Here is a 57,671-nt window from a genome sequence, read left to right as displayed (position 1 = left end):
AGGGTTTAGAACGTATTGACCCGGGTTATTCCACACGCGTTTGATTGAGCTATTGCACACGTGTTCGGCAGGGCAAAGGGGTGCGGTATGGCTGGCTTCAAGAGAATCATTGTCGTGTTGATCCTCACCCTCACCGCCCTGCTGGCGAGCAGCTGCGCCGGGTGTAATGGGGCCACGTCATTCCTACGCGTAGCAACCGATTCCATCCAGAATGATCCGATGGCAGTAAATGTCGTGCATGCAGAAGAACAGGTCTGCGTCGCCCATTCGAGCTAGTCGTTTTGCGCGGTCGTTCCGCGCGGTTATCAGGGCTCAAATGTCCAATCTTGAATTCGCCTACGGAGCCACTTTTAAAACAATTTGCTGACCAATTGCCGGCCTTGCCTTACCGCAGGTTCGTAAAACCCGGCAGAACGATGCAGTTGGTCGGATCACTGGCGCGTCACGAGACTCAGGTCTTTGAGGGCACGGCGCCAGTTTGGGGTGCCCTCGGTGGGATTCGAACCCACACTGGACGGGTTTTGAGTCCGTTTCCTCTGCCAGTTGGGATACGAGGGCTTGATTCTGCTTGAGTTCGGCCTCCTACCTTAGAGGCAGCCTCCCACCATAGAGGATTCGGCGTGGGCACCGGTCTGACCCGCCCCGAGGTCGTCGGCCTCGCGGGTTCACGACACAATGTGCGTCATGACAGGCCCCACGACCGACACCGACGCCGCCGTGCCGCGCCGGGTCCTGATCGCGGAAGACGAAGCGCTCATCCGCATGGACCTGGCCGAGATGCTGCGAGAGGAGGGCTACGAAATCGTCGGCGAGGCCGGCGACGGCCAGGAGGCCGTCGAACTGGCCGAGCAGCATAAGCCCGATCTGGTGATCATGGACGTCAAGATGCCGCGCCGCGACGGGATCGACGCGGCGTCGGAAATCGCCAGCAAGCGCATCGCGCCGATCGTGGTGCTGACCGCGTTCAGCCAGCGCGATCTGGTCGAGCGGGCCCGCGATGCCGGCGCGATGGCGTACCTGGTGAAGCCATTCACCATCAGCGACCTAATTCCGGCCATCGAATTGGCGGTCAGCCGGTTCGGCGAGATCGCCGAGTTAGAAAAGGAAGTGGCGACACTGTCCGACCGGCTGGAGACCCGCAAGCTGGTCGAACGCGCCAAGGGCCTGCTGCAGACAAAGCAGGGCATGACCGAGCCGGAGGCCTTCAAGTGGATTCAGCGTGCCGCCATGGACCGGCGGACCACCATGAAACGGGTCGCCGAAGTCGTCCTGGAAACCCTCGGGGACGCCCCCGCCGAAGAGTCCAAGTAGCCGTTCGCTATCGAGCGTGCGCTGACGGCGTCGAGTGTGCGCCCTGGTCGCCCAGCTTGCACACTCAGTGGGAGGAGACGGGCAGGGGCCGCTATCGCGCGACGATCACCGACGAACCGTGTCCGAACAGTCCCTGGTTGGCGGTGACGCCCACCGTGGCGTCCTCCACCTGCCGGCCGGTGGCCTGGCCACGCAGCTGCCACGTCAACTCGCAGACCTGAGCGATCGCCTGGGCGGGGATGGCCTCGCCGAAACAGGCCAGTCCGCCCGACGGGTTGACCGGGATCTTGCCGCCGATGGTGGTCGTACCGCTGCGCAGCAGCGCCTCGGCCTCGCCCTTGGCGCACAGCCCCAGGTGCTCGTACCAGTCGAGCTCCAGCGCGGTGGATAGGTCATAGACCTCGGCCAGGCTCAGGTCCTCGGGCCCGATGCCCGCCTCGGCGTAGGCCGCGTCAAGGATCTGATCCTTGAACACCCGCTCCGGTGCGGCCACAACAGCGGTGGAATCCGTTGCGATGTCCGGTAATTCGGGCAGGTGCTGCGGGTAGCGCGGGGTGACGGTGCTGATCGCGCGCACCGAGGGCACCCCGTCCAGCGAGCCGAGATGTTCGCGGGCGAACCTGGCGCTGGCGACAATGAGCGCCGCGGCACCGTCGGAGGTGGCGCAGATGTCGAGCTGCCGAAGCGGGTCGGAGACCACCGGGCTGGCCAGCACGTCCTCGACCGAGGACTCCTTGCGGTAGCGTGCATTCGGGTTCTGCAGGCCGTGCTGAGAGTTCTTGACCTTCACTTGAGCGAAGTCCTCCGACGTCGCCCCGTACAAGTCCATCCGCCGGCGCGCCAGCAGCGCGAAGTACACCGGGTTCATCGCGCCGATCAGGTGGAACCGCTGCCAGTCGGGGTCGTTCTTGCGTTCACCGCCGACTGGAGCGAACGCGCCTTTGGGAGTGGTGTCGGCGCCGATGACCAGCGCGACGTCGCAGAATCCGGCCAGGATGTGGGCGCGGGCGCTCTGCAGCGCCTGCGAACCGCTGGCGCAGGCGGCGTAGCTCGAGCTGACCGGCACGCCGTTCCAGCCGAGCTTCTGTGCGAACGTCGACCCCGCGATAAAGCCCGGGTAGCCGTTGCGGATAGTGTCGGCGCCGGCAACCAGCTGGATCTGTTGCCAATCCAGCCCAGCCTCCGCCAGCGCGGCCCGCGCTGCGATCACACCGTATTCGGTGAAATCACGGCCCCATTTGCCCCAGGGGTGCATTCCGGCGCCGAGAATGTACAGCGGTTCGGGAGTGCTCATGAGGCCACCTTCCAGGCGTGCACGAGGCGCTCGACGCCGTCATCATCGGTGAACAGCGGCATGGTGGTCAGTTCCATCTGCATGCCGACCTTCAGGTCCGCCGCCAGCGTGCCCTCGACGACCTTGCCGAGCACGATGATTCCCTCGTTGGCCAGCTCGACCGCGGCGATGGCGAACGGTTCGAACGGGTCCGCCGCGGGGTAGGGCGCGGGCGGGGGATACCGATTTTCGGTGTAGCTCCACAGCGTCCCGTGGGTCGACAACGCGACGGACTCCAGGGTGTCGCTGGCGCACCCTGGGTTCGGGCAGTTGTTCTCCCTGGGCGGGAAAACATATGTGCCGCACGCGGGGCACTTGCTGCCGATCAGATGGGGATTTCCGGCGTCGTCGGCGGCGAACCAGCCGTCGATCGCGGCTTGTGTACTGGTGACCTCTGGCACTCGGTCAGACTACCCAGCCCAAACACAAAACTGAAACGTGTTGCAGTTCTGCCGCGGGGCTGCGCCGATGACTTCGGCGGGCCCCGGCGGTCATACCGGTGTGAGCCGAGCGAAGGAGAGCCCCATGGTGATCGTCGCGGGATACCTTGTCGTCGAGCCGCAGCGGCGAGCCGAATATCTGGCCGGATGCGCGGCCGTCGTGCGTCAAGCCCGCCGAACGCCGGGCTGCCTCGACTTCGCGATCAGCGCCGACCTGCTCGATCCGAGTCGCATCGCCATCTTCGAACGCTGGGAGTCGCGGTCCGCCGTCGATGCGTTCCGCGGCAGCGGACCCAGTGATGAACAGCAAGGCTTGATCGTGTGCGCGTCGGTTTCCGAGTACGACGTGGGCGCCGAGCGGCGGCTCACTTGATGTCACGAGTGGTGCCTAGAGTGTGAGCCGTGAGCACCGCCAGCGAGGAACAGACCAAGCCGACGCTGATGCTGCTGGACGGCAATTCACTGGCTTTCCGCGCGTTCTACGCGCTGCCCGCCGAGAACTTCAAGACCCGCGGCGGGCTGACCACCAACGCGGTATACGGATTCACCGCGATGCTGATCAACCTGCTCCGCGACGAGGCCCCGACGCACATCGCCGCCGCGTTCGACGTGTCACGGCAGACCTTCCGTTCCGAGCGCTACCCCGAATACAAGGCCAACCGATCCTCGACGCCCGACGAGTTCCACGGACAGATCGACATCACCAAGGAAGTGCTGGGCGCACTTGGCATCACGGTGCTCGCGGAACCGGGATTCGAAGCCGACGACCTCATCGCCACACTGGCCACCCAGGCCGAAAACGAGGGATACCGCGTGCTGGTGGTCACCGGTGACCGCGACTCCCTGCAGTTGGTCAGCGACGACGTGACGGTGCTGTACCCGCGCAAGGGCGTCAGCGAGCTCACCCGCTTCACCCCCGATGCCGTCGTCGAGAAGTACGGGCTGACCCCGGCGCAATATCCCGACTTCGCCGCCCTGCGCGGCGACCCCAGCGACAACCTGCCCGGCATCCCCGGCGTGGGGGAGAAGACCGCCTCGAAATGGATCGTCGAATACGGCTCGCTGCAGGGGTTGGTCGACAACGTCGAGTCGGTGCGCGGCAAGGTGGGCGACGCGTTGCGCGCGCATCTGGCCAGCGTGGTGCGCAACCGGGAGCTCACCGACCTGGTGAAAGACGTGCCGCTGGCGCAGACCCCGGACACGCTGCGGCTGCAGCCGTGGGACCGCGACCAGATCCACCGGCTCTTCGACGACCTGGAATTCCGGGTGTTGCGTGACCGCCTGTTCGACACGCTGGCCGCCGTCGAGCCCGAGGTCGACGAGGGTTTCGACGTGCGCGGCGGCGCGCTGGACGCCGGCACCGTAGGACAGTGGCTTGCCGAGCACGCCAGCGACGGGCGCCGCTGCGGGCTGGCGGTCGTCGGTACGCACCTGCCCTACGAGGGCGACGCCACCGCGCTGGCCATCGCCGCCGCCGACGGGGAAGGCGCGTACGTCGACACCGCGACCTTGACCCCCGACGACGACGCCGCGCTGGGGGCGTGGCTCGCCGATCCCGCGAAACCCAAAGCGCTGCATGAGGCGAAGCTGGCCATGCACGACCTGTGGGGCCGCGGCTGGACGCTGAGCGGCGTCACGTCCGACACCGCGCTGGCGGCCTACGTGGTGCGGCCGGGTCAACGCAGCTTCACCCTGGACGACCTGTCGCTGCGCTACCTGCGTCGCGAACTGCGCGCGGAAACACCCGAGCAGCAACAACTTTCGCTGCTCGACGACTTGGACGAGGCGGGCGGCGTCGACGAGCAAGCCGTCCAGACGGTGATCCTGCGGGCCCGCGCGGTGGTGGATCTGGCCGATGCGCTGAACGCCGAGCTGGAGCGCATCGACTCGACGGCATTGCTGGCCGAGATGGAGCTGCCCGTTCAGCAGGTGCTGGCGCACATGGAAAACGCCGGCATCGCAGTGGATTTGCGGCTGCTGACCGAACTGCAGAGCCAATTCGGCGACCAGATCCGCGATGCCGCGGAGGCCGCGTACGCCGTCATCGGCAAGCAGATCAATCTGGGCTCACCGAAACAGTTGCAGGTGGTGCTGTTCGACGAGCTGGGCATGCCGAAGACCAAACGAACCAAGACCGGCTACACCACCGATGCCGATGCCCTGCAATCGCTGTTCGACAAGACCGAACATCCGTTCTTGCAACACCTGCTCGCCCACCGCGACGTCACCCGGCTGAAGGTCACCGTCGACGGGTTGCTCAATTCGGTGGCCGGCGACGGGCGCATCCACACCACGTTCAACCAGACCATCGCGGCGACCGGCAGGTTGTCGTCGACGGAGCCCAACCTGCAGAACATCCCGATCCGCACCGACGCCGGCCGCCAGATCCGGGATGCGTTCGTGGTCGGCAAGGGGCCCGATGGCCCGATGGCCGAGCTGATGACGGCCGACTACAGCCAGATCGAGATGCGAATCATGGCGCACCTGTCCCGCGATGCAGGCCTCATCGAGGCGTTCAACACCGGCGAGGACCTGCACTCGTTCGTCGCTTCACGCGCTTTTGGCGTGCCGATCGAGGAAGTCACCGCCGAATTGCGCCGCCGGGTGAAGGCGATGTCGTACGGATTGGCCTACGGGCTCAGCGCATATGGCTTGGCCGCCCAACTGAAGATCTCCACCGAGGAGGCGAAAGTCCAGATGGACCAATACTTCGCCCGATTCGGCGGAGTGCGCGACTACCTGATGGACGTCGTGGAGCAGGCCCGCAAGGACGGCTACACCTCAACGGTATTGGGCCGTCGGCGTTATCTTCCCGAGCTGGACAGCAGCAATCGACAGGTACGCGAGGCCGCCGAGCGGGCGGCGCTCAACGCGCCGATCCAGGGCAGCGCGGCCGACATCATCAAGGTGGCGATGATCGAAGTCGACAAGGCGATCAAGGACGCCGGGCTCTCGTCGCGCATGCTTTTGCAGGTCCACGACGAATTGCTGTTCGAAATCGCCCCTGGCGAGCACGAACAGGTCGAAGCGCTGGCACGCGAAAAGATGGGCGGCGCCTACCCGCTGGACGTCCCGCTGGAGGTCTCGGTGGGCTACGGTCGCAGCTGGGACTCAGCGGCGCACTGAAGCCGGATTAGCGCCGCATTACAGCCCGAGTTTGTCCAGCTTGTGCCCTGTCGAGTAGCCTCAACAGGTAAATCCCGAATTGTCCCTACGACCCCACCTGTCCGGAGCAACCCAACAACATGCCGAGTCCCGCCGTCACCTCGCCCCAAGTAGCCGTCAACGACATCGGTTCCAGCGAGGACTTTCTTGCCGCAATAGACAAAACGATCAAGTACTTCAACGATGGCGACATCGTCGAAGGCACCATCGTCAAAGTTGACCGGGACGAGGTGCTCCTCGACATCGGCTACAAGACCGAAGGGGTCATCCCCGCCCGCGAGCTCTCCATCAAGCACGATGTCGACCCCAACGAGGTCGTTTCCGTGGGAGACGAAGTCGAGGCCCTGGTTCTCACCAAGGAGGACAAAGAGGGCCGGCTGATTCTGTCCAAGAAGCGCGCCCAGTACGAGCGCGCCTGGGGCACCATCGAGGCGCTCAAGGAGAAGGACGAGGCCGTCAAGGGCACCGTCATCGAGGTCGTCAAGGGCGGCCTGATCCTCGATATCGGGTTGCGCGGCTTCCTGCCCGCCTCGCTGGTCGAGATGCGCCGGGTGCGTGACCTACAGCCGTACATCGGCAAGGAGATCGAGGCCAAGATCATCGAGCTGGACAAGAACCGCAACAACGTGGTGCTGTCGCGGCGCGCATGGCTCGAGCAGACCCAGTCCGAGGTGCGCAGCGAGTTCCTCAACCAGCTGCAAAAGGGCGCCATCCGCAAGGGCGTGGTGTCCTCCATCGTCAACTTCGGCGCGTTCGTCGATCTTGGCGGTGTGGACGGCCTGGTGCACGTCTCCGAGTTGTCTTGGAAGCACATCGATCACCCGTCCGAGGTGGTCCAGGTCGGCGACGAGGTCACCGTCGAGGTGCTCGACGTCGACATGGATCGCGAGCGGGTTTCTTTGTCGCTCAAGGCGACTCAGGAAGACCCGTGGCGGCACTTCGCCCGCACCCACGCCATCGGCCAGATCGTGCCGGGCAAGGTCACCAAACTCGTTCCGTTCGGCGCGTTCGTCCGCGTCGAGGAGGGCATCGAGGGCCTGGTGCACATCTCCGAGCTTGCCGAGCGACACGTCGAGGTGCCGGACCAGGTGGTCGCCGTCGGCGACGACGCAATGGTCAAGGTCATCGACATCGACCTGGAGCGTCGCCGGATCTCGTTGTCGCTCAAGCAGGCTAACGAGGATTACACCGAGGAATTCGACCCCGCGAAGTACGGCATGGCCGACAGCTACGACGAGCAGGGCAACTACATCTTCCCCGAGGGCTTCGACCCGGACACCAACGAGTGGCTGGAAGGATTCGACGCCCAGCGCACCGAGTGGGAGGCGCGCTACGCCGAGGCGGAGCGCCGGCACAAGATGCACACCACGCAGATGGAGAAGTTCGCCGCAGCCGAGGCCGCCGCGCCCAGCGGTGGCGACCAGTCGCCAGGCAACGGCGCTCCCCCCGAGAAGGCCGCCGGAGGGTCGCTGGCCAGCGACGCCCAGCTGGCCGCGCTGCGCGAAAAGCTCGCCGGCAACGCATAATCGCGTTCACGGATGCTGCGCATCGGGTTGACCGGCGGCATCGGCGCCGGAAAATCCGCGCTGTCCGCCACGTTCGCGGAGTGCGGCGGGATCATCGTCGACGGCGACGTCATTGCGCGTGAGGTGGTGCAGCCCGGAACCGAGGGGCTTGCGTCGCTTGTCGACGCGTTCGGCGACGACATCCTGCTAGCCGACGGATCGTTGGATCGGCCGGCGTTGGCCGCCAAGGCTTTCGCCGACGACGACGCGCGCAAGAAGCTCAATGGGATCGTCCACCCGCTGGTGGGCAAGCGGCGCGCGGAGATCATCGCCGCGGTAGCTGAGGATGCCGTCGTCGTCGAAGACATCCCGCTGCTGGTGGAATCCGGGATGGCGCCGTTGTTCCCGCTGGTTGTCGTGGTGCATGCCGATGTCGAGTTGCGGGTGCGGCGGCTGGTCGAGCAACGCGGCATGTCCGAAGATGACGCCCGCGCCAGGATCGCCGCGCAGGCCGACGACGAACAGCGTCGGGCGGTCGCCGATGTGTGGCTGGACAATTCGGGCAGCCAGGCGGATTTGGTGCAGCGGGCGCGCGACGTATGGCATAACCGGATACTGCCGTTCGCCCATAACGTGGCGCAGCACCAGATCGCCCGGGCGCCGGCCCGGTTGGTGCCGGCCGACCCGGCCTGGCCCGACCAGTCGCGGCGTATCGTCGCCCGGCTGCAGACCGCCTGCGGCCACAAGGCGGTGCGGGTCGACCACATCGGATCGACCGCCGTGCCCGGCCTCGATGCGAAGGATGTCATCGACATCCAGATCACGGTCGAATCGTTGGCGGTGGCAGCCGAACTCGCCGAGCCGCTGCTGTCGGTCGGATATCCGCGCGTCGAGGGAATCACGCAGGACGTCGCCCACAGCGACGATCCCGCATTGTGGCGCAAGCGGTTTCACGCGTCGGCCGATCCCGGCCGGCCGACGAATGTGCATATCCGGGTGGATGGCTGGCCCAATCAGCAGTTCGCGCTGCTATTCGTGGATTGGCTGACGGCTAACCCCGACGCCCGCGCCGACTATCTGGCGGCCAAGCGCGACGCCGAAAAGCAAGGGAAAGGCGACACCGGGACGTACGTTGCCGCCAAGGAGCCGTGGTTTCTCGACGCGTATCGCCGCGCGTGGGAGTGGGCCGACTCAACGGGCTGGCGACCCTAGCCGTACTAACCGGGCAACGGCGCTCCGCATTGCAGCGCACCGCTATTGGGATCGGCATTGCCGAGCGCGGGCCTGACCATCTGGTCGGCTTGCGTGAAAACGTTGTCGTCGACGTCGATCTCGCAATGCACGTTCGCGGCGTACGGGAAACGAAGGACGATCCGGAGCCCGGCTTGCGCCGGATCGGGTAATACGGTGTTGGCTTCGAATACGTTGCCCGGCATCGAAGGAAGGCTGGTGGTGTTGGTCTGGCCGCCGTTGATCACGAAGGTGGCCTGGCTGCCCGTCGTCAGCGCATCGATCCTGGCGCGGTAGGTGATGTTGTGCAGGTCAGCCCGCGCAGTCGCCGGGCTGAGCTGCGCGCCGGCCGCAACCAGTGTCAGGGCGGCGATCGTCATCCACCTGCGCTTGCTAAGGCTCATAACTGCCGAGATTACCCGGGCTGGCAGCGGGGACACCACACCGATGTCCGGCCCCCGACGCGCGCGCGGGCGAGCCGCGTGCCGCAACGGGGGCAACTCGGGTCCGGCTCGTCGCGCACCCGGGTGAGCCACCGCGACAGCCCTGGCACGCGGCCGTGTCGCACCGACGTGCGCAGCACCTGCGTCATGGCGGCGTGCAGGCGCTTGACGTCGTCGGCGTCCAGGTCGGCAACCGGAAGCGTCGGTCGCAGCCGGGCCCGCCAGCAGATTTCGTCGGCGAGCAGATTGCCGAGGCCCGCAATCACCGACTGGTCCATCAGCGTCGGCTTCAGCCGGCCGTGCCGACCGGACAGCGCGTCGCGAAACGCGCGCAGGTCCATGCCCAACGCATCGGGGCCCTGCGGACCCGTCACGTGCGCGATGTCGTCGTCGGAATCGGCCAGCCACACCCCGCGCAGCTTGCGCAGGTCGGCGTAGCGCAGTTCGCCCTTGTCCAGGGACAGCACCAGCCGCTCATAGCCCTTCGGCTCGGCATCGTCGGCGGCGTAGTACGGGTGTCCGGTCATCCCGCTGTGCACCAGCAGCGTCGGGCCGTCGGTGGGCAGGATCAGCCACTTGCCGTGCCGCCGTGGCGCACGGAAGCGGCGCCCGGCGCAGCGGCGCCCGAGCGCCGCGGCGGTGGTGTTGCGCAGTATGCCGGGATCGCGAACCGCTACGTGCCGAATGCGGCGGCCGGGCAGCACGCCGGCAAGCTCGCGCCGAAACCCTTCCACGTCAGGCAGTTCAGGCACGACGTTTCGCCAGTCGCTTCGCCGGGCCGCCCAGCGCGCGCGCATGGCGGGACATGTCGGCCCACGGATCACGTTGCCCGGCCAACCGTTTGGGAACATCGCGGACGGTGAATCGGTCGGCCCGTAGGCCGCGGGCGTCCAATTCATCCCACTCCAGTGGGGTGGCCACCGGTGCGCCGGGGCGGGCCCGGACCGAATACGGTGCAACCGCGGTCTGCGCGTACGCGTTTCGCATCACGTCGAGATACACCCGGCCGCCGCGCTTGCCCTTGCGCACCTCCACGGTGCGGTGCTGGGGGTCATCGGCCGCGACCACCTCGGCGACGTCGCGGGCGAACTGCCGGGCGGTGTCGAAGTCGGTGTCGGGACGCACCGGGACCACCACGTGCAGCCCACGGGAACCGGTGGTCTGCACGTAGCACGCCAGCCCGAGGTCATCGAGCACGCCGGCGGTCGCGCGGGCCGCCGCGCGCACCACCGCGAAGTCGGTGTCGGAGGGGTCGAGGTCGAACACCAGTCGGTCGGGGTTGTGCAGCCGGTCTCGCCGCGACTGCCACACGTGCAACGTGATGCAGTTCTGGTTTGCCAGCCAGCGCAACGCCTCTCGGCGGTCGGCCACCGGATGCACAAGGGTGCCGCCCTCTTTGGCGACCTCGGCGCCGCTCATCCAGTCCGGCAGCGAATCGGCGAAATCCTGCTGCACGAACCCTTGTTCGCCGATGCCGCGCGGAAACCGTTGCACGGTCAGCGGCCGGTCGCGCAGGTGCGGCAGCATCGTGTCGGCCACCTCGCCGTAGTAGTCGACGAGATCTGCCTTGGTGATCCCTTTTCGCGACGACGGATCGGGAAACAACACCCGATCCGGGTGGGTGATTTCGACTTCAGGTGCCATCAGTGTGTCTCCCGTACGACGTCTCGGGGGTCCTTGTCGATGCGCAGACCCTGATAGCGCGGGTGGCGCAGCTTGCCGTCACGCGTCCACTCGGTGAACCCGATCTGCGCCACCAGCTCGGGACGGACCCAGCGGGCGCTGTTCTCGCGCACCAGACCCCGGGTGAACGGCGGCGCATCCTGCTCGATGGGCGACAGGCGCTCATGCAGGCTGTGCAGGGTGGCCTCGTCGAAGCCGGTGCCGACCTTGCCGGCGTAGACGAGGTCGCGGCCGTCGTGGTAGCCGAGCAACAGCGCGCCTAACTCGATGCGGCTGCCTTTCGGGCTGGTGTAGCCGCCGATCACAAATTCTTGGTCGCGAACGCATTTGAACTTCAGCCAATGCGGTGACCGGCGGCCTTCATACGTCGCGTCGGCCCGCTTGGCGATCACTCCCTCGTCGCCGCGGGCGCAGGCGGCGCGGTAGGCGGCGATGCCGTCCCCGACGCGATGCGGCGCATACCGCAGCGGATCGGTGAAGTCGATCGTGTTGCGCAGCAGTCGTTTACGCCAGAGTAGTGGCACCTCGGTGGTGGACATGCCGTCGAGGTGCAGCAGGTCGAACAGGTAGTAGTAGATCCGGACGCGGGATGCCCGGGCCACTTCGGGGTCGGTGATGCCCAGCCGCCCCTGCAGCCGGGCGAAGCTGGTGCGGCGTCCCTCGAACGCCACCACCTCGCCGTCGACGACGAATCGGGTGGTGTGCTGGGCTGCGAGCGCGTCGACCAGTTCCGGGTAGGTTCCGTTGAGCCGCTGGCGATTTCGCGACAGCAGCCACACCCGATTGCCGTCGCGAAACGCCAGGCAGCGCATCCCGTCGAATTTTCGCTCGAAGATCCAATGGGGGTCGGAGAAGCGCTTCTCGGTCAGGGTGGCCAGCGTGGGACTCCGCCAGTCCGGCACCGGCTCGTCGTGCAGGGCCGCGCGTACCCGGCCGGGCATCCCGGCGAGCCGGGTCACGAGTCGTCCAGGTCGTCGAGCGTGCGGCCGGACAGCACCGATTCCGGCTGGCTCTTGACCGGCTTTCGGCGCGCGTCGGCGTCCTCGTCCCGGCGCTTGATCAGCAGCCAGGTCTCGTCTTTGCCCTCCCGGATCCGCGTGAGGGCATAGCCGCCTTGCAGCTTTTCGCCCTGCAGACGGAACGAAAGATGGCCGCGGTCAAGGCCTTCGGCCATTTCGTAGTTGGTTGCGTTGGCATAGGTGCCGCGGTCCCAGACGATGACCTCACCGGCGCCGTATTCGCCGCTCGGGATGACTCCCTCGAACGTCGCATAATCGAGCGGATGATCCTCGGTGCGGCGCGCCATCCGCCTGTCCTTCGGGTTCGTCGACGGCCCCTTGGGTATCGCCCATGACACGAGCACGCCGCCGATCTCCAGGCGGAAGTCATAGTGATCGCTGCGCGCCGCGTGGTGCTGGATGACGAATGACGGCCGCTTGTCGGCCTTGCGGCGCTTCGTGCCCCGCTCGCCACGCGGCTCGGGGCTGGTGCCGAAGCGCCGTTTGCGCCGGTATTCGCTCAGGGGCATGTCGGGGGCATACCCCTCGGCGGGTGCGGAAAACTGTTACGCGGTGCGCCAGGTGAGTTGCATGCCGCTGCCGGCCAGCCATCGGGCGAGGTCATAGCCGTTGCGGGCTAGGCCGTCGACGGCATCCACGGCGCGGCGCACCGCCCGTTCGGCGACCTCCGGAGTCAGCAGGCCGTGGCGGACGGCGTCGAACAGCTCGTCGACATCGGCCAGCTCGGCTCCCCGCCCGGTACGAACCTCGATGTCGAGATAGTGGTCTTCGGAGTGCCACTCGCGCGGGCCGGGCGTGTATTCGCCGACGTCGAGGTAGTAGTCATGGTCGCGCTCGTGGCCGGGATTGAAGTGGAACACCGTGGCGCGCAGGCCCAGCGACGGCAGCAGCCACGACTCCAGGTAATGGAACTGGGCCCGGCCCGGCGTGGGCCGGGCCACGTAGAGCCCCCACGGCCGCACGACGTACTCGTCGACGGTGCGCACGATGCCCTTCGGGTCGGTGTTGGTGCGGGCGACCAGATCGAATGTCTCGTGTTTCGGCGGATGCATGAGTCAGCGGCGCAGCCGAATCTTCCATCGCACAAACCCGGCATAGAACAGCGACAACGCGGCCAGCATGCCCATGTCGAGCAGCCACATCTCCGGCGTGTGCTGCCAGAACCCGTCCTCGGGGACCAGCGAACCGGGCACCAGGTCGCGCAGGTCGACCGTCGACGCCGCCGCGGCATAGCCCCAGCGCGCCGGCGTGGCAAAAGACAGCTGATCGAGCCCCAGCCGGCCGGTCACCGGCACCATCCCGCCGCACAGCACCAACTGCGCCATCACCGACACGACGAACAGCGGCATGATCTGCTCACTGGAACGGACCAGCGACGAAATGGCCAGCCCGAGCATCGCCGAGGCCACACACGTCGCGGCGACGGTCGCGAACAGCTCGACGGTCGCGTTCCCCAGTACCACCGCGCCCCGCGTCGGCGCGCCCTTGCCCAGCACCACGATCGCAGTCGTGATCGCCGACTGCAGGATCGCGAAGCCGCAGAACACGCCGGTCTTGGCGAGCAGGTAGGCCGTGGTCGAGAGTCCGACCGCCTGTTCGCGCTGAAAGACAGCGCGCTCGCCGACCAGGTCGCGGATCGTCAACGCCGTACCCATGAACGCCGCGGCGGGCAGCAGCAAGCTGAGTATCTGCGCGGCTTCGTCCGGCGTGCCGGCATGCGGGCCCGCGACGTGAAACCCGATGTTGCCGGGCACGGTCAGCGACAGCGCACCCAGGATGAACGGCAACAGCGCCAGGAACACGAAGTAGGCGCGGTCGGCGACGACCAGGCGCACCTGGCGGCGCGCGACGGTCGAGATCTGGCGCCGCACACTGGTATGCACCGGTGCGCCCAGGTCGCCCGGCTGGTCGGTCTTGTCGGGAAGCAGCTGCTGCGGCCGCCGCTGGGCCTCGGCGCGGGCCAGAAAGCGGCGGTTGGCCTCCTCGGGGTCCGCGCCGACGTGGGTGAAGATCTTGGCCCAGTTCGTGGTGCCCATCGCCGCACCGATCTGGTCGGGCGGGCCGCAATAGGCCGTCTTGCCGCCGGGCGCCACCAACAGCAGCTGGTCGCAGATATCGAGGTAGGACAACATGTGCGTCACCACGATCACCACCCGGCCGGCGTCGGCGAGCTGGCGCAGCATCGTCATGACTTGGTGGTCCAGCGCCGGGTCCAGACCCGACGTCGGCTCGTCCAGGATCAGCAGCGACGGCCCGGTGAGCAGTTCCAGGGCGACCGAGGCGCGCTTGCGCTGGCCACCGGAGAGCTTGTCGACGCGGGTGTCGGCGTGCTTGGTCAGCTCGAGTTCGTCGAGGACCTGCGCGACGACCCTGGCGCGGTCGGCCTTGCCGGTGTCGGGCGGAAGGCGCAACTCGGCGGCGTAGCCCAGGGCCTGGTTCACCGTCAGCTGGCGGTGCACGACGTCGTCCTGCGGGACCATGCCGATCCGGCTGCGCAGGGACGCGTACTCGGTGTGGATGTCGTGACCCTCGAAGCTGACCGACCCGGCGGTGGGGCGGGCGTAGCCGGCGATCAGGCGGGCCAGCGTACTCTTGCCCGCCCCCGACCCGCCGATCACGGCGGTGAGCGTCCCCGGCCGGGCGGTCAGGGAGATGTCGTCGAGCAGCTGCTTGTTGTCGACGACGTACTTCACGCCGCGCACCTCGAGGCCGCCGGTGCGGGCCGCGGCGGCGCTGCCTTCGATCAGGCCGCCGTCGCGGAACACCAGGTCGACGTTGCCGATGGTGACCACATCGCCCTCGGTCAGGATCGCCGACCCCACCCGGGTGCCGTTGACGAACGTCCCGTTGACGCTGGTGTCGCGGATCTCGGTGCCGAGGTGCGTCGGCACCAGCGTCGCGTGCCGGCGTGAGGCCAGGACGTCGGACACCACGACGTCGCTGTCGGCGGCGCGCCCGATCGTGATGCCGGTGCCGCCCGCCGGCGTGCGCGGGGTCAGGAACTTCACCATTCGCGTGGCGAGGTTCGACACGTCCGCGGTCTTGGCGTCGATCACGGTGAACTCGCCGGGCGGTGGCGGGTGCGGAGTGGCCAATCTGCCGGCGTTGGCCACGGTCCGCTCGTTGTCCGGTGGCCGTCGCGGCGGCCGTGCCAGTGGCGGGATTGGATTCGTCCGCTCCTGGGTGGTCGACCACGCCAGCGTGGGCGGCCCGGAATCCGCCACCGTCCTCGTCGGGGATGGCCGGCTGGTCGGCCCCCGCTGCGGGCCGATCGCGAACGTCAGCCGGGGCCCTTGCGGATTGCCGACGTTGATGCTCTGGCCGTCGTGGATGTCGATCACCGGCATCGGATAGCCGTTGACGTAGGTCCCGTTCAACGAGCCGTTGTCGATGGCCAGCCAGCGGCCTTGATCGAAACGCAGTATCAAGTGCGCGCGCGATATCCGTGGGTCCGGGATGCGTAAGTCGGCGTGCAGGTCGCGCCCGACGACCACCTCATGACCCGCGGCGAAGGAACGTTGGGACCCGTCATGCCGAATGGTCAGCGCGGGCGCGGCGGGTCGACTCACCACACAAGTATCGGCCGCCGCTCGAGTGGGCTCCATGAGAGTCGGCTGTGATTTCACTTTGTTTCGTGCTCACAGCTCCTTCATAACCTTCGGTGGCCCAACGCCTATCCGCGTCCGGCATCATGCGATGGGGTGCCGGGGGGAGCGCCCGGCAGAGCGCGCTTGAGGGGGCAACCATTGACGGACGAGCACGACCAGCACAAAGTAACCACCCGGCGCATTGCCGCCGGGCGGCGCCTGCTGCGCAATCCGCGGCTGGCCCGAGAGGCATTGCGCGCGCACCTATTTCGCCGCCCCCCGGCCGTCAGCTCAGAGCCGAACGAGGGTAGTGGCCCACGCCTGGCGATGGCCGGCGGCACGAAATTCGCCGGCTACAGCGTCCTGCGACCGCTGGGCGCCGGGGGGATGGCCGAGGTCTATCTGGCTTTGCATCCCAGGCTGCCCCGGCGCGATGTGATCAAGGTGCTCGCCGAGGCGGTCACCGCGGATCCCGAATTCCGGGAGCGGTTCAACCGTGAGGCCGATCTGGCGGCAACCCTGTGGCACCCGCACATCGTCGGCGTGCACGACCGCGGCGAATTCGACGGCCACCTCTGGATTTCCATGGACTACGTCGAGGGCACCGACGCGTCGCGGCTGGTGCGGGAGCATTACTCGGACGGGATGCCCATCGATGTGGCGCGCGCCGTCCTCGACGCGGTCGCGGGTGCCCTCGACTACGCGCACGATCGCGGCCTGCTGCACCGGGATGTCAAGCCCGCCAACATCCTGCTGACCCATCCCGAGAACGGTGAACGCCGAATCCTGTTGGCGGACTTCGGTGTAGCGCGCCATCTCGGCAGCATCAGCGGGATCACCGAGACCAATGTCGCGGTGGGAACGGTCGCCTACGCCGCGCCGGAGCAATTGACCGGCGCCAACATCGATGGCCGCGCAGACCAATACGCGTTGGCCGGCACGGCATTTCATCTGCTCACCGGCGCGCCGCCGTTCCAGCACTCCAACCCGGTCGCGGTGATCAGCCAGCACCTGCACGAGGATCCGCCCCGGCTGAGCGAGTACCGCCCGGATTTGGCACACCTCGACGACGTGTTCGCCAAGGCCCTCGCCAAGCGCCGCGAAGACCGGTTCGATCGGTGTCGCGACTTCGCCGCCGCCGTCAGCGAGCGGTTGGGCAACGCCGCCCCGGCTCGGGTCGCCACGCACCGGGGGCGCGGCACGCGGGCTCTCGTCGCGGCGATGAGCCACCGGTACTCGTCGAGGACGCGATGGGCGACCGCGCTGGTGTGCGCGGTGCTGGTCGCCGTGGCGGCGACCTGGTCGGTCCTGTACTCCTTCCAGCCGGCACCCGCGCCGGCCAGCCCCGCGCTCGCCTCGCGTCCGTCGCCGCCGGCCCCGAGCGCCGCCCCCACGGGACGCGGCGGTCCGACATTCAGCGGCACCTACCAACTGACCTACGACCAGAGCAAGCGGACCGGCAACGGCGTCGCGATCCGTCAGGATTCGGCCGACACCGACTGGTGGGCGTTCCGCTCGGCGTGCACCACCAACGGCTGCGCCGCCACCGGGACCCTGCTGGACGATGCCGACCACCAGGTGGCGAGCACCGCCGGCGGCGGCCGGACCGACACCCTGCGCTTCGTCGCCGGATACTGGCAGGGCGCCCCGCAGCAGGAGCGGGTGCGCTGCGTCGCCCCGGACGGACTTGCCGGGGCCACCCAGCAGGAGACGGTCGCGTGGTCGCTCGCGCCGCAGGCCGACGGCACGCTGCGCGGCACGGAAACCCAGACCGTGATGAGCAACGAGTGTGGCGCGCAAGGGGCCGTGGTGCGGATACCCGTGGTGGCGACCCGCGTCGGTGATGCGCCGGCGAGCGTGCCGCTGGCCGATCCCACGCAGGTCCTCGACACCTCGACCGCGCCGGCCAACCCGGTTCCGCCCGTCCTCGGCGGGTCGTGCACCGACGTCGACAAGCTCGCGTACGACCCGACCAACAACGAGCAGGTCGTCTGCGAGGGCACCGCCTGGGCCAAGGCGCCCATCGCGACGGGTGTGCACGCCTCGGGCAGCTCGTGCGACCGCCCGGGCACCTCGGTGTTCGCCACCTCCACCTCGAACGACGGCTACCTGCTCCAATGCGACCCGGTCAGCCGGACGTGGACCCGGCCGGCGGGCTAGGCGAGGACCGGCACGCTTGTCGGTGGCTGGCTCTACCCTGGTGGCATGGCTTTCGCCACTGAGCATCCGGTCGTCGCGCATTCGGAATACCGCGCCGTCGAGGAGGTCATGCGCGTCGGTGGCCGCTTCGAGGTCGTCAGCCCGCACGCACCGGCCGGCGACCAGCCGGCCGCGATCGACGAGCTGGAGCGGCGCATCAAGGCGGGGGAGCGCGACGTCGTGCTGCTCGGCGCCACCGGCACCGGCAAATCGGCCACCACCGCCTGGCTCATCGAGCGGTTGCAGCGGCCCACCCTGGTGATGGCGCCCAACAAGACGCTGGCCGCACAGTTGGCCAACGAGCTGCGAGAGATGTTGCCGCACAACGCAGTCGAGTACTTCGTGTCGTACTACGACTACTACCAGCCGGAGGCGTACATCGCGCAGACCGACACCTATATCGAGAAGGACAGCTCGATCAACGACGACGTGGAGCGGTTGCGGCACTCCGCGACGTCGTCGCTGCTGTCGCGCCGGGACGTGGTGGTGGTGGCCTCGGTGTCGTGCATCTACGGCCTGGGCACACCGCAGTCCTACCTGGACCGCTCCGTCGAACTCCGGGTCGGCACCGAGGTCCCCCGGGACGCGCTGCTGCGGCTGCTGGTCGACGTGCAGTACACCCGAAACGACCTGTCCTTCACCCGCGGCTCGTTCCGGGTGCGCGGCGACACCGTGGAGATCATCCCGTCCTACGAAGAGCTGGCGCTGCGCATCGAATTCTTCGGCGACGAGATCGAGGAGCTGTACTACCTGCACCCGCTGACCGGCGACGTGGTCCGCAAGGTCGACTCGTTGCGGATCTTTCCGGCCACCCACTATGTGGCCGGGCCGGAGCGGATGGCGCACGCGATCTCGACGATCGAGGAGGAGCTGGCCGAGCGGCTCGCCGAACTCGAAGGCCAGGGCAAGCTGCTGGAGGCCCAGCGGCTGCGGATGCGGACCAACTACGACATCGAGATGATGCGCCAGGTCGGGTTCTGCTCGGGCATCGAGAACTACTCGCGGCACATCGACGGCCGCGGGCCGGGCTCGCCGCCGGCGACGCTGCTGGACTACTTCCCGGAGGACTTCCTGCTCGTCATCGACGAATCGCACGTCACCGTGCCGCAGATCGGCGGCATGTACGAGGGCGACATGTCGCGTAAGCGCAACCTGGTGGAGTACGGGTTCCGGCTGCCGTCGGCATGCGACAACCGCCCGCTGACCTGGGAGGAGTTCGCCGACCGCATCGGGCAGACGGTGTACCTGTCGGCCACCCCAGGCCCGTACGAGCTGAGCCAGACGCAGGGCGAGTTCGTCGAGCAGGTGATCCGGCCCACCGGGCTGGTCGACCCCAAGGTCACGGTCAAGCCGACGAAAGGTCAGATCGACGATCTCATCGGCGAAATCCGCAAGCGCACCGCGGTCGACGAGCGGGTGCTGGTGACCACCCTGACCAAGAAGATGGCCGAAGACCTCACCGACTACCTGTTGGAGATGGGCATCCGGGTGCGGTATCTGCATTCCGAGGTCGACACGCTGCGCCGGGTAGAACTGCTGCGCCAGCTGCGGCTCGGCGACTACGACGTGCTGGTCGGCATCAACCTGCTGCGCGAGGGCCTCGACCTGCCCGAGGTGTCGCTGGTTGCGATCCTCGACGCCGACAAGGAGGGCTTCCTGCGGTCGACGCGCAGCCTGATCCAGACCATCGGCCGCGCCGCGCGCAACGTCTCCGGCGAAGTGCACCTCTACGCCGACACCGTCACCGATTCGATGCGCGAGGCCATCGATGAGACGGAACGGCGCCGCGCCAAGCAGGTCGCCTACAACGAGGCCAACGGCATCGACCCGAAGCCGCTGCGCAAGAAGATCGCCGACATCCTCGACCGGGTCTACTCCGAGGCCGACGACACGGAAACCGTCGAAATCGGGTCCGGGCGCAGCGTCTCACGCGGGCGGCGGGCGCAGGGCGAGCCGGGCCGGGTGGTCAGCGCCGGGGTATTCGAGGGTCGCGACACCACTAACATGCCGCGCGCGGAGCTGGCCGACCTGATCAAGGACCTCACCGCGCAGATGATGGCCGCCGCCCGGGACCTGCAGTTCGAGCTGGCCGCGCGGTTCCGCGACGAGATCGCGGACCTCAAAAAGGAACTGCGCGGGATGGACGCCGCCGGGCTCAAGTGACGCACACTGCCACCACCACCGGCAGCTGGCGCGAGCTGCTGGGCGCCCGCTACCTGGGGACGTCAGTCGTGCTGGCCGGTGGGGTAGCGCTGTACGCCACCAACGAGTTTCTGACCATCAGCCTGCTGCCCAATACGGTCGCCGAAATCGGCGGCAGCCGGCTGTACGCCTGGGTGATGACCCTGTACCTGGTCGGGTCGGTGGTCGCGGCGACCATGGTCGGTCCGATGCTGCTGCGCTACGGGGCGCGCAGGTCGTATCTGATGGGGCTGGCCGTGTTCGCCGTCTCCAGCCTGGCCTGTGGTGTGGCGCCCAGCATGGAAATCCTGATCGCGGGACGCGCCCTGCAAGGCGTGGCCGGGGGCTTGCTGGCCGGCCTTGGTTATGCGGTCATCAACACCGCGCTGCCGCGCGCGCTGTGGACCCGGGCCTCCGCGCTGGTGTCGGCCATGTGGGGCGTCGCCACGGTGGTCGGGCCGGCGACGGGTGGGCTGTTCGCGCAATTCGGTTTGTGGCGTTGGGCTTTCGTCGCGATGGCGATTGTGACCGCCCTGATGGCGCTGCTGGTGCCGGTCGCGTTGGCCGCCGGTAGGGGCGCCCCGGGCGGTGCCGCGGCGGTGATGAGGGTGCCGGTGTGGTCGCTGGTGCTGATCGGGGCGGCCGCGTTGGCGATCAGCGTCGCCCAAATCCCGCACGACGTCGTCGCGACCGCCGGGCTGCTCGCCGTCGCGATCGTGCTGGTCGGACTGTTTGTGCTCGTCGACTGGCGGATGCCCGCAAAGGTGTTGCCGCCCAGCGTATTTGGTCCCGGACCGTTGAAGTGGATCTACCTGGCCATGGGTGCGCTGATGCTCGGCGCCATGGTGGACACCTACGTGCCTCTCTTCGGTCAGCGGTTGGCGCATCTGAGCCCCGTGGCGGCCGGGTTCCTGGGCGCGGCGCTAGCGGTCGGGTGGACGTTCAGCGAAATCGTCAGCGCATCGCTGGAGAACCCCCGGGCGATCGGGCGGGTCATCGCGGTCGCGCCGGTGGTGGTGGCCTCGGGTCTGGCTCTGGGCGCATTCACCCAGCGCGACAACGCGTCGGCCGGGGTCGTCGCGCTCTGGACGCTGGCCCTGCTGGTGGCCGGGATCGGAATCGGCATGGCGTGGCCCCACTTGTCGGTGCGCGCAATGGATTCCGTCGACGACCCGGCCGAAGGCGGGGCGGCGGCCGCGGCGATCAACACCGTGCAGCTCGTCTCCGCGGCATTCGGCGCCGGCCTGGCCGGCGTCGTGGTCAACGCGGTGCGGGGCGGCGACGTGATGGAAGCCCGTTGGCTGTTCGCCGTTTTCACCGCCTTGACCGGCGCCGGTGTCGCGGCGTCCTACGTGGCGGTGCGCGGCGATCGCCGCGCCGTCACCGCGTCGACTTGACCACCTGCGAGTAGTGGAATTGCCAACGCTCGACGATGTGGAAGCCGAGGTAGCTCGGGAATCGATACGCCGGGGCGCGGCCGAACACCCCCGGGGGCAGCGCTTGTCCGACCTGGTGATCGGGCAGCGACTTGTCCTTATTGGTGATGGTCCAGATGGCGGAGCATTTGTTGATCTTGGCGGTCGTCAGCCACACCGCGACGTGGCCGTCCCACAGCCAGCCCACCTTAGGCCCGTAGGCACCCCGCCCGACGTCGATCACCGACCGGAAGGCCGCGGGCCGGGTGGCCAGGACCGCGCGGATAGGACCGGGCCGCCAGGGCACCGTGTTGTCGACCAGCAGGCAGTCCCCGGGGGCGGCATGGGCTTCGATCAGGTCGGCCACCTGGCTGTAATCCCAGCCCTCCTTGGCATACGGCCAGCGCTGGATGAACAGGTAATTCGGCAGCGCGGCGGCGGCGAACGCCAGGACCACCGCTGCGATCGGCCACGGTTTGCGGGCGAGCGTGACGATGCAGACGGCCATGACCATGGCCACCGCGGGCGTGGTGAGGATCAGGTAGCGGGGAAAGTAGATCGGTTCGATGGCGGCCGAGTAGACGACGACGAGCGCGGTGGGCAGGACGATCCACGCGCCGCAGATGACCAGCAGTGCACGCACGTCGCCAGCGGGACCCCGCGCGCCCCTCAGCCACGCCACGGCCGCCGCGACGATGAGCACCGCCGTGAGAATCGCGAACGGGACGCTGTGGTCGAAGTACTGCCGCAGGACGATGTCGAACGCGTAGTGCCAGCTGACAGGAAAGATCCAGTTGACCTGGTACACCTGGCCATGGGCGAACACGAGGAACGGCGTCATGACGCCGACGGCGACGGCCGAGCTGACCGCCCACCACATGACTGGAGACTTGCGGGAGCGCTTCGGAACCAGGAGCGGCAGCATCGCCGCGTACACCAGAACCAACAGGATCAGGTTGAGGCTCAGCAGGATCGACAGCATCAGCGCCAGCGCGTAGCACAGCCACAACCGCGGCGTGTTGCGCCGGACCGCGGCGACGAACAGCACGGTCAGCCACACCGCGGCGGCGGCCGCCATGGCGTACGGGCGCGCCTCGATGCCCGCCCACGTGGTGCGCGGCAAGATGGCGAAGACGGCGCCGGCGCAGAGTGCCGTCGCACGCCCCGGGACGAGTTGCTTGCTGAACGCCGTGACCCCCGCGGCCGCGGCCCCGATCGCCAGGGCGCTGGGCACCCGCGACCAGAATTCGGTCGGCGGAAATATCGCGAACCAGCCGTGCATCAGCAGGTAATACAGGCCGTGCACGGCGTCGATGTGCCCCAGCAGTTTCCACAGCTCGGGCAAGGTTCGGCTGGCCGCCGCCGATATCGTCGCCCCCTCGTCGAACCAGAGCGAGGGCCGGCAGGCCCAGGCGGCGCTGATGACGGCGGCCAGGACGCCTACCAGCCACGGGTCGAGCAGCCGGCCGGGCCGGCGGGAGGGCGCAGACTCGTCAACGACGTCCGACGCGCCTTGCTCGAGGGTGGGCATCGACATGATGCATGTCACTGTAAGTCAGGCGGCGCCCCGTCCGCCCAGGTCACCGGCGGTCACGACCCGAATTTCACGAGAAGGTCTGCGATGCAATGCTTTCCGTCCCCCGCATGCCGCAGCGCGAGCGTTATGGCCGCAAAAATTGCCCGTTGCCGCAGCGTGGCGGGATAATTTGCGGGTTGCGCCACGCCACCGGTGTGTGGGTAATCTGACCCATCTTTCTCCGGCAACGCGATACTGTCTGGGGTTGGCGTAGCAACCGACACTGGGAGGGTAAATGAGCGCCTATCGGACTGTGGTGGTCGGGACCGACGGCTCGGACTCGTCGATGCGTGCGGTGGACAGAGCAGCCACCATCGCCGGGGACGGCGCCAAGTTGATCATCGCGTCGGCGTATCTACCCCAGCATGAGGACGGCCGGGCCGCCGACATCCTGAAAGAAGAAAGCTACAAGGTGTCGGGCACCGCCCCGATCTACGCGATCCTGCACGACGCGAAGGAGCGGGCGCACAAGGCCGGCGCCAAGAACGTCGAGGAGAAGCCCATCGTCGGTGCCCCGGTGGACGCGCTGGTCAAGCTGGCCGAGGACGAAAAGGCCGACCTGCTGGTCGTCGGCAACGTCGGCCTGAGCACCATCGCGGGCCGGCTGCTGGGATCGGTGCCGGCCAACGTCTCGCGTCGGGCCAAGGTCGACGTGTTGATCGTGCACACCACGTCGTAACCGCTCGTTCGGTCTACCAGCCGCGCTCGCGCCACTCGGCGAGGTGGGGGCGTTCGGCGCCCAACACGGTGTCATCCCCGTGGCCCGGGTAGATGACGGTGGAGTCGTCGTACACGTCGAACACCCGGGTCGTGACGTCGTCGAGCAACTGGATGAAGTCCCCGGGCTGCCACGTCTTGCCAACGCCGCCCGGGAACCGCGGTATCTGTCGGCAATATCCGCCACCGAGATGGCGCAAACCAACACCAGCACGGGTTGCCGCGCTGAGCGCTCAGCCTACTGATTCCCAAAATTGTTTGAGTACGGCAGCGCTGCCCTTCGGGTCCTGGATCATCCAGTAATGATCCAGTCCTTCAAGCACTTCCGTGCGGGCTCCGGCCCGTTCGGCCGCGCTGCGACGGATTTCTTCCGATCCGACGAAGGTGTCAGCGGTGCACATTAGCGACAAGCCAGGCCGCGCACTGGCCCGCTCTAACCCTCCGCCGCTCTTGGCCATGGCGCCCGGCTGCCCTGTTGAGCGGTACAGCATCAAGATCGCCCGGCCCATCTCCGGGCCATGTGAACGCGCTACTGCGGTCGCGATGTCAGCGGTCATTCCGACCGCGGCAATCTGGGCGACCCAATCTTCAACGGGTGTGCTCATCATGAGGTCGACCAACTGCTCGCCCTCGCCTGGCGTCTGCCAGACCTGGGCCAGGTCGTGCCAGACGTAGTCGGGGTTGAATATGCCGATCGCGTCGGTTGCCCAGGTGCGTACCAGTTCTGGCCGATGCATCATCGCGTTGACGACGTGGATTCCACCGAAGTCGTGGCCGACCAGGTCGATTGGGTCATCGATTTTCTCCAGCTCACCCTCAAGCCAGTCACGGTAGGCGACGTAAGTGGCCGGGAAGTCGTCAGGCAGCGGTGCGCCGAAGCCCGGCGGGGACAACCGCACGACATCGTCACCGCCTAGTGCATCGACTAGTGGGCCCCAGATCGCGTCGTTCTCCGGATTTCCATGAACAAGCACAACCGTCATGGTCGACAGGATGGCATGAGCGACGCCAAAAAACCCTATCTACGCTCGACTCCGATCGACTCCGTCGCTAGTGGTGGGTGTAGCGTGAGCGCGGATTCACCAGCCGCGCGCCCGCCATTCGGCGAGGTGCGGTCGCTCCACGCCTAGTGTCGTGTCGTCGCCGTGGCCCGGGTAGATGACGGTGGAGTCGTCGTAGACGTCGAATACCCGGGTGGTGACGTCGTCGAGCAGCTGGGTGAAGTCCCCGGGCTGCCAGGTCTTGCCGACGCCGCCGGGGAACAGGCAGTCGCCGGTGAACAACTGGGTGACCCCGCCGGTTGCGGGCCCGTCGAGGGCCAGCGCGATCGATCCGGGCGTGTGCCCGCGCAGGTGGATGACGTCGAAGCTGAGCTCGCCGATCTGCACGGTGTCGCCGCCCGACAGCAAACGGTCCGGTTTGACCGGCAGCGCTTCGGCGTCGATCTCGTTGGCCGCGGTCGGCGCGCCGGTGGCCGTGGCGACGGCCTCCAGCGCCTGCCAGTGATCGAAGTGCTGATGGCTGGTCACGATCAGCGAGACCGCCGGGGCGTAACGGCGGATCAAGTCCATCAGCACCTCGGCGTCGTTGGCCGCGTCGATCAGCAGGGTTTCTCCGGTCGCCGCACACGTCACCAGATAGGCGTTGTTGTCCATCGGTCCCACCGACGCCTTTAGAATCGTGGCGCCGGGTAGGGTCCGGCGGGCCGCAGTACCAGGGTCGACGTGTCCGGTGTAGTTGTCATCCACGGCAGTCATGTGCGCCACGTTACTGGTCAATCGAAACTTGTCGGTGCGGGCACATAGCATGGAATGCGCCGTGCGCGTTCACCGCTTTAAGCACTGGCAAGAGCTCCATCGAGAGGGACAGTGTGGCTGACCGCCTGATCGTCAAGGGCGCCCGCGAGCACAACCTGCGCGGCGTCGACCTCGACCTGCCGCGCGACTCGCTGATCGTGTTCACCGGGCTATCCGGCTCCGGCAAATCGTCGCTGGCCTTCGACACGATTTTCGCCGAGGGGCAGCGCCGCTACGTCGAGTCGTTGTCGGCCTACGCACGCCAATTCCTCGGCCAGATGGACAAACCGGACGTCGACTTCATCGAGGGCCTCTCCCCGGCGGTGTCCATCGACCAGAAGTCGACCAACCGCAACCCGCGGTCGACGGTCGGGACGATCACCGAGGTCTACGACTACCTGCGGCTGCTGTACGCGCGCGCGGGCACACCGCATTGCCCCATCTGCGGCCACCGGATCGCCCGGCAGACGCCGCAGCAAATCGTCGACCAGGTGCTGGCGATGCCGGAGGGCACCCGATTCCTGGTGCTCGCCCCGGTGGTGCGCACCCGCAAGGGCGAGTTCGCCGACCTCTTCGACAAGCTCAACGCGCAGGGCTACAGCCGGGTCCGGGTCGACGGCGTGGTGCATCCGCTGACCGACCCGCCGAAGCTGAAGAAGCAGGAGAAGCACGACATCGAGGTGGTGGTGGACCGCCTCACCGTGAAGGTCACCGCCAAGCAGCGGCTCACCGACTCGGTGGAAACCGCGCTGAACCTGGCCGACGGCATCGTCGTGCTGGAGTTCCCCGACGATCACGACGAGCACGGCCACCCGCGCGAGCAGCGGTTCTCGGAGAAGCTGGCCTGCCCCAACGGACATCCGCTCGCGGTCGACGACCTGGAACCGCGGTCGTTCTCGTTCAACTCGCCCTACGGCGCCTGCCCGGAGTGCGTCGGCCTGGGCATCCGCAAGGAGGTCGACCCTGACCTGGTGGTCCCCGACCCGGATCGCACCCTGGCCGAGGGCGCGGTGGCGCCGTGGTCGAACGGCCACACCGCCGAATACTTCACCCGGATGATGGCCGGGCTCGGCGAGGAGCTGGGATTCGACGTCGACACACCCTGGCGCAAGCTGCCGGCCAAGGCCCGCAAGGCCATCCTGGAGGGCTCCGACCACCAGGTGCATGTGCGCTACCGCAACCGATACGGCCGCACCCGCTCGTACTACGCCGATTTCGAAGGCGTGCTCGCGTTCCTGCAGCGCAAGATGGCCCAGACCGAGTCCGAGCAGATGAAGGAGCGCTACGAGGGCTTCATGCGCGACGTGCCCTGCCCCGAGTGCGAGGGCACCCGGCTCAAGCCCGAGATCCTGGCGGTGACGCTGGCCGCGGGGGACCGCGGTGTGAAGTCCATCGCCGAGGTCTGTGAACTGTCCATCTCGGACTGCGCGGACTTTCTTCAGCGCCTCACCCTCGGTCACCGCGAGCAGGCGATCGCCGGGCAGGTGCTCAAGGAAATCCAGTCGCGGCTGGGCTTTCTGCTCGACGTGGGGCTCGAGTACCTCTCCCTGTCCCGCGCCGCTGCGACGCTATCCGGCGGGGAGGCCCAACGCATCCGGCTGGCCACCCAGATCGGCTCCGGTCTGGTCGGTGTGCTCTACGTGCTCGACGAGCCATCCATTGGGCTGCATCAGCGCGACAATCGTCGCCTCATCGAAACACTAACGCGCCTAAGGGATCTGGGGAATACACTGATCGTCGTCGAGCATGACGAGGACACCATCGCGCATGCCGACTGGGTGGTCGACATCGGCCCCGGCGCCGGCGAGCACGGCGGCCAGATCGTGCACAGCGGCACCTACGGCGAGCTGCTGGCCAACAAGGCTTCGATCACCGGCGCCTACCTGTCGGGCAAGGAAAGCATCGAGATGCCGGCGATCCGGCGTCCCGTCGACCGCCGCCGCCAGCTCACCGTCGTCGGCGCCCGCGAGCACAACCTGCGCGACATCGACGTGTCGTTCCCCCTTGGCGTGTTGACCTCGGTGACCGGCGTATCCGGTTCCGGCAAGTCGACTCTCGTCAACGACATCCTGGCGGCGGTGCTGGCCAACCGGCTCAACGGCGCCCGGCAGGTCCCGGGCCGGCACACCCGCGTCACCGGCCTGGATCGCTTGGACAAGCTGGTCCGGGTGGACCAGTCGCCGATCGGGCGCACACCCCGATCCAACCCGGCCACTTACACCGGGGTGTTCGACAAGATCCGCACCCTGTTCGCGGCCACGACCGAGGCGAAGGTCCGCGGCTATCAGCCCGGCCGATTCTCCTTCAACGTCAAGGGCGGTCGCTGCGAGGCGTGCACGGGCGACGGCACCATCAAGATCGAGATGAACTTCCTGCCCGACGTGTACGTGCCGTGCGAGGTCTGCCATGGCGCCCGGTACAACCGGGAAACCCTTGAGGTGCACTACAAGGGCAAGACCATCTCCGAAGTACTGGACATGTCGATCGAGGAGGCCGCGGAGTTCTTCGAGCCGATCACCGGCATTCACCGCTATCTGCGCACGCTGGTCGACGTCGGCCTGGGCTATGTGCGGCTCGGCCAGCCCGCACCGACGCTGTCCGGCGGCGAGGCGCAGCGGGTCAAGCTGGCCGCGGAATTACAGAAGCGTTCGACCGGGCGCACCATCTACATCCTCGACGAGCCGACCACCGGCCTGCATTTCGACGACATCCGCAAGCTGCTCAACGTGATCAACGGCCTTGTCGACAAAGGCAATACGGTGATCGTCATCGAGCACAACCTGGATGTGATCAAGACATCCGACTGGATCGTGGACATGGGTCCGGAGGGCGGTGCCGAGGGCGGGACCATCGTCGCCGAGGGCACCCCGGAGGACATCGCCGCGGTGCCGGAAAGCTACACCGGGAAGTTTCTCGCCGAGGTCGTCGGCCGTGGGCGCGCGCCCGCGAGTGCATCGCGGCGGCGGCGCAAAGTCGGCGTTTAGGTTTCGCGGCCCGCCGATTTGGACAGCGGGGACGGAAAGCGCGGGCTGATCCGCACGCCGTCCAGCCAGGACGTCAGTTCGTCGGCCCGTCGCTGCAGGGCACGCCGGGCGCGCTGGCCCGGATCCTCGAGGAGCTGCAACCGCACCCGGGCGCCGTCGTCCTGATACCAGCCGCCGACGATGCGTCCGTTCCACCACGCAGTGGGGCCCGCGTTGCCGTTGCGGTCGAAAACCTGACTGCGATGCGGGCCGAGGTACCACTCCCGTTCGAACCAGCCCATCGTGGTGGCGTCCAGGCCGGGCAACAACGCGCACCACGGCCCCACGTCCGGTTCCGGTTCGAGATCGTCCGGGAGCGCGTAGCCGGGACTGCCGTGCACGTCGACCCGCACGGCACCGATGTCGCCCAACGCCTTTCGGACCGCGGTCAGCGTGGTGCCGAGCCACCATTTGATGTCGGCAGCGGTGGCCGGGCCGAAGGTGCGCAACCAACGCCGGATCAGTTCGGCCTGGGCGTCGACGGCCTCGTCCCGCGCGCCGAGCCACTGGGCGGCGTGGACCCACCGCGGCCGCGACGTGGTCCAGGTTCCGTCGTTGGGTCCGCGCACGATGTCGCCGCGCGCCGAAAGCACGGTGAGAACTCGCGGCGCAATGGGAATGTGTCCGCCCCAACGTTTTCCGGGTGCCGGGTCATAGGTTCCGGTCAGTTCGGGCAGCGCGGTCCGCAGTTCGGTGCTGGTGGCCGGCCCGTGATCATTCAGGTGGCGCAACACCGCGGAGCAGGCCCGCTCGAGCCAGCGGTCCCCGTCCGCGGCCAGGCCGGCCTTGTGGACGTCGGCGGCCAGCCGGCGGCGTTCGTTGTCCGCGACCCGGTCGCTGGCCGCGGACTGAATCATGGCCAGGTCGTCGCTGTTCACCATCCACAGTGTCCGGCGCATCGCCAGATGCCTTAGCGCGGAGCGCCTCTCGTACAGCTCCACATCGAGGTCGGCGGTGGCGAAACCGGGGGACCGGGCCCACAGCGACAGGTACGGAGTCGCGGGGTCGGTCGCGTGTACCGCGACGAGCCCGGCGATGATCCGCGTGACCGGCCGCGGATCAGTGGGCAACAGAAAGTGCCGGCGCGCCAGGCGGTTCCGTCGCTCGGCGATGGTGAAGGTGCGCACGCTCAAATCGTTGATGCGGCGTCACTCATCGGGGTGCATCGACTCGCGGATCTGCGCCAGCCGCTCGGCCGCGGCGCGCTGACGCTCGTCGTATTGCTCCTCGACGTCGCGGCCCTCTGGAGTTTCCGCGGCCAGTTCTGCGGCGCCCTGCGAGGTGCCGTAACGGGTCTCGATCTTCTCGCGGACGTATTCGAAGGTCGGCACGCCCGCGTCGTCGTACCCGGGGTCGGGCTCCGCGGGAGTCATTGGTTCGTCGGGCATGCCTGAGAGGTTACTTCGGTCGCGCGCTGGCGATCGAAATAGCGCACCATCTGCGCCCAGTACACCAACGTGAGCGCCATCTGCACGGCGGTTGCGACGGCGGCCGGCACCAACCGGCGCCGGCGAGCCGAGATGAGGGCGCCGAGCGCGGCCGCGGAGGAGAGCGCGCTGACGAACATCGCGGCGTCCCGGGGCCGGCGGCTGATCCACAGCTCCTCGCCCAGCATCGCCCTCGTCGACCAGGCGTGCTGGTGCGCGGGCTTGCCGAAGACGAACGGGTTGAGCGCCAGCCACACGGCCAGCACCACGGCGTGGCTCCAGCGCCGCGTCCACGCCGGCACCAGCGTCAACGGTGTGGTCGCCCAGCGGGTCCACGCACTCCACGGATTGCAGTGCCGCGCAAACAGTGCGCGACGTGCGCGCCCGACCGCAGACACCGGCCGCTACTTCATTGCGGTGGCGGGACGCTCGACGGGGACCGCCGGCCCGGTATGGACGGAGGGAGGGGTGGTGCCGGGCAACGCAATCCGGGGGACGTCCGGGGTGCCCACCTGTCCGGCCAACCACGGCAGTGCGGACGCGAAGACCCGGTCCGCGAACGGCCAGTCGTGCTTGCCCGGCTGGGGGAGGACGGCGCAGTCGATGCCGTGATCACGGCCGAGCGCGCACAGCGAATACGCGGCCGCCGTCTGGTTGCTCGGGTTGGCGTCGGCGTCGCGGCTGGCCAGACGTATCGAGCCGGCATCCGCGATCGCGAAGTTGCGCCGCGGCGCCGGCGGGGCGTCCGAGGAGATCGCGAACCATCCGGCCACGTCGGTGTAGTGGCCGTGCCGGGTGATCACGGTGGTCGGATCGAATGCCGCCCATGCGGTCGCGTTTCCGCCGAACAGCCTGGCGATGGTCTGCGCCTTGGTCCCCGCATTCGGGAAGAAGTCACCGGCGACGTCGACGAAGGCGCTGAACATTTCGGGGTGCATGACGGTCAGGTCCACGGCGCACGTCCCGCCCATCGACCAGCCCACGATGCCCCAGTTGGACCGCGCGGGGCTGACGCCGAAGTTCGAGACCATATACGGCACAACGTCTTTGGTAAGGTGATCGGCCGCGTTACCGCGAACCCCGTTGACGCATTCGGTGTCGTTGTTGAAGGCGCCGCCGGAGTCCACGAATACCAGCACCGGGGCTTTGCCGTGATGGGTGGCCGCGAAGTCGTCGATCGTCTTGATCGCGTTGCCGGCGCGCGTCCAGTCCGCGGGGGTGTTGAACTGCCCGCCGATCATCATGATGGTCGGCAGCTGCGGCGGGGGGTTACTGGCGAACCACTCGGGCGGCAGATAGACGAGTTCCCCGCGGTGCTTGAAATGTGAGGCGTCGGACGGGATCACGACCGGGACCACGCTCCCGTGCGTGGGCCGGTTTCCCTTGCTCGCCATCGCGGCGACGGTGGCCTTGTCGGTCTGATCGGGCAGCGGACCGGAGGTGAGCTGGTTCCATGCGGACTGCACGGTGGGGAAGTAGCCCACCCACAGGTTGAGCACCAGCGCCGCGCTGAGCAGGCACAGCGGCACGGCCATGACTGCTGCGCCGCGCCGCCAGCGGTGCGCGCTGCGCCAGCCCAGGATCAGCACCGCCGCGGCCATGCCCGTCAACGCGATCCAAAGCCAGAGCGCCGCGGGTGCGGGTTCGTCGGAGAGGCCCCGGTCGACGATGTACCAGTGCGTCGCGTAGGCCGTGACGCCGCCGGCCAAGCCGGCCGCCGGCAGCCACACGGTTCGCCAGCGCCGGGAGCGCCAGCCGATGGCCAACGCCAGTACGACTCCGGCAGCGAGCTGGATCGTGAGGGGAACCCAGCCATGCATCAGCGAGGTGTGGCTGGTTGCGAGCAACTGCGCCATGGCATGGGGCGTCGACGCGGTCACGGATCCATTGTGAGGGATCGTTAACCTTCCCGGAACACATTCACCGAATGTTCGCCGTGCGCACGCCGCCGTCGCCGGCGCCCACTAGTGGGGCTTGGCCAGCGGAAATGGCAGGGTCTCGCGGATGCTGCGGCCGGTTATGAGCATGACGAGGCGATCGATGCCCATCCCGAGCCCGCCGGTGGGTGGCATCGCGTATTCCATCGCCTGCAGGAAGTCCTCGTCCAGCTCCATCGCCTCGGGATCGCCGCCGGCCGCCAACAGCGACTGCTCGTGCAGGCGGCGCCGCTGTTCCACCGGGTCGGTGAGTTCGCTGTACGCGGTGCCCAGCTCGACACCCCACGCCACCAGGTCCCACCGCTCGGCGACGCCGCGCCGACTGCGGTGGGGGCGGGTCAGCGGCGACACGGACGTCGGAAAGTCGATATAGAACGTCGGCCGCTCGGTCCGGTCCTCGACGAGGTGCTCGTAGAGCTCCAGCACCACCGCGCCGGCGTCCCACTGGGCCCGGTAGGGAATGTGCGCCGCATCGGCCAGCTTGCGCAGCGCGCTCAGCGAGGTCTCGGGGTCGACGCGTTCGCCGAGGGCTTCGGATACCGCGTCGTGCACGGTTTTCACTGGCCACACGCCCGAAATGTCGACGGGCTCAACGTCGGCGGCGTCGGGCCCGGGGTCCGTGCGGGGCCGCCACACTGTCTGCTCCCCGTTGGCGGCCTGGGCCGCGTTCTGGATGAGCTCGCGGCACCCGTCGATCCACGTCAGGTAGTCGGCGTGCGCCTGGTAGGCCTCCAGCAGGGTGAACTCGGGGTTGTGGCTGAAGTCCACCCCCTCGTTGCGGAACGCCCGGCCCAGTTCGAACACTCGCTCCACGCCGCCGACGCACAACCGCTTCAGGTAGAGCTCCGGCGCGATGCGCAAGAACAGGTCCATGTCGTAGGTGTTGATATGCGTGACGAACGGGCGGGCCGTGGCTCCGCCGTGGATCTGCTGCAGGATCGGGGTCTCGACTTCGATGAACCCCTTGGCGAACAGCGTCTCGCGGATCGAACGCAACACGCTGCTCCGGGCGGTGATCAAACCACGCGACTCGGTATTGACGGCCAGGTCGACGTAGCGGGTCCGCACTCGTGCCTCGGGGTCGGTCAGTCCTTTCCATTTATTCGGCAACGGCCGCAGGCACTTGCCGATCATCCGCCAGTCGCGCACGATCAGCGAGCGCGTCCCGTTCTTCGAAAAACCCATGTGCCCGGTCATCTCGACCAGGTCGCCCAGATCGATGGCCGCGTGGAAATCGGCGGTGCGGCCGCACTCCAGACGTGAATTGTCCAGCAGCACTTGCATTTCGCCCGACCAGTCACGCAACTGGGCGAACAGGACACCGCCGAAATCGCGGATCCGCAATATCCGGCCGGACACCGAGACGGCGTCCTGGTCGCCGGCGTCCAGCGCCTGCGCGACGCTGTGAGTTGGCGGGGAGCCGACGGGGTAGGCGTCAATGCCGGTGCGGCGCAGCGTCTTCAGCTTGGTCATGCGCACCCGCACCTGCTCGGGCAGGCGGGACCTGAACTCGTCCTCGTCTTCGTCGATGCCCTCGTCGCTTCTGAGCCCGCTGACATCCGGGGCCGACCCGTCGTGGTGCAGCAACCCCGATTCCGCCAGCCGGGCGGGTACCGCGGGGTGGTGTCCGGTGTGCAGCTTGTCGCGCCGCCTGAACGGCAGCACGAGGAAACCCTCGGCGATGACCGACGCGACGCCCACCCGGGGGATCAACCGGGCGTCTTCGTAGCAGGCATAGCGGGGCACCCACTCGGGTTGGTATTTCATGTTCGAGCGGTACAACGTCTCCAGCTGCCACCACCGCGAGAAGAAGATCAATAGCCCGCGCCACAGCCGGGCGATCGGACCGGCGCCGAGTTGGGCACCTTGCTCGAACGCTGACCGGAACATCGCGAAGTTCAGCGAAATGCGGGAAATACCAAGGGTTTCGGCGTTCAGGGCGAGATCGCTGACCATCAGCTCGATGGTGCCGTTGGGAGATTGCGGAGAGCGCCGCATCAGATCCAGGGAGACGCCGGTGGTTCCCCAGGGGACCAGCGACAGCATGGCGACCACTTGGCCGTGCGGGTCGATCGCCTCGACCAGCAGGCAGTCCCCGTCGGCCGGATCGCCCAGCCGGCCCAGCGCCATGGAAAAGCCTCGCTCGGTTTGGGTGTCGCGCCAGGAGTCGGCGCGCGAGATGGTGTCCGTCATCTCCTCGGGGGAGATGTCGCGGTGCCGCCGGATGCGCACCGTCAGCCCGGCCCTGCGGGCCCGCGTCACGGCCTGGCGGACCCCGCGCATGTCCGGGCCGGACAGTTTGAATTCGGAGGTCCGCAGAATCGCCTCGTCGCCCAGCTCGAGCGCGTTGAGGCCGGCCTCCCGATACACCTGCGCGCCTTGCGAACTGGCGCCCATGACACCGGGCGCCCAGCCGTAGGTCTGGCACAGACCCAACCACGCATCCACGGCCTGCCGCCAGGCGCGCGGGTCGCCCACCGGGTCGCCGCTGGCGAGGCAGACACCGATTTCGACGCGATAGGTGATGGCCGCGCGGCCGCTGTGCGCGAACACCACCGACTTGTCGCGACGGGTCGCGAAGTAGCCCAGGGAGTCGTTTTTGCCCCACAGCTCCAGCAGGCCGCGGATGGCCGACTCGTCCTCACCCGTCAGCGCGTTGTCGGCGCGCTGGGACTGGAACAGCACGATCGTCGCGGCGATCAACGCGAGCGCGCCGAACAACCCGAAGATCGCGTTCATCAGCACGTGCGGCCTGCCGGTGAACAGGGTGGGGTCCGCGAGGGCGAAGCCGACCACCCGGTTGGCCACGTAGGGCAGGCGGTCTTGCCGCGCAAGCGATCCGGGGAACAGCTCGACGAGACCCCAGGACAGCAGGATGCCGATGACGTCGCCGACGACCAGTACCGCGGCCGCCTTGAACAGCGCGGCCTTGCGGACCTTGGCCCAGAACTCCCGATAGCCCAAAACCAGCAGGACGATCGCGACGACGTGCACGGCGAACCCGAGGTTCTCGCCGAAGGTCTCGGCGGCGGTGTTGTCGCCCGCCGCGATGTCGGCGGCATTCCAGAACGCGGCGAGGATCATCTGGCCGAGCAGCAGCAGCCAGGCGATGCGTTTGCGCGCGGTCAGGGCCGCCGCCAGCAAGGCCAGCACGAACGACCAGGCGAGGCTGGTGTCCGGGAAGTTGAACAGGTAGTCGTTGATGAACTCGCGCGGGACCTTGATCAGCCAGCGGAACAGTGGCGACACGCTGCCCACCAGCGACAGGGTGGCGATGACGCCAACGGTCCAGCCAGCCGCCGCCGGTACCCAGTGATACCGGGAGCGCGACCGGCTGCCAGACCGAGGGCCCGAGCCAGCAGAAGCGAGTGTCACAGACCGCGAGGATATTCCCTCTACCCGTGAAATGCCTCGTGATGCGAAAGAGTTTGTCGGCCGCGTCGCCGGACTCGCGAGTGCTGGCGGGCGGCTCACGGCTGCTAAACTGTCCGTCGCGACCATCCCGGCGAAAGCCAGGACAGTTAAGTGGAGTCCCACTCCCACCGCTAGCCGCGAGAAGGTTTCCGTCTCGGTCACGGCGACACGGTCCGGTCACGGGCATTGCATAATGCCTGCTCCGCGCATGGCGGGGGCGGCTTGACCCACGGATCAAGCCGCGATCGGTCGGCATTGGGCCCTGCTTGTGCAGGGCCTTTTTGCTGGTGGTGTGGTGTTCCCACCGCTGACTTCGGACGGGCCCAGGCACTGGTCGTGATTGGACGACCACAAGCCCAACAAGGGAGGCCCCATCAGCACTGAGACCCGCGTCAACGAGCGCATTCGCGTACCTGAAGTCCGATTGATTGGCCCAGGGGGGGAGCAGGTAGGCATCGTGCGTATCGAAGACGCACTGCGCGTCGCCGCAGACGCCGATCTCGACCTTGTCGAAGTCGCCCCGAACGCCAGACCCCCGGTCTGCAAGATCATGGACTACGGCAAGTACAAGTACGAGGCGGCGCAGAAGGCGCGCGAATCCCGCCGGAACCAGCAGCAGACCGTCGTCAAAGAGCAAAAGCTTCGACCCAAGATCGACGATCACGACTACGAGACCAAGAAGGGCCACGTGGTCCGCTTCCTGGAAGCGGGATCGAAGGTAAAGGTCACCATCATGTTCCGCGGACGTGAGCAGTCGCGGCCCGAGCTGGGCTACCGATTGCTGCAGCGGCTGGGCGCGGACGTCGCCGACTACGGCTTCGTCGAGACGTCGGCCAAGCAGGACGGCCGCAACATGACGATGGTGCTGGCACCGCACCGCGGCGCGAAGACCCGCGCCAGGGCGCGTCACCCCGAAGGACCCGAGGCCGCGCCCGCGGCCGATCCGAATACCGCAGAACAGCAGAACTAGAACCAGAGGAAATATGCCCAAGGCCAAGACCCACAGCGGGGCTTCCAAGCGGTTCCGGCGCACCGGGACCGGAAAGATCGTCCGGCAAAAAGCCAATCGCCGGCATCTGCTCGAGCACAAGCCCACCAAGCGGACCCGGCGGCTGGACGGCCGCACCACGGTTTCAGCCAACGACACCAAGCGCATCAACGCTTTGTTGAACGGCTGACCCTGACCATTTACGTCTGAACGAGAGTAGGAACATCCATGGCACGCGTGAAGCGGGCGGTCAACGCCCACAAGAAGAGGCGCAGCGTTCTGAAGGCCTCGAAGGGCTATCGCGGCCAGCGATCCCGGCTCTATCGCAAAGCCAAAGAGCAGCAGCTGCATTCGCTGAACTACGCCTACCGCGACCGCCGCGCGCGCAAGGGCGAATTCCGCAAATTGTGGATCTCGCGGATCAACGCCGCCGCGCGCGCCAATGACATCACCTACAACCGGCTGATCCAGGGTCTCAAGGCCGCGGGTGTGGAAGTGGACCGCAAGAACCTCGCCGATATCGCGATCGCCGACCCGGCGGCGTTCACCGCGCTCGTCGACGTCGCCCGGGCGGCACTGCCCGAGGACGTCAACGCCCCCTCGGGAGAGGCTGCCTGAGTTCCCGTTCGCGGCAGGTCGTTTCGGTGCTGACCGAACGCTCCGCGAGGGTGTCCGCGGCGGTCAAACTGCATCGCCACGTCGGCCGGCGGCGGGCGGGGAAATTTCTCGCCGAAGGCCCCAATCTGGTGGAGGCCGCGTCGCTGCGCGGACTGGTCCGGGAGGTATTCGTCACCGAGTCGGCGGCGCGGCGCCATGGGGCGCTGCTCGCCAAGCAACAGGCGCCCGTTCACCTGGTGACCGAGCGTGCCGCAAAAGCCTTGTCCGACACCGTCACTCCCGCGGGGATGGTGGCGGTGTGCGACGTCCCGGCCATCGGACTCGAGGACGCGCTGGCCGACGACCCCCGGCTGGTCGCAGTCGCCGTCGAGATCAGCGAGCCGGGCAATGCGGGCACGGTGATACGCATCGCCGACGCCATGGGCGCCGCGGCCGTGATCTTGGGCGGGCACAGCGTCGACCCGTACAACGGCAAGTGCTTGCGCGCGTCCGCCGGCAGCATTTTCGCGATCCCGGTCGTCACCGAGCCCGACGTCCACGCCGTCCTCACGGCGCTGCGCGCCGCCGGGCTGCAGGTGCTGGCGACCACGATCGACGGCGAGACCCGTCTCGACGAGGCCGGAGAACTGCTCGGCACGCCGACGGCATGGCTGTTCGGGCCCGAATCGCACGGTCTGCCAGCCGAAATCGCCGACGGGGCGGATCACCGGGTGTGCATCCCGATGTCCGGCGGCGCGGAGAGCCTGAACGTGGCCGCGGCCGCGGCGATCTGTCTCTACCAGAGCGCGCGGGCCCTGGCCGCGCCGACGCGGCCTTAGCGGCCCTCCTACGCTGCCTTTCCGCGACCCCTAGCCGGGCGCATGCCGGCCAGCGAGAGCGTGGTGTGCACCAGCGACCCGGCGCGCTCCATCAGCGACTTGCGCGGCGGGAAGTAGTGCATCGGCAGCCCGCGGCGATCACGCGGCGGCGCCACGAATTCCGGTGCCTCGACCAACGGCGCGTCACCCGGAATCCGCCCCTGGGCGCGCCGGTATGCGGCCAACGCGCGCGGGTGCAAGCGGATCTCGTCGGGGACGGCCAGGAAGGCCAGCTCGACCATCTTGCCGAAGATGCGCAACAACACCTCGTCGCCCGGCGTCCAGCGCATGCCCGCCTTCTCGCGCACCGCGGGCTCGAACAGACCCGCCGCGATCCAGCGCTGACCGGCCACCAACGGCCTGAACAATTGATCCCAGATCGGCGTCGGCATCAGGATGAACTTCGGCTTGGGGATGCGAATCTGGAAGATGTCCAGCGTCGCCTGGTTGATTTCCAGCTCCTCGCGGCACACCCGGTCCCAGTACTCCTGGAATTCCTCCCAGGATTTCGGCACCGGCCGCATGCTCATCCCGTACATCCGGTACCACCGGACATGCTCGTCGAACAGCTGCCGCTTCTCCGCCTCGGTCAAGCCCCCGCAGAAGTACTCGGCCACCTTGATGACGAGCATGAAGAACGTGGCGTGCGCCCAGTAGAAGGTCTCCGGGTTCAGGGCGTGGTAGCGGCGCCCCGCGGTGTCGGTCCCCTTGATGGTGTCGTGGTAGCGCTTGATCTGCTCACCGGTCTGCGCGGCCCGCTCGCCGTCGTAGACGACGCCCATGATGGGGTACACCGACCGGGTCACGCGCTGCAGCGGCTCACGCAGCAGGATCGAGTGCTCCTCGACCCCCGCGCCGAGTTCCGGATACATGTTCTGGATAGCCCCGATCCAGATGCCCATCATCCCGGTGCGCAAATCGCCAAAGTACTTCCAGGTGAGGGAATCTGGCCCGAGCGGATCAGCGGACGCAGTCGACGCGGCAGTCATCACGGCCTCCTAGTACTACCTGCGCTCACGATAACTTTGACAACGCGTGTTGTCTATGATTTCGGGCCTCGGCGCGGCCGGGTGTTACCGAGTTTCGATGCCGGCGTGGCCGGCCGGTAATCCGGTGTCAATCAGGGCCTTCTATGCGAGATGTGACACAACCGAAGCGGGCGTCATTGCCTGCGTCAGCCGGAACTACTTACCCTGGCCAAGTGGAGCGCGCACCTGGCGATCCGGTCCCGGGTGAGCCCCAGGAAACGGACTCTGAATCGGTGACCACGGCGGCGCCCCCCGATTCGAAACTTCGCTCTCCGGCGCAGTGGTTGCGCACGACCAACCACAGCCCCGGCGTGGTGGCGTTCGTGCGGCGGGCGCGACGGCTGTTGCCCGGCGACCACGAGTTCGGCGACCCGCTGTCCACCGCGGGTGAGGGTGCGCCGCGGGCGGCGGCGCGCGCCGCCGACCGGCTGCTGGGGGATCGCGACGCCGCGTCGCGCGAGCTCAGCCTCGGCGTGCTGCAGGTGTGGCAGGCGCTGACCGAGGCGGTGTCCCGACGGCCGGCCAACCCGGAAGTGACGCTGGTATTCACCGATCTCGTCGGCTTTTCGACGTGGTCGCTGCACGCCGGGGACGACGCGGCGCTCGCCCTGCTGCGGCAGGTGGCGCGGGCGGTCGAACCGCCGCTGCTCGACGCGGGAGGGCACATCGTCAAGCGGATGGGCGACGGGCTGATGGCAGTGTTCGGCGATCCGACGGTCGCCGTGCGGGCCGTGCTGGCCGCCAAGGACGAGCTGAGATCGGTCGACGTGGACGGCTACACGCCGCGGATGCGGGTCGGGATCCACACCGGACGCCCGCAGCGGATGGCCGCCGACTGGCTCGGCGTCGACGTCAACATCGCCGCCCGCGTGATGGAACGGGCCACCAAGGGCGGAATCATGGTGTCGAGTTCGTCACTCGACCGGATACCCCAAACCGCGCTGGACGCGATGGGCGTCGTCGCCAAACGTGCACGTAAACCGGTATTCGCGCCGAAGACCGCCGGCGTCCCCGCGGACCTGGCGATCTATCGCCTGCGGACTCTTAGGGAGTTGACAGCCTCCGATCACACTTCGGAAACAAATTAGCCCGCATAATAGACACCGATGATTGGGGGCATCTTCTCCCGGCTGGCCCGGGTCCGGTTCACCATTGGATACGTGGCGATTCTGCTCGCCATCAGTTGCGCGATCCTGGCGCTCGGCCCGCACGCGCACGACGTGCTCGTTCAGCGCGCCAGCACCAACCTGCACAACCTGGCGCACGGCCATGTGGGCACGCTGCTGGGCAGCGCGCTGGTCGTCGATGCCGGCCCGCTCTACTTCTGGTTGCCGTTCCTGACGTGCCTGCTCGCCCTCGCCGAACTGCATTTGCGCACCATCCGGCTGATCATGGCGTTCGTCGTCGGCCACATCGGCGCGACCCTGGTGGTGGCCGCCGCGCTCGCGGCGTCGGTCGAGTTCGGCTGGCTGCCGATTTCGATCGCCCACGCCAGCGACGTGGGAATGAGCTATGGCGCCCTCGCGGTGCTGGGCGCGATGACGGCGGTGATTCCGTCGCGGTGGCGTGCGGCGTGGGTCGGCTGGTGGGTGGCGGCCGGCGTGGCGTCGGCAATCATCGGTGGTGACTTCACCGACGCCGGGCACACCGTCGCCGTCGTGCTGGGCGTCCTGGTGTCCGCGCGATTCCGCCAGCCAATCCGGTGGACCCCGGTACGCGTCCTGATGCTGGCGGCGTCCTCAGGGTTTGGGTTCCTGATGCTGGCGCATCACTGGGGAACGATGGCCGCCGCGTCGTCGTTCGGCGTCCTGGGCGCCGCAGCGGCCTACGCGGTCGCGCAGTTCGTCGCGCGCCGCGGCGTGCTCGCGCTGGCCGCCGACGCGCCAGCCGGTCTGCAGCCGGTCATGGCGGGCTAGGCGCCCCTCGGCGTCTCCTAGCACGCCGAGCGCCGTGCACCGAATCCCCTATGATCGGCATTTGCGCTGGGCGCATCCAGCCGTTCCAACAGCCTCGTCAGCAAGGAGAGTGTCGCCGCGTGGGCGATCAACCCGTCGACCTGTCGCCGGAAGCGTTGACCAATGCGGTCGATGCCGCCCGGCAGGCCATCGCACACGCGGGTGACCTGGAGGCGCTGGCGCTCGTCAAGACCGAGCACCTCGGTGACCGCTCGCCGCTCGCACTGGCGCGACAAGCGTTGGCCGCCTTGCCCAAGGACCGGCGCGCGGACGCCGGCAAGCGCGTCAACACCGCACGCAGCGAGGCCCAGCGCAGCTATGACGAACGGCTGGCGACCCTGCGCGCCGAGCGCGACGCGGCCGTACTGGTCGCCGAGGGCATCGACGTCACGTTGCCGTCGACGCGCCAGCCAACCGGCGCCCGGCACCCGATCACGATATTGGCCGAGCACGTCGCCGACACCTTCATCGCGATGGGATGGGAGCTGGTCGAGGGGCCGGAGGTCGAGACCGAGCAGTTCAACTTCGACGCCCTGAACTTCCCGCCCGACCACCCGGCGCGCAGCGAACAGGACACCTTCTATGTCGCGCCGGAGGGTTCGCGGCAGGTGCTGCGCACGCACACCTCGCCGGTGCAGGTACGCACCCTGCTCGAGCGCGAGCTGCCCGTCTACATCATCTCGATCGGCCGCACGTTCCGTACCGATGAACTCGACGCCACCCATACGCCCGTCTTCTACCAAGTCGAAGGGTTGGCCGTCGACCGCGGCCTGACCATGGCCCACCTGCGGGGAACACTGGACGCGTTCGCGCGTGCGGAGTTCGGTCCCGCGGTGCGCACCCGGTTCCGGCCGCACTTCTTCCCGTTCACCGAACCGTCCGCCGAGTTCGACGTGTGGTTCACCGACAAGAAGGGCGGCGCCGACTGGGTGGAGTGGGGCGGCTGCGGCATGGTGCATCCAAACGAGTTGCGTGCCGCGGGGATCGACCCCGACGTCTACTCCGGCTTCGCGTTCGGGATGGGCCTGGAACGCACGCTGCAGTTCCGCAACGGCATTCCCGACATGCGGGACATGGTCGAGGGGGACGTCCGGTTCTCGTTGCCCTTCGGGGTGGGTGCCTGATGCGCATTCCGTATAGCTGGCTGCGCGAGGTCGTCGCGGAAGGTGCTCCCGGCTGGGACGTCGCCCCCGGCGACCTCGAGCAGACCCTGGTGCGCATCGGCCACGAGGTCGAAGAAGTCGTCACGCTCGGTCCGGTCGACGGACCGCTGACCGTTGGGCGGGTCACCGGCATCGAGGAGCTCACCGAGTTCAAGAAGCCGATCCGGGCGTGTCTCGTCGACGTCGGCGAGGGACAGCCCCGCCATATCGTTTGTGGGGCAACCAATTTCGTCGTCGGCGACCTGGTCGTGGTGGCGCTGCCCGGCACCACGCTGCCCGGCGGGTTCGCCATCAGCGCGCGCAAAACCTACGGTCGCAACTCCGACGGAATGATCTGCTCGACGGCCGAACTCGGGTTGGGCGCAGACCATTCCGGAATCTTGGTGCTGCCACCCGGCACGGCCGAACCCGGGGCCGACGGCGCCGGCGTGCTCGGATTGGACGACGTCGTCTTCCACCTGGCCATCACCCCCGACCGCGGCTACTGCATGTCGGTGCGCGGCCTGGCCCGTGAGATCGCCTGCGCCTACGACCTGGACTTCGTCGACCCCGCGGAGGTCAAGCCGCTGCCCGTCGAGGGCGAGGCGTGGCCACTGACGGTGCAGGCCGAAACGGGCGTTCGGCGATTTGCGCTGCGGCCGGTCACCGGCATCGACCCCGCCGCGGTGTCGCCATGGTGGTTGCAGCGCCGGCTGCTGCTCTGCGGCATCCGCGCGACCTCCCCGGCCGTCGACGCCACCAACTACGTGATGCTGGAACTGGGCCACCCCATGCACGCCCACGACCGCAACCGCATCAGCGGCGGCCTCGGCGTGCGGTTCGCCCGGCCCGGCGAGACGGTCGTCACCCTCGATGACGTCGAGCGCAAGCTCGATCCGGTCGACGTCCTCATCGTCGATGACGCGGCCACGGCGGCGATCGGCGGCGTGATGGGTGCGGCCAGCACCGAGGTGCGCGCCGATTCCACCGACGTGCTGCTGGAGGCCGCGGTATGGGACCCGGCCGCGGTGTCGCGCACCCAGCGGCGGCTGCACCTGCCCAGCGAGGCCGCCCGTCGTTATGAGCGCGCCGTGGACCCGGCCATTTCGGTGGCCGCGCTGGACCGGTGTGCCGCACTGCTCGCCGACATCACCGGAGGAGCGGTGTCCCCGACCCTGACCGATTGGCGTGGTGACCCGCCGCGTGACGACTGGTCCCTGCCGCCGATCCGGATAGCCGTCGACCTGCCGGACCGCGTCGCGGGCGTCGCCTATGCCCCGGGCACGACCGCCCGGCGGCTGGCCCAGATCGGCGCGTTGGTCGTGGAAGAAGTCGCCGAAGATGGCGGCATGTTGACCGTGACCCCGCCGAGTTGGCGACCCGATCTCGTGCAGCCCGCCGACCTGGTGGAGGAGGTGCTGCGGCTGGAGGGCCTCGAGGACATCCCGTCGGTGCTGCCGTCGGCGCCCGCGGGGCGGGGACTAACCGCGGTGCAGAAGCGCCGCCGCGCCATCGGCAAGTCGCTCGCGCAATCCGGCTACGTTGAGGTCCTGCCGACACCGTTTCTGCCCGCCGGCGTGTTCGACCTCTGGGGCCTGCCCGCAGACGACCCGCGGCGCAACACCACCCGTGTGCTCAATCCGCTGGAAGCGGATCGCCCGGAGCTCGCCACTACGCTGCTGCCCGGTCTGCTGGAAGCGTTGGGGCGCAACGTGTCCCGCGGTCTCGTCGACGCCGCGCTGTTCGCCATCGCCCAGGTGGTGCAGCCGACCGAGCAGACTCGCGGCGTCGAGCTCATCCCCGTGGACCGCCGCCCGACCGAAGCCGAGATCGCGATGCTGGACGCGTCGTTGCCCCGGCAACCGCAGCACGTCGCCGTCGTGCTGGCCGGTCTGCGTGAACCACGCGGCCCCTGGGGCCCCGGGCGGGCCGCGGATGCCACCGATGCGTTCGAGGCGGTGCGAATCATCGCGCGCGCCAGCGGAGTTGACGTGAGCCTGCGGGCGGCCCAATGTCTGCCCTGGCATCCGGGCCGCTGCGCCGAGGTGCTCGTCGGGGAGACCCGCGTCGGTCACGCGGGCCAACTGCATCCCGCCGTGATCGAGCGCTCGGGGCTGCCGAAGGGCACCTGCGCGCTGGAGCTGAACCTCAATGCGCTTCCGATCGTCGAGGCGTTGCCGGCCCCCAGGGTGTCGCCGTTCCCGGCGGTGTTTCAGGACGTCAGCCTGGTGGTGTCGGCCGACGTGCCGGCCCAGGCGGTGGCGGACGCCGTGCGCGAGGGGGCGGGCGCGCTGCTGGAGGACATTCAGCTGTTCGACGTGTTCACCGGCCCGCAGATCGGTGAGCATCGCAAGTCGCTGACGTTCGCGCTGCGCTTCCGCGCGCCGGATCGCACGCTGACCGAGGACGACGCCAGCGCCGCGCGCGACGCCGCCGTGCGGCGCGCCGCCGAGGCCGTGGGCGCGGAACTACGCATGTAGCATTGATTTGCAAACTAATGCATAACCATGCAGAATGGTCGAAATGGCCGACGTTCTCAAGGTGGCGGTTGCCGGTGCCAGCGGCTACGCGGGTGGCGAGATCCTCCGCCTGCTGGTCGGGCATCCTGCCTACGCCGACGGCCGGCTCACGATCGGTTCGGTGACCGCCGCCGCCAGCGCCGGCAGCGCGCTGGGCGAGCATCATCCGCACCTGACGCCGCTGGCGCAGCGGGTGGTCGAGCCCACCGAGCTCGCCGTCCTGAGCGGCCATGACGTCGTGTTCCTCGCGCTTCCGCACGGGCATTCGGCGGCGCTGGCCGAACAGCTCGGCCCCGACACCCTGATCGTCGACTGCGGCGCGGACTTCCGGCTCGGCGACGCCGTCGCGTGGGAGCGGTTCTACGGGTCCCCGCACGCCGGCAGCTGGCCCTACGGGCTGCCGGAGCTGCCCGGGGCGCGGGAGCGGCTGCGCGGCACCCGCCGCATCGCGGTGCCGGGGTGCTATCCCACCGCGGCGCTGCTGGCGCTGTTGCCCGCGGTGGCCGAGGACCTCGTCGAACCCGCCGTCACCGTGGTCGCCGTCAGCGGCACCTCGGGGGCCGGTCGCGCGGCCAAGACCGACCTGCTCGGCTCCGAGGTCATCGGGTCGGCGCGGGCCTACAACATCGCCGGCGCCCACCGGCACACGCCCGAGATCGCGCAGGGGCTGCGGGCCGTCACCGATCGCGACGTCACGGTGTCGTTCACACCGGTACTCATCCCGACGTCACGCGGCATCCTGGCCACCTGCACCGCACGCACCCGGTCCCCGCTTTCACAACTGCGCGCCGCCTACGAAAAGGCTTATGACGCAGAGCCTTTCGTCCATCTGCTGCCGGACGGCCAGTTGCCCCGCACCGGGTCGGTCATCGGCAGCAACGCGGCCCACATCGCCGTCGCGGTGGACGAGGCCGCCGAGACGTTCGTCGCGATCGCCGCGATCGACAACCTGGTCAAGGGCACGGCCGGTGCCGCCGTGCAGTCGATGAACCTGGCGCTGGGTTGGCCTGAGGCCGAAGGCCTTTCGGTGGTCGGAGTGGCGCCGTGACCTCCACGACCGCCGAGGCGCGGCTGCTGCGTGAGCAGGGCGTCACCGCCCCGGCCGGGTTCCGCGCCGCCGGCATTGCCGCCGGGATCAAGGCATCGGGCGCCCGTGACCTCGCCCTCGTCTTCAACGAAGGGCCCGACTACGCCGCCGCCGGGGTGTTCACCCGCAACCGGGTCAAGGCCGCGCCGGTGCTCTGGACCCAGCAGGTGCTGACCACCGGAGCGCTGCGCGCGGTGATCCTCAACTCCGGCGGGGCGAACGCCTGCACCGGGCCCGGCGGGTTCCAGGACGCCCACGCCACCGCGGAGGCGGTGGCCGCGGCGCTGTCGGACTGGGGAACCGAGACCGGGGCCATCGAGGTCGGGGTCTGCTCCACCGGGCTGATCGGCGACCGGCTGCCAATGGACAAGGTGCTGGCCGGGGTTCGCGAGATCGTGCACGAGATGGCCGGCGGGCTGACCGGCGGGGACGACGCCGCGCACGCCATCATGACCACCGATACCGTGGCCAAACAGGTTGCGCTGCATCATCGGAACAACTGGACGGTCGGCGGGATGGCCAAAGGTGCGGGCATGCTCGCGCCGTCGCTGGCCACCATGCTGTGCGTCCTCAGCACCGACGCGGTCGCCGACGCGGCAGCGCTCGACGCCGCGCTGCGCGGCGCCGCCGCCCGCACGTTTGACCGACTCGACATCGACGGCTGCTGTTCCACCAACGACACCGTGCTGCTGCTGGCGTCGGGCGCCAGCGGGATCGCGCCGCCGCAGGCCGATCTCGACGAGGCGGTGCTGCGGGTCTGCGACGACCTGTGCGCGCAGCTGCAGGCCGACGCCGAGGGCGTCACCAAGCGCATCACCGTGACGGTGACCGGCGCGGCGTCCGAGGACGACGCGCTGACCGCTGCCCGGGCGGTCGCCCGCGACAGCCTGGTCAAGACGGCGCTGTTCGGGTCGGACCCCAACTGGGGCCGCGTGCTCGCGGCCGTGGGCATGACGCCGGTCGCCTTCGAACCGGATCGAATCAACGTGTCGTTCAACGGTTCCGCGGTGTGCGTCGACGGAGTCGGGGCCCCCGGCGCGCGCGAGGTGGATCTGTCGGGCGCGGACATCGATGTCACCGTCGACCTGCGCGTCGGCGACGCCTCTGCCGCCATCCGCACCACCGACCTCTCGCACGGTTACGTCGAAGAGAATTCGGCCTATAGCTCATGACCATGAAGATCGAAGAGTTGACCACCGTGGTCAAGGCGCAGGTGCTCGCCGAGGCCCTGCCCTGGCTCAAGCAGCTGCACGGCAAGATCGTCGTGATCAAATACGGCGGCAACGCCATGACCGACGACACGCTGCGGCACGCCTTCGCCGCCGACATGGCCTTCCTGCGCAACTGCGGCGTCCACCCTGTCGTCGTGCACGGCGGCGGGCCACAGATCACCGCGATGCTGCGCCGCCTCGGCATCGAGGGCGACTTCAAGGGCGGATTCCGGGTCACCACACCGGAAGTGCTCGACGTGGCGCGGATGGTGCTGTTCGGACAGGTCGGCCGCGAACTGGTGAACCTGATCAACGCACACGGGCCCTACGCCGTCGGCATCACCGGCGAGGACGCGCAGCTGTTCACCGCGGTCCGGCGCAGCGTCACCGTCGACGGTGTGGCCACCGACATCGGTCTGGTGGGCGACGTCGATCAGGTCAACACGGCGGCGGTGCTGGATCTGATTGCGGCGCGCCGCATTCCGGTGGTGTCGACGCTCGCGCCCGACGCCGATGGCGTGGTGCACAACATCAACGCCGACACCGCCGCGGCGGCGCTGGCCGAAGCCCTGGGAGCAGAAAAGCTGTTGATGCTGACCGATGTCGAAGGCCTGTACACCAGTTGGCCCGACCGCGATTCGCTGGTCAGCGAAATCGACACCGCCACACTGGCGCAATTGCTACCCACGCTGGAGGCCGGCATGATCCCCAAGGTCGAAGCCTGCCTGCGCGCGGTCACGGCCGGTGTGCCCAGCGCACACGTCATCGACGGGCGGGTCGAACACTGCGTGCTGGTGGAGCTTTTCACCGACGCGGGCACGGGCACCAAGGTGGTTTCGGCATGACCCATACCGACGAGCTACGGCAGCGGTGGGAAGCCGTGATGATGCACAACTACGGCACCCCGCCGGTCGCGTTGGCCAGCGGGGAGGGCGCCGTCGTCACCGACGTCGACGGCAAGACGTACCTGGACCTGCTCGGCGGCATCGCAGTCAACGTGCTCGGCCATCGCCACCCCGCCATCGTCGAAGCCGTGACGCATCAGGTCGCGACGCTGGGCCACACGTCCAACCTGTATGCCACCGAACCCGCCATCGCGCTGGCCGAAGAACTGGTCGGGCTGCTGGGCGCGGACGCGCAGACCCGGGTGTTCTTCTGCAACTCCGGGACCGAGGCGAACGAGATGGCGTTCAAGCTGTCGCGGCTCACCGGACGCACGAAACTCGTTGCCGCACAAGAGGCTTTCCACGGCCGGACGATGGGCTCCCTGGCCTTGACCGGTCAGCCCAGCAAGCAGGCGCCGTTTGCGCCGCTGCCCGGTGAGGTCACACACGTCCCGTACGGCTCGGTGGATGCGCTGGCGGCCGCCGTCGACGACGACACCGCCGCGGTGTTCCTCGAACCGATCATGGGGGAGAGCGGCGTCGTCGTCCCGCCCGAGGGCTACCTGGTCGCGGCCCGCGACATCACTGCCCGGCACGGGGCCCTGCTGGTCCTCGACGAGGTACAGACCGGAATGGGCCGCACCGGCGCGTTTTTCGCCCACCAGCACGACGGCATCACCCCCGACGTGGTGACGCTGGCCAAGGGGCTCGGCGGCGGGCTGCCGATCGGGGCCTGCCTGGCCGTCGGGCCGGCGGCCGAGCTGGTGACGCCGGGCCTGCACGGCAGCACCTTCGGCGGCAACCCCGTCTGCACCGCCGCGGCGCTGGCCGTGTTGCGCGTCCTGGCCGCCGACGACCTCGTCCGGCGTGCCGAGGTGCTGGGCAAGACGATCCGGCACGGCATCGAAAGGCTCGGGCACCCGCTGATCGACCACGTTCGCGGCCGCGGCCTGCTGTGGGGTGTGGTGCTGTCCGCGCCGCGGGCCAAGGACGCCGAGGCGGCCGCCCGCAGCGCGGGATTCCTGGTGAACGCCGCCGCTCCCGACGTCATCCGGCTGGCGCCGCCGCTGATCATCACCGAATCCCAGATCGAGGGCTTCATCGCCGCCCTGCCGGGGATCCTCGATAGGGCCGCAACATGATTCGGCATTTCCTGCGCGACGACGACCTCGCACCGGCCGAGCAGGCCGAGGTCCTGCAGCTGGCCGCGGACCTGAAGAAGGACCCGTTCGCCCGTCGCCCCCTCGAGGGTCCGCGCGGCGTCGCGGTCCTCTTCGACAAGAACTCCACCCGCACCCGGTTCTCGTTCGAGGTTGGTATCGCCCAGCTCGGCGGGCATGCCGTCGTCGTCGATGCCCGCAGCACCCAGCTGGGCCGCGAAGAGACGTTGCAGGACACCGCCCAGGTGTTGTCCCGCTACGTCGAGGCCATCGTGTGGCGGACGTTCGGGCAGGACCGGCTCGACGCCATGGCCTCGGCGGCGACGGTGCCGGTGGTGAACGCGCTGTCCGACGAGTTCCATCCCTGCCAGGTGCTCGCCGACCTGCAGACCATCGCCGAACGCAAGGGGACGCTGCACGGGCTGCGGCTGTCCTACTTCGGCGACGGCGCCAACAACATGGCCCATTCGCTGATGCTCGGCGCCGTCACCGCCGGCATCCACGTCACTGTCGCCGCGCCCGACGGCTTCGCGCCCGACCCGGCCGTCGTGGCCGCCGCCGAGCAGCGCGCGCGGGCCACCGGCGCGTCGGTGCTGGTCACCCCCGATGCGGAGGCCGCCGCGGCAGGCGCCGACGTCCTGGTGACCGACACCTGGACGTCGATGGGGCAGGAGGACGACGGACTGGACCGCCGCACCCCGTTCCGGCCGTATCAGCTCAACCCGCGACTCGTCGGCCTGGCGGATTCGGAAGCCATTGTGCTGCACTGCCTTCCGGCCCACCGCGGGGACGAGATCACCGACGAGGTGATGGACGGGCCGCGCAGCGCGGTGTGGGACGAGGCCGAGAACCGCCTGCATGCCCAGAAGGCGCTGCTGGTGTGGCTGTTGGAGCGGTCGAAATGACCCGCAGCAAGCCCACCCCCGAAACCACCCGCGCCGGCCGGCAGGCCCGCATCGTCGCGATCCTGTCGTCGTCGTCGATCAGCAGCCAGAGCGAACTGGCGGTGCGGCTGGCCGACGAGGGCATCGACGTCACCCAGGCCACGCTGTCGCGCGACCTCGAGGAGCTCGGCGCGGTGAAGCTGCGCGGCGCGGACGGCGGCGTCGGGGTCTACGTCGTCCCCGAGGACGGCAGCCCGGTGCGCGGGGTCTCCGGCGGCACCGCGCGGCTGTCGCGGCTGCTGGGCGAGCTGCTGGTGTCCGTCGACTCCAGTGCGAACCTGGCGGTGCTGCGCACCCCGCCCGGCGCAGCCGACTATTTGGCCAGCGCAATCGACCGGGCGGCGCTACCGTACGTGGTCGGCACGATCGCCGGCGATGACACCCTCTTCGTGGCCGCCCGCGAGCCGATGACCGGCGCCGAGCTGGCCGCCACTCTCGAGAGCCTCAAATAAAGGAGATTGACTCATGTCAGAACGCGTCATCCTGGCGTATTCCGGCGGTTTGGACACCTCGGTGGCGATCAGCTGGATAGGCAAGGAGACCGGCCGTGAGGTCGTGGCGGTCGCGATCGATCTGGGCCAGGGCGGCGAGGACATGGAAGTCGTGCGCCAACGGGCCCTGGACTGCGGCGCGGTCGAGGCCGTTGTTGTCGACGCCCGGGACGAATTCGCCGAGGGATATTGCCTGCCGACGGTGTTGAACAACGCGCTGTACATGGACCGCTACCCGCTGGTGTCCGCGATCAGCCGGCCGCTGATCGTCAAGCACCTCGTGGCGGCCGCCCGCGAGCACGGGGGCGGCATCGTCGCGCACGGCTGCACCGGCAAGGGTAACGACCAGGTCCGGTTCGAGGTCGGATTCGCCTCGCTGGCACCGGATTTGGAGGTGTTGGCGCCGGTGCGCGACTACGCGTGGACGCGGGAGAAGGCGATCGCGTTCGCCGAGGAGAACGCGATCCCGATCGGCGTCACCAAACGCTCGCCGTTCTCCATCGACCAGAACGTGTGGGGCCGCGCCGTGGAGACCGGATTCCTCGAGCACCTGTGGAACGCGCCCACCAAGGACATCTACGCCTACACCGAAGACCCCACCCTGAACTGGAGCACGCCCGACGAGGTGATCATCGGGTTCGAGCGGGGCGTGCCGGTGTCCATCGACGGCAAGCCGGTGTCGATGCTGCAGGCCATCGAGGAACTCAACACCCGCGCCGGCGCGCAGGGCGTGGGACGGCTCGACGTCGTCGAGGACCGGTTGGTCGGCATCAAGAGCCGCGAAATCTACGAGGCGCCAGGCGCGATGGTGCTCATCACCGCGCACACCGAGCTCGAACACGTCACCCTCGAGCGCGAACTCGGTCGCTTCAAACGGCACACCGACCAGCGCTGGGCCGAGCTGGTGTACGACGGGCTGTGGTACTCACCGCTCAAGGTCGCGCTGGAGAGCTTCGTCGCCAAGACGCAGGAGCACGTGTCCGGGGAGGTGCGAATGGTGTTGCACGGCGGCCACATTGCGGTCAACGGCCGCCGCAGCGCGCAATCGCTCTACGACTTCAACCTCGCCACCTACGACGAGGGCGACAGCTTCGACCAGTCGGCCGCGAAGGGCTTCGTCTACGTGCACGGGTTGTCATCGAAGATCGCCTCCCGCCGGGACCTGCAGTGAGTTTTCTTGGCCGCGAGTGTGAAATGTGCGACGCGACACGCCGTCGAAGCGTCGTGAGATTCACACTCGCGGATGGGGTGAGAGGCCGGTGAGCACTCGCGAGGGATCACTGTGGGGCGGGCGGTTCGCCGACGGCCCGTCCGAGGCGCTGGCCGCGCTGAGCAAGTCCACCCACTTCGACTGGGTGCTGGCGCCCTACGACATCACCGCGTCGCGGGCCCACACCATCGTGCTGTTCCGGGCCGGGCTGCTCAACGAGGAGCAGCGCGACGGGCTGCTGGCGGGGCTGGACAGCCTCGCCGAGGATGTGGCCGACGGCAGCTTTTCGCCGCTGGTCAGCGACGAAGACGTGCACGCCGCCCTGGAGCGCGGCCTGATCGACCGGGTCGGGCCCGACCTGGGTGGCCGGCTGCGCGCCGGCCGGTCGCGCAACGATCAGGTGGCCACGCTGTTCCGGATGTGGCTTCGCGACGCCGTGCGGCGGGTCGCCGCCGGGGCGCTCGACGTCGTCGCGGCGCTGGCAGCCCAGGCCGCCGCCCACCCGAACGCCATCATGCCCGGCAAGACCCACCTGCAGTCGGCGCAGCCCATCCTGCTGGCCCATCATCTGCTGGCACACGCGCATCCCTTGCTGCGCGACGTCGACCGGATCGTCGACTTCGACAAGCGTGCCGCGGTGTCCCCGTACGGCGCGGGCGCGCTGGCTGGCACGTCGCTGGGACTGGACCCCGACGCGATCGCCGCGGACCTGGGCTTCGCCGCCTCGGCGGACAACTCCGTCGACGCGACCGCGGCCCGGGATTTCGCCGCGGAAGCCGCGTTCGTGTTCGCCATGATCGGCGTGGACCTATCCCGGCTCGCCGAGGACATCATCATCTGGAGCTCGACGGAGTTCGGCTACGTCACCCTGCACGATTCGTGGTCCACCGGCAGCTCGATCATGCCGCAGAAGAAGAATCCCGACATCGCCGAGCTGGCGCGCGGCAAGTCGGGGCGGCTGATCGGAAACCTGGCCGGCCTGCTGGCGACACTGAAGGCCCAGCCGCTGGCCTACAACCGTGACCTGCAGGAAGACAAGGAACCGGTGTTCGACTCCGTGGCCCAGCTGGAGCTGCTGCTGCCGGCGATGGCGGGCCTGGTGGCCAGCCTGACGTTCAACGTCGAGCGGATGGCGGCGCTGGCCCCGGCGGGCTACACGCTGGCCACTGATATCGCCGAATGGCTTGTGCGCCAGGGAGTCCCGTTCCGATCCGCGCACGAGGCCGCCGGCGCCGCCGTGCGCACGGCCGAGGAGCGCGGCGTCGGGCTCGAGGAGCTGACCGACGACGAGCTGGCCGCCATCAGCTCCGACCTGACGCCGCAGGTCAGGGAGGTGCTGACGATCGAAGGCTCGGTGTCGGCGCGCGACGCCCGGGGAGGCACCGCGCCGACCCGGGTCGCCGACCAACTCGACGGGGTCCTGGCCAGCTCCGAGCGGCTCAAAGAGCGGCTGCAACAGCAGCTGGCGGGCTGAAACGAGACTGCCCGTTTCTTTGCCGTTAATTTGCGAGCGGACTAAGCTTCCATCAGCTAAGCAATCCGGGTGAACCGTCGTGTCCGGGAGTACGTGACCAGGGGGTGGGTCCAATGAGCGTCATCGCGGGCGTGTTCGGTGCGTTGCCGCCACATCGCTACTCCCAGCGCGAGCTCACCGACTTTTTCGTCAGCATTCCGGAGTTCGAGGGTTACGAGGACATCGTTCGGCAGCTGCACACCAGCGCCAAGGTCAACAGCCGCCACCTGGTCCTCCCGCTGGAGAAGTATCCGACGCTCAAAGACTTCGGCACGGCGAACCGGATCTTCATCGAAAACGCCGTGGACCTCGGCTGTGAGGCGCTGGTGGGGGCGCTGGACGAGGCGGGGCTGCGACCCCAAGACCTCGACGTGCTCGTCACGACGACGGTCACCGGGCTGGCGGTGCCGTCGCTGGATGCCCGGATCGCCGGGCGGCTCGGGCTGCGCGACGACGTGCGCCGGGTGCCGCTGTTCGGGTTGGGCTGCGTGGCCGGGGCCGCGGGGGTGGCCCGGCTGAACGACTACCTGCGCGGCGCGCCGGACGGGGTCGCGGCGCTCGTGTCGGTCGAGCTTTGCTCGCTGACCTACCCGGGATACAAGCCGTCGCTGGCGGGCATGGTCGGCAGCGCATTGTTTGCTGACGGTTCTGGTGCGGTGGTCGCGGTCGGCGAGCGTCGCGCGGAACAGATCGGCGCCGCCGGGCCGACCGTCGTCGATTCCCGCAGCCACCTCTATCCCGACTCGCTGCGCACGATGGGCTACGACATCGGCACGACGGGATTCGAACTGGTGCTGTCCAAGGACGTCGCCGCGGTGGTCGAGCAATACATCGAAAAGGACGTCACTGAGTTCCTGGCCGCCCACGGCCTGACCACCGACGACATCGGCGCCTTCGTCAGCCACCCCGGTGGCCCGAAGGTCATCGAAGCGATCAACGCCGCCCTGTCCCTGCCGCCGGAGGCTTTGGAGCTGACCTGGCGCTCACTCGGTGAGATCGGCAACCTGAGCTCGGCGTCGGTGCTGCACGTGCTGCGCGACACCATCGGCAAGCGGCCGCCCAGCGGCAGCCCAGGCCTGATGCTCGCGATGGGTCCCGGATTCTGCTCTGAACTTGTGTTGTTGCGCTGGCACTGATGCGCGATCCGTGTTCGGCGGGGGTCGTATGAACAGCAAGCAGGACGAACTCGTCGAGGCCCTCCGCAAGTCCCTCAAGGAAAACGAGCGACTGAAGCGGGAGAACCGCGAGTACCTGGCCGTGGCGACCGACCCGATCGCGGTGGTGGGGATGGCGTGCCGGTATCCGGGCGGCGTGGATTCCCCGGAGGCCTTGTGGGACATGGTCGTCGAGGGCCGCGACGTGGTGTCCGAGTTCCCGTCCGATCGCGGCTGGGATCTGGGCGGCCTGTTCGACCCCGACCCCGACGCGATCGGCAAGGCGTACACCCGGTGCGGCGGATTCCTGGCGGACGCCGCAGATTTCGACGCGGCATTCTTCGGCATCGCGCCCAGCGAGGCGCTCGCGATGGATCCGCAGCAGCGCTTGTTGATGGAAGTGTCGTGGGAAGCGTTGGAGCGGGCCGGAATTGATCCGTTGACGCTGCGCGGGTCGGCGACGGGCGTGTTCGCCGGGATATTCCACGGTTCGTACGGCGGCCAGGGCCGGGTGCCCGGAGAGCTGGAGAGATACGGGCTGCGCGGTTCGACGCTGAGCGTCGCCTCGGGCCGCGTCGCCTACGCGCTGGGCTTGGAGGGGCCGGCGGTGTCGGTGGACACCGCGTGTTCGTCGTCGTTAGTGGCGCTGCACTTGGCCGCGCGCTCACTGAGATCGGGCGAGTGCGATCTGGCGTTGGTCGGCGGGGTGACGGTCATGGCAACCCCCGCGATGTTCATCGAATTCAGTCGGCAGCGCGCGCTGGCCGCCGACGGACGGTGCAAGGCGTATGCGGGTGCGGCCGACGGAACCGGCTTCTCCGAGGGCGTCGGGGCGCTGGTGCTGGAGCGGTTGGCCGATGCGCGGCGGATGGGCCACCCGGTACTCGCGGTGGTCCGCGGCTCGGCCGTCAACCAGGACGGCGCGTCCAACGGCCTGGCGACCCCGAACGGGCCGGCGCAGCAGCGGGTGGTGCGGGCCGCACTGACCAACGCGCGGCTGAATACGGCCGACGTGGATCTGGTGGAGGGCCATGGCACCGGCACCACGCTGGGCGACCCGATCGAGGCCCAGGCGCTGCTGGCAACCTATGGACAGAATCGGCCGGCGGATCGTCCGCTGTGGCTGGGTTCTATCAAATCGAACATGGGGCATACCTCGGCCGCCGCGGGCGTGGCCGGGGTGATCAAGATGGTGCAGGCGATCCGCCACGGGCTGATGCCGCGGACGCTGCACGTGGATGTGCCCACGCCGCATGTGGATTGGTCGGCGGGGGCCGTCTCGTTGTTGACCGAACCCCGGGCATGGTCGGCGGGGGGCGGTCCGCGCCGGGCCGGGGTGTCGTCGTTCGGAATCAGCGGGACTAATGCGCATGTGATCTTGGAAGAGGCCCCGGCGGACGCGCGGGCACTGGAAAGCGTTGGCGCGTCGGGCGATAACGACATGCCGGTGGTGCCGTGGGTGTTGTCCGCGCGGTCGGCCGAGGCACTCACAGCTCAGGCGCAGCGGCTGTTGACGCACGTTGGCGCCGATCTTGATCCGGCCGACGTGGGCTGGTCGTTGGTGTCGACGCGTTCGGTGTTCGAGCATCGGGCGGTGGTGGTGGGCGCTGACCGCGAGCAGCTGCTGGCCGGATTGGCCGGGCTGGCGGCCGGTGAGCCCGGCGCGAATGTCGTGGTGGGCCGTGCCCGCGCGGTGGACAGGACGGTTTTCGTTTTCCCCGGCCAAGGCTCCCAATGGGTCGGCATGGGGGCCCAATTGCTCGACACGTCAAAGGTTTTCGCCGATCACATGCACCGATGCGATAAGGCGCTCGGCGAACACGTGGAATGGTCCCTGATCGATGTCATCCGGGGCGCGGTGGGCGCCCCGGGGCTGGACCGGGTCGACGTGGTGCAGCCGGTGCTGTGGGCGGTGATGGTGTCGCTGGCCGAATTGTGGCGTTCGGTGGGCGTCCGCCCGGACGCGGTGATCGGCCACTCGCAGGGCGAGATCGCGGCGGCGTACGTCGCGGGTGCGTTGTCGCTGGAGGACGCCGCCCGGGTCGTCGCGCTGCGGAGCAGGCTGCTGGTGCGGTTGGCTGGTTCCGGGGGGATGGTCTCGCTGGCGTGCGGCCTGGAGCGAGCGCGCGCGTTGCTGGAACCGTGGGGGGATCGGCTCAATATTGCTGCCGTCAACGGTGTTTCGGCGGTCGTCGTCTCCGGTGAGGTGACGGCACTCGAGGAACTGATGCCACGCAGCGAGGCGGATGGCGTCCGGGCGCGCAGGATCGATGTCGACTATGCCTCGCACTCCGCGCAGGTGGACGCGATCCGTGAGCCGCTCGCCGAGGCGCTGGCAGGCATAGCGCCACGTTCGTCCTCGGTCGCCTTCTTCTCCACGGTCACCGGCGAGCTCATGGACACCGCCGGCCTGAACGCCGAGTACTGGTACCGGAGCATCCGGCAGACCGTGCAGTTCGAACGCGCGGTGCGCGCCGCGCGCGATAGCGGCCATCAGGCTTTCATCGAATCCAGTCCCCATCCGGTGTTGCTCGCCGGCATCGAGGTAACCCTGACCGATCGGAATGCCGCCGACGCCGTCGTCATTCCCTCGCTGGGCCGCGAGGACGGTGGGCTCGACAGGTTCTGGCTGTCGGTCGGTCAGGCTCACGTCGCGGGCGTGTCCGTGAACTGGCGGGCGGCGTTCGTGGGCGGGTGTCAGGTTCCGTTGCCGACGTACGCCTTTCAGCGGCAGCGGTTTTGGTTGCCCGAGATGGGCACCGGAACCGGTGACATGGGTGCCCTGGGTTTGGCGGGGGCCGAGCATGGCTTGCTGGGCGCGGTGGTCCACGGGCCCGACTCGGGCGGCGTGGTGCTCACCGGCCGGCTCTCGGTGGCTGCGCAACCGTGGCTGGCCGATCACGCGGTGGCCGGGGTGGTGCTGTTCCCGGGTGCCGGGTTCGTCGAGTTGGCGTTGCGCGCCGGCGACGAGGTCGGTTGCACCGTGGTGGAGGAGCTCACGCTGTCGGCGCCGCTGCTGTTGCAACCGGCCGAGGGCGTGCGGATCCAGGTGGTGGTGGGCGCCCCGACGGGTTCGGGCAGCCGGACGGTGTCGGTGTATTCGCTTGCGGCTGAGCCCGGTTCGGCCTGGGTGTTGCACGCCGAGGGCGCGCTGAGCGCAGGAACGGTGCAGCCGGCCGCGGATCTGTCGGTCTGGCCGCCGGTGGGGGCGACGCCGGTAGACGTGGTCGATGCGTACGAGCAACTGGCCGATCGGGGTTATGAGTACGGGCCGGCGTTCCGGGGCCTGCGGGCCATGTGGCAGCGGGGCGACGAAGTGTTCGCTGAGGTCGCTGTCCCCGAGGCCGCCGGAGGGGAGATCGGCGGCTTCGGAATCCACCCCGTGGTGTTGGACGCGGCCCTGCACGCGATGGGCGTGGCCGGCGAACAGGCCGAGACGATGCTGCCGTTTTCCTGGCAGGGCGTGTGTCTGCACGCAGCCGGGGCATCGAGGGTCCGGGTGCGGATCG

The 57,671-nt window shown here is 68.5% G+C and carries 47 protein-coding genes, 1 tRNA gene and 1 pseudogene; 29 read left to right on the top strand and 20 right to left on the bottom strand.

Annotated features, from left to right (window positions below; all coding sequences use genetic code 11):
• Positions 1 to 87: 87 nt before the first annotated feature.
• Entirely contained in the window at positions 88 to 276 is a 189-nt protein-coding gene (locus A5747_RS16500) for a hypothetical protein (RefSeq protein ID WP_076126124.1), read from the top strand.
• 208 nt (positions 277 to 484) lie between these two features.
• Here the strand turns inward: A5747_RS16500 and A5747_RS16495 are convergent.
• A tRNA-Leu gene (locus tag A5747_RS16495) sits at positions 485 to 558 on the bottom strand.
• Between the two features lie 126 nt (positions 559 to 684).
• On the opposite strand from A5747_RS16495, the gene A5747_RS16490 reads away from it, so the two are divergent.
• On the top strand, positions 685 to 1,311 hold the full coding sequence (locus A5747_RS16490; RefSeq protein ID WP_139333166.1) for an ANTAR domain-containing response regulator: 627 nt from the start codon (positions 685 to 687) through the stop codon (positions 1,309 to 1,311).
• A 91-nt stretch (positions 1,312 to 1,402) separates the two neighbouring features.
• Here the strand turns inward: A5747_RS16490 and A5747_RS16485 are convergent, their stop codons facing one another.
• Entirely contained in the window at positions 1,403 to 2,605 is a 1,203-nt protein-coding gene (locus A5747_RS16485; protein WP_076126094.1) for a lipid-transfer protein, read from the bottom strand.
• Positions 2,602 to 3,045, bottom strand: coding sequence for a Zn-ribbon domain-containing OB-fold protein (locus tag A5747_RS16480; protein ID WP_076126092.1), 444 nt, complete (start codon positions 3,043 to 3,045; stop codon positions 2,602 to 2,604). The genes A5747_RS16485 and A5747_RS16480 overlap by 4 nt, the downstream gene beginning before the upstream one ends.
• A gap of 124 nt (positions 3,046 to 3,169) precedes the next feature.
• Here A5747_RS16480 and A5747_RS16475 point away from each other — a divergent pair, with 124 nt between their 5' ends.
• From A5747_RS16475 to coaE, 4 genes are all read left to right on the top strand, one after another.
• Positions 3,170 to 3,457, top strand: a complete 288-nt coding sequence (locus A5747_RS16475; protein WP_076126090.1) for a putative quinol monooxygenase — start codon at positions 3,170 to 3,172, stop codon at positions 3,455 to 3,457.
• 68 nt (positions 3,458 to 3,525) lie between these two features.
• On the top strand, positions 3,526 to 6,210 hold the full coding sequence (polA, locus tag A5747_RS16470; protein ID WP_142245621.1) for a DNA polymerase I: 2,685 nt from the start codon (positions 3,526 to 3,528) through the stop codon (positions 6,208 to 6,210).
• A gap of 119 nt (positions 6,211 to 6,329) precedes the next feature.
• On the top strand, positions 6,330 to 7,775 hold the full coding sequence (gene rpsA / locus A5747_RS16465; RefSeq protein ID WP_076064799.1) for a 30S ribosomal protein S1: 1,446 nt from the start codon (positions 6,330 to 6,332) through the stop codon (positions 7,773 to 7,775).
• A gap of 12 nt (positions 7,776 to 7,787) precedes the next feature.
• Positions 7,788 to 8,966, top strand: a complete 1,179-nt coding sequence (gene coaE, locus A5747_RS16460; protein ID WP_076126084.1) for a dephospho-CoA kinase — start codon at positions 7,788 to 7,790, stop codon at positions 8,964 to 8,966.
• Between the two features lie 5 nt (positions 8,967 to 8,971).
• Here the strand turns inward: coaE and A5747_RS16455 are convergent, their stop codons facing one another.
• The 7 genes from A5747_RS16455 to A5747_RS16425 form a co-directional block, all read right to left on the bottom strand.
• Entirely contained in the window at positions 8,972 to 9,388 is a 417-nt protein-coding gene (locus A5747_RS16455) for a hypothetical protein (protein WP_076126082.1), read from the bottom strand.
• Positions 9,389 to 9,399: 11 nt separating this feature from the next.
• Complete coding sequence (locus A5747_RS16450) at positions 9,400 to 10,179, bottom strand: Fpg/Nei family DNA glycosylase (protein ID WP_076126121.1); 780 nt, start codon at positions 10,177 to 10,179, stop codon at positions 9,400 to 9,402.
• Positions 10,172 to 11,071 carry a non-homologous end-joining DNA ligase gene (ligD, locus tag A5747_RS16445; protein ID WP_076126080.1) on the bottom strand — a complete coding sequence of 300 codons (900 nt, stop codon included), beginning with the start codon at positions 11,069 to 11,071 and terminating at the stop codon, positions 10,172 to 10,174. Before ligD (A5747_RS16445) ends, A5747_RS16450 begins: the two co-directional genes overlap by 8 nt.
• Positions 11,071 to 12,051 (bottom strand): non-homologous end-joining DNA ligase, encoded by a 981-nt coding sequence (ligD, locus tag A5747_RS16440; protein ID WP_369805119.1) that lies wholly within the window; start codon positions 12,049 to 12,051, stop codon positions 11,071 to 11,073. The genes ligD (A5747_RS16445) and ligD (A5747_RS16440) overlap by 1 nt, the downstream gene beginning before the upstream one ends.
• A gap of 14 nt (positions 12,052 to 12,065) precedes the next feature.
• The gene (locus A5747_RS16435) at positions 12,066 to 12,638 is read right to left on the bottom strand and encodes a DNA polymerase ligase N-terminal domain-containing protein (RefSeq protein ID WP_076126076.1); all 573 of its coding nucleotides are present in this window, start codon (positions 12,636 to 12,638) and stop codon (positions 12,066 to 12,068) included.
• A gap of 36 nt (positions 12,639 to 12,674) precedes the next feature.
• Positions 12,675 to 13,115 (bottom strand): DUF402 domain-containing protein, encoded by a 441-nt coding sequence (locus tag A5747_RS16430; protein ID WP_139333167.1) that lies wholly within the window; start codon positions 13,113 to 13,115, stop codon positions 12,675 to 12,677.
• 69 nt (positions 13,116 to 13,184) lie between these two features.
• Positions 13,185 to 15,734 carry an ATP-binding cassette domain-containing protein gene (locus tag A5747_RS16425; RefSeq protein WP_083700506.1) on the bottom strand — a complete coding sequence of 850 codons (2,550 nt, stop codon included), beginning with the start codon at positions 15,732 to 15,734 and terminating at the stop codon, positions 13,185 to 13,187.
• 141 nt (positions 15,735 to 15,875) lie between these two features.
• Here A5747_RS16425 and A5747_RS16420 point away from each other — a divergent pair, with 141 nt between their 5' ends.
• From A5747_RS16420 to A5747_RS16410, 3 genes are read left to right on the top strand one after another with little or no spacing between them, the layout of a single operon-like run.
• Positions 15,876 to 17,876 carry a serine/threonine-protein kinase gene (locus A5747_RS16420; protein ID WP_076126074.1) on the top strand — a complete coding sequence of 667 codons (2,001 nt, stop codon included), beginning with the start codon at positions 15,876 to 15,878 and terminating at the stop codon, positions 17,874 to 17,876.
• 45 nt (positions 17,877 to 17,921) lie between these two features.
• On the top strand, positions 17,922 to 20,078 hold the full coding sequence (uvrB, locus tag A5747_RS16415; protein ID WP_076126072.1) for an excinuclease ABC subunit UvrB: 2,157 nt from the start codon (positions 17,922 to 17,924) through the stop codon (positions 20,076 to 20,078).
• On the top strand, positions 20,075 to 21,493 hold the full coding sequence (locus A5747_RS16410; protein ID WP_076126070.1) for an MFS transporter: 1,419 nt from the start codon (positions 20,075 to 20,077) through the stop codon (positions 21,491 to 21,493). Before uvrB ends, A5747_RS16410 begins: the two co-directional genes overlap by 4 nt.
• Here A5747_RS16410 and A5747_RS16405 read toward each other — a convergent pair.
• Entirely contained in the window at positions 21,477 to 23,048 is a 1,572-nt protein-coding gene (locus tag A5747_RS16405) for a glycosyltransferase family 39 protein (RefSeq protein WP_083700503.1), read from the bottom strand. The genes A5747_RS16410 and A5747_RS16405 overlap by 17 nt on opposite strands.
• Before the next feature lie 274 nt (positions 23,049 to 23,322).
• Between A5747_RS16405 and A5747_RS16400 the strand changes: the two genes are divergently transcribed.
• Entirely contained in the window at positions 23,323 to 23,766 is a 444-nt protein-coding gene (locus tag A5747_RS16400; RefSeq protein WP_076126065.1) for a universal stress protein, read from the top strand.
• 13 nt (positions 23,767 to 23,779) lie between these two features.
• Here A5747_RS16400 and A5747_RS16395 read toward each other — a convergent pair.
• The 3 genes and pseudogenes from A5747_RS16395 to A5747_RS16385 all read right to left on the bottom strand — a co-directional run.
• Positions 23,780 to 24,037: pseudogene (locus A5747_RS16395) on the bottom strand (MBL fold metallo-hydrolase); the annotation flags it as partial.
• Positions 24,038 to 24,787, bottom strand: a complete 750-nt coding sequence (locus A5747_RS16390) for an alpha/beta fold hydrolase (RefSeq protein ID WP_076126063.1) — start codon at positions 24,785 to 24,787, stop codon at positions 24,038 to 24,040.
• A gap of 96 nt (positions 24,788 to 24,883) precedes the next feature.
• Entirely contained in the window at positions 24,884 to 25,561 is a 678-nt protein-coding gene (locus A5747_RS16385; protein ID WP_076126061.1) for an MBL fold metallo-hydrolase, read from the bottom strand.
• A 113-nt stretch (positions 25,562 to 25,674) separates the two neighbouring features.
• Here A5747_RS16385 and uvrA point away from each other — a divergent pair, with 113 nt between their 5' ends.
• On the top strand, positions 25,675 to 28,584 hold the full coding sequence (gene uvrA / locus A5747_RS16380; RefSeq protein ID WP_076126058.1) for an excinuclease ABC subunit UvrA: 2,910 nt from the start codon (positions 25,675 to 25,677) through the stop codon (positions 28,582 to 28,584).
• On the opposite strand, the gene A5747_RS16375 is transcribed toward uvrA, so the two are convergent.
• From A5747_RS16375 to lysX, 5 genes are all read right to left on the bottom strand, one after another.
• A complete protein-coding gene (locus tag A5747_RS16375; protein WP_076126113.1) occupies positions 28,581 to 29,750 on the bottom strand; it encodes a winged helix DNA-binding domain-containing protein in 1,170 nt (389 codons plus the stop codon). The genes uvrA and A5747_RS16375 overlap by 4 nt on opposite strands.
• Before the next feature lie 21 nt (positions 29,751 to 29,771).
• Positions 29,772 to 30,011, bottom strand: coding sequence for a hypothetical protein (locus A5747_RS16370; RefSeq protein WP_076126056.1), 240 nt, complete (start codon positions 30,009 to 30,011; stop codon positions 29,772 to 29,774).
• A complete protein-coding gene (locus A5747_RS16365; protein WP_076126054.1) occupies positions 29,993 to 30,448 on the bottom strand; it encodes a DUF6653 family protein in 456 nt (151 codons plus the stop codon). The genes A5747_RS16370 and A5747_RS16365 overlap by 19 nt, the downstream gene beginning before the upstream one ends.
• 6 nt (positions 30,449 to 30,454) lie before the next feature.
• Complete coding sequence (locus A5747_RS16360; RefSeq protein ID WP_369805117.1) at positions 30,455 to 31,948, bottom strand: alpha/beta hydrolase; 1,494 nt, start codon at positions 31,946 to 31,948, stop codon at positions 30,455 to 30,457.
• A gap of 66 nt (positions 31,949 to 32,014) precedes the next feature.
• Positions 32,015 to 35,362: a bifunctional lysylphosphatidylglycerol synthetase/lysine--tRNA ligase LysX gene (gene lysX / locus A5747_RS16355; RefSeq protein WP_083700500.1), complete on the bottom strand. Its 3,348-nt coding sequence runs from the start codon at positions 35,360 to 35,362 to the stop codon at positions 32,015 to 32,017.
• 412 nt (positions 35,363 to 35,774) lie between these two features.
• On the opposite strand from lysX, the gene infC reads away from it, so the two are divergent.
• From infC to A5747_RS16335, 4 genes are read left to right on the top strand one after another with little or no spacing between them, the layout of a single operon-like run.
• Positions 35,775 to 36,371, top strand: a complete 597-nt coding sequence (gene infC / locus A5747_RS16350; protein WP_076126108.1) for a translation initiation factor IF-3 — start codon at positions 35,775 to 35,777, stop codon at positions 36,369 to 36,371.
• Positions 36,372 to 36,384: 13 nt separating this feature from the next.
• Positions 36,385 to 36,579 (top strand): 50S ribosomal protein L35, encoded by a 195-nt coding sequence (gene rpmI, locus A5747_RS16345; RefSeq protein WP_076058850.1) that lies wholly within the window; start codon positions 36,385 to 36,387, stop codon positions 36,577 to 36,579.
• Between the two features lie 38 nt (positions 36,580 to 36,617).
• Entirely contained in the window at positions 36,618 to 37,007 is a 390-nt protein-coding gene (rplT, locus tag A5747_RS16340) for a 50S ribosomal protein L20 (RefSeq protein ID WP_076058852.1), read from the top strand.
• A gap of 26 nt (positions 37,008 to 37,033) precedes the next feature.
• Complete coding sequence (locus A5747_RS16335; RefSeq protein WP_076126052.1) at positions 37,034 to 37,825, top strand: RNA methyltransferase; 792 nt, start codon at positions 37,034 to 37,036, stop codon at positions 37,823 to 37,825.
• Between the two features lie 8 nt (positions 37,826 to 37,833).
• Here A5747_RS16335 and A5747_RS16330 read toward each other — a convergent pair whose 3' ends face one another.
• Positions 37,834 to 38,853, bottom strand: a complete 1,020-nt coding sequence (locus A5747_RS16330; protein ID WP_076126050.1) for an oxygenase MpaB family protein — start codon at positions 38,851 to 38,853, stop codon at positions 37,834 to 37,836.
• A 212-nt stretch (positions 38,854 to 39,065) separates the two neighbouring features.
• Here A5747_RS16330 and A5747_RS16325 point away from each other — a divergent pair, with 212 nt between their 5' ends.
• From A5747_RS16325 to A5747_RS16260, 14 genes are all read left to right on the top strand, one after another.
• On the top strand, positions 39,066 to 39,980 hold the full coding sequence (locus A5747_RS16325) for an adenylate/guanylate cyclase domain-containing protein (protein WP_369805116.1): 915 nt from the start codon (positions 39,066 to 39,068) through the stop codon (positions 39,978 to 39,980).
• An 18-nt stretch (positions 39,981 to 39,998) separates the two neighbouring features.
• Entirely contained in the window at positions 39,999 to 40,808 is an 810-nt protein-coding gene (locus tag A5747_RS16320) for a rhomboid-like protein (RefSeq protein ID WP_076126048.1), read from the top strand.
• Between the two features lie 119 nt (positions 40,809 to 40,927).
• Positions 40,928 to 41,971: a phenylalanine--tRNA ligase subunit alpha gene (gene pheS, locus A5747_RS16315; RefSeq protein WP_076126046.1), complete on the top strand. Its 1,044-nt coding sequence runs from the start codon at positions 40,928 to 40,930 to the stop codon at positions 41,969 to 41,971.
• Positions 41,971 to 44,469 (top strand): phenylalanine--tRNA ligase subunit beta, encoded by a 2,499-nt coding sequence (pheT, locus tag A5747_RS16310; protein ID WP_076126044.1) that lies wholly within the window; start codon positions 41,971 to 41,973, stop codon positions 44,467 to 44,469. Before pheS ends, pheT begins: the two co-directional genes overlap by 1 nt.
• A 43-nt stretch (positions 44,470 to 44,512) precedes the next feature.
• Entirely contained in the window at positions 44,513 to 45,556 is a 1,044-nt protein-coding gene (gene argC, locus A5747_RS16305; protein WP_076126103.1) for an N-acetyl-gamma-glutamyl-phosphate reductase, read from the top strand.
• Positions 45,553 to 46,767 carry a bifunctional glutamate N-acetyltransferase/amino-acid acetyltransferase ArgJ gene (gene argJ, locus A5747_RS16300; protein WP_076126042.1) on the top strand — a complete coding sequence of 405 codons (1,215 nt, stop codon included), beginning with the start codon at positions 45,553 to 45,555 and terminating at the stop codon, positions 46,765 to 46,767. The genes argC and argJ overlap by 4 nt, the downstream gene beginning before the upstream one ends.
• A 2-nt stretch (positions 46,768 to 46,769) precedes the next feature.
• Entirely contained in the window at positions 46,770 to 47,651 is an 882-nt protein-coding gene (gene argB / locus A5747_RS16295) for an acetylglutamate kinase (protein WP_198938208.1), read from the top strand.
• Positions 47,648 to 48,832, top strand: a complete 1,185-nt coding sequence (locus tag A5747_RS16290; RefSeq protein ID WP_076126038.1) for an acetylornithine transaminase — start codon at positions 47,648 to 47,650, stop codon at positions 48,830 to 48,832. Before argB ends, A5747_RS16290 begins: the two co-directional genes overlap by 4 nt.
• Positions 48,829 to 49,755, top strand: a complete 927-nt coding sequence (gene argF / locus A5747_RS16285; RefSeq protein WP_076126036.1) for an ornithine carbamoyltransferase — start codon at positions 48,829 to 48,831, stop codon at positions 49,753 to 49,755. Before A5747_RS16290 ends, argF begins: the two co-directional genes overlap by 4 nt.
• Positions 49,752 to 50,246: an arginine repressor gene (locus tag A5747_RS16280; RefSeq protein ID WP_076058868.1), complete on the top strand. Its 495-nt coding sequence runs from the start codon at positions 49,752 to 49,754 to the stop codon at positions 50,244 to 50,246. The genes argF and A5747_RS16280 overlap by 4 nt, the downstream gene beginning before the upstream one ends.
• 13 nt (positions 50,247 to 50,259) lie before the next feature.
• The gene (locus A5747_RS16275) at positions 50,260 to 51,456 is read left to right on the top strand and encodes an argininosuccinate synthase (protein ID WP_076126033.1); all 1,197 of its coding nucleotides are present in this window, start codon (positions 50,260 to 50,262) and stop codon (positions 51,454 to 51,456) included.
• Between the two features lie 88 nt (positions 51,457 to 51,544).
• Positions 51,545 to 52,969, top strand: a complete 1,425-nt coding sequence (gene argH, locus A5747_RS16270; protein WP_076126031.1) for an argininosuccinate lyase — start codon at positions 51,545 to 51,547, stop codon at positions 52,967 to 52,969.
• Positions 52,970 to 53,082: 113 nt separating this feature from the next.
• Complete coding sequence (locus tag A5747_RS16265) at positions 53,083 to 54,144, top strand: type III polyketide synthase (protein WP_076126030.1); 1,062 nt, start codon at positions 53,083 to 53,085, stop codon at positions 54,142 to 54,144.
• 28 nt (positions 54,145 to 54,172) lie between these two features.
• Positions 54,173 to 57,671: type I polyketide synthase (locus A5747_RS16260; protein WP_142245617.1), on the top strand; the 3,499-nt coding region annotated here is incomplete at its 3' end.

The sequence above is a fragment of the Mycobacterium sp. IS-836 genome, assembly GCF_001954275.1.
Lineage (GTDB): Bacteria > Actinomycetota > Actinomycetes > Mycobacteriales > Mycobacteriaceae > Mycobacterium.
The sequence above is the reverse complement of the archived record's forward strand: the minus strand, read 5'-3'. Positions and strand labels throughout refer to the sequence as shown.

Coding starts and splice junctions, on each gene's coding strand:
- A5747_RS16500 (WP_076126124.1), top strand. CDS start 88: ATGGCTGGCTTCAAGAGAATCATTGTCGTGTTGATCCTCACCCTCACC.
- A5747_RS16490 (WP_139333166.1), top strand. CDS start 685: ATGACAGGCCCCACGACCGACACCGACGCCGCCGTGCCGCGCCGGGTC.
- A5747_RS16485 (WP_076126094.1), bottom strand. CDS start 2,605: ATGAGCACTCCCGAACCGCTGTACATTCTCGGCGCCGGAATGCACCCC.
- A5747_RS16475 (WP_076126090.1), top strand. CDS start 3,170: ATGGTGATCGTCGCGGGATACCTTGTCGTCGAGCCGCAGCGGCGAGCC.
- polA (WP_142245621.1), top strand. CDS start 3,526: ATGCTGCTGGACGGCAATTCACTGGCTTTCCGCGCGTTCTACGCGCTG.
- rpsA (WP_076064799.1), top strand. CDS start 6,330: ATGCCGAGTCCCGCCGTCACCTCGCCCCAAGTAGCCGTCAACGACATC.
- coaE (WP_076126084.1), top strand. CDS start 7,788: ATGCTGCGCATCGGGTTGACCGGCGGCATCGGCGCCGGAAAATCCGCG.
- A5747_RS16455 (WP_076126082.1), bottom strand. CDS start 9,388: ATGAGCCTTAGCAAGCGCAGGTGGATGACGATCGCCGCCCTGACACTG.
- ligD (WP_076126080.1), bottom strand. CDS start 11,071: ATGGCACCTGAAGTCGAAATCACCCACCCGGATCGGGTGTTGTTTCCC.
- ligD (WP_369805119.1), bottom strand. CDS start 12,051: ATGCCCGGCCGGGTACGCGCGGCCCTGCACGACGAGCCGGTGCCGGAC.
- A5747_RS16435 (WP_076126076.1), bottom strand. CDS start 12,638: ATGCCCCTGAGCGAATACCGGCGCAAACGGCGCTTCGGCACCAGCCCC.
- A5747_RS16425 (WP_083700506.1), bottom strand. CDS start 15,734: ATGGAGCCCACTCGAGCGGCGGCCGATACTTGTGTGGTGAGTCGACCC.
- uvrB (WP_076126072.1), top strand. CDS start 17,922: ATGGCTTTCGCCACTGAGCATCCGGTCGTCGCGCATTCGGAATACCGC.
- A5747_RS16405 (WP_083700503.1), bottom strand. CDS start 23,048: ATGTCGATGCCCACCCTCGAGCAAGGCGCGTCGGACGTCGTTGACGAG.
- A5747_RS16400 (WP_076126065.1), top strand. CDS start 23,323: ATGAGCGCCTATCGGACTGTGGTGGTCGGGACCGACGGCTCGGACTCG.
- A5747_RS16390 (WP_076126063.1), bottom strand. CDS start 24,787: ATGACGGTTGTGCTTGTTCATGGAAATCCGGAGAACGACGCGATCTGG.
- A5747_RS16385 (WP_076126061.1), bottom strand. CDS start 25,561: ATGACTGCCGTGGATGACAACTACACCGGACACGTCGACCCTGGTACT.
- A5747_RS16370 (WP_076126056.1), bottom strand. CDS start 30,011: ATGCCCGACGAACCAATGACTCCCGCGGAGCCCGACCCCGGGTACGAC.
- rpmI (WP_076058850.1), top strand. CDS start 36,385: ATGCCCAAGGCCAAGACCCACAGCGGGGCTTCCAAGCGGTTCCGGCGC.
- rplT (WP_076058852.1), top strand. CDS start 36,618: ATGGCACGCGTGAAGCGGGCGGTCAACGCCCACAAGAAGAGGCGCAGC.
- A5747_RS16330 (WP_076126050.1), bottom strand. CDS start 38,853: ATGACTGCCGCGTCGACTGCGTCCGCTGATCCGCTCGGGCCAGATTCC.
- A5747_RS16320 (WP_076126048.1), top strand. CDS start 39,999: ATGATTGGGGGCATCTTCTCCCGGCTGGCCCGGGTCCGGTTCACCATT.
- pheT (WP_076126044.1), top strand. CDS start 41,971: ATGCGCATTCCGTATAGCTGGCTGCGCGAGGTCGTCGCGGAAGGTGCT.
- argC (WP_076126103.1), top strand. CDS start 44,513: ATGGCCGACGTTCTCAAGGTGGCGGTTGCCGGTGCCAGCGGCTACGCG.
- argB (WP_198938208.1), top strand. CDS start 46,770: ATGAAGATCGAAGAGTTGACCACCGTGGTCAAGGCGCAGGTGCTCGCC.
- A5747_RS16290 (WP_076126038.1), top strand. CDS start 47,648: ATGACCCATACCGACGAGCTACGGCAGCGGTGGGAAGCCGTGATGATG.
- argF (WP_076126036.1), top strand. CDS start 48,829: ATGATTCGGCATTTCCTGCGCGACGACGACCTCGCACCGGCCGAGCAG.
- A5747_RS16280 (WP_076058868.1), top strand. CDS start 49,752: ATGACCCGCAGCAAGCCCACCCCCGAAACCACCCGCGCCGGCCGGCAG.
- A5747_RS16275 (WP_076126033.1), top strand. CDS start 50,260: ATGTCAGAACGCGTCATCCTGGCGTATTCCGGCGGTTTGGACACCTCG.
- A5747_RS16265 (WP_076126030.1), top strand. CDS start 53,083: ATGAGCGTCATCGCGGGCGTGTTCGGTGCGTTGCCGCCACATCGCTAC.